The organism is Kineococcus gypseus (assembly GCF_050871305.1).
Taxonomy (GTDB): domain Bacteria; phylum Actinomycetota; class Actinomycetes; order Actinomycetales; family Kineococcaceae; genus Kineococcus; species Kineococcus gypseus.
The window spans coordinates 57,672-107,445 of record NZ_JBJLRD010000009.1 but is presented as its reverse complement, the minus strand read 5'-3'; the positions used below and the strand labels follow the sequence as shown (position 1 = coordinate 107,445).

General features: G+C 77.3%; 45 protein-coding genes, 1 tRNA gene and 1 riboswitch (1 of these 47 running past the window's edge). Of the genes, 24 read left to right on the top strand and 22 right to left on the bottom strand.

Features of this window, described 5'->3' with window-relative positions:
- Positions 1–206 precede the first annotated feature (206 nt).
- Genes pstC through pstB form a run of 3 tightly spaced genes read left to right on the top strand, consistent with a single transcriptional unit; the run spans position 207 to position 3,072 of the window.
- Positions 207–1,154, top strand: coding sequence for a phosphate ABC transporter permease subunit PstC (gene pstC, locus ACRYMN_RS05330; RefSeq protein WP_432492729.1), 948 nt, complete (start codon positions 207–209; stop codon positions 1,152–1,154).
- A complete protein-coding gene (pstA, locus tag ACRYMN_RS05325) occupies positions 1,151–2,242 on the top strand; it encodes a phosphate ABC transporter permease PstA (RefSeq protein ID WP_432492727.1) in 1,092 nt (363 codons plus the stop codon). The genes pstC and pstA overlap by 4 nt, the downstream gene beginning before the upstream one ends.
- 50 nt (positions 2,243–2,292) lie before the next feature.
- Positions 2,293–3,072, top strand: a complete 780-nt coding sequence (gene pstB / locus ACRYMN_RS05320) for a phosphate ABC transporter ATP-binding protein PstB (protein WP_432492725.1) — start codon at positions 2,293–2,295, stop codon at positions 3,070–3,072.
- A gap of 124 nt (positions 3,073–3,196) precedes the next feature.
- Here pstB and ACRYMN_RS05315 read toward each other — a convergent pair whose 3' ends face one another.
- The 4 genes from ACRYMN_RS05315 to ACRYMN_RS05300 form a co-directional block, all read right to left on the bottom strand.
- A complete protein-coding gene (locus ACRYMN_RS05315) occupies positions 3,197–4,207 on the bottom strand; it encodes an inorganic phosphate transporter (protein ID WP_432492723.1) in 1,011 nt (336 codons plus the stop codon).
- Positions 4,208–4,209: 2 nt separating this feature from the next.
- Entirely contained in the window at positions 4,210–4,830 is a 621-nt protein-coding gene (locus ACRYMN_RS05310) for a DUF47 domain-containing protein (RefSeq protein ID WP_432492721.1), read from the bottom strand.
- Positions 4,831–5,020: 190 nt separating this feature from the next.
- Complete coding sequence (locus ACRYMN_RS05305; RefSeq protein ID WP_432492719.1) at positions 5,021–5,209, bottom strand: hypothetical protein; 189 nt, start codon at positions 5,207–5,209, stop codon at positions 5,021–5,023.
- Positions 5,210–5,274: 65 nt separating this feature from the next.
- Positions 5,275–6,978: a metallophosphoesterase family protein gene (locus ACRYMN_RS05300; protein WP_432492717.1), complete on the bottom strand. Its 1,704-nt coding sequence runs from the start codon at positions 6,976–6,978 to the stop codon at positions 5,275–5,277.
- 79 nt (positions 6,979–7,057) lie between these two features.
- Here ACRYMN_RS05300 and ACRYMN_RS05295 point away from each other — a divergent pair, with 79 nt between their 5' ends.
- The 4 genes from ACRYMN_RS05295 to ACRYMN_RS05280 all read left to right on the top strand — a co-directional run bounded on the left by ACRYMN_RS05295 (position 7,058) and on the right by ACRYMN_RS05280 (position 11,182).
- The gene (locus ACRYMN_RS05295; RefSeq protein ID WP_432492715.1) at positions 7,058–7,912 is read left to right on the top strand and encodes an SDR family oxidoreductase; all 855 of its coding nucleotides are present in this window, start codon (positions 7,058–7,060) and stop codon (positions 7,910–7,912) included.
- 104 nt (positions 7,913–8,016) lie between these two features.
- Complete coding sequence (locus tag ACRYMN_RS05290; RefSeq protein WP_432492713.1) at positions 8,017–8,514, top strand: Fur family transcriptional regulator; 498 nt, start codon at positions 8,017–8,019, stop codon at positions 8,512–8,514.
- Between the two features lie 53 nt (positions 8,515–8,567).
- Positions 8,568–10,226 (top strand): catalase, encoded by a 1,659-nt coding sequence (locus ACRYMN_RS05285; protein WP_432492711.1) that lies wholly within the window; start codon positions 8,568–8,570, stop codon positions 10,224–10,226.
- A gap of 152 nt (positions 10,227–10,378) precedes the next feature.
- Positions 10,379–11,182 (top strand): oxygenase MpaB family protein, encoded by an 804-nt coding sequence (locus tag ACRYMN_RS05280; protein ID WP_432492709.1) that lies wholly within the window; start codon positions 10,379–10,381, stop codon positions 11,180–11,182.
- 47 nt (positions 11,183–11,229) lie between these two features.
- On the opposite strand, the gene ACRYMN_RS05275 is transcribed toward ACRYMN_RS05280, so the two are convergent.
- Positions 11,230–12,174, bottom strand: coding sequence for a LysR family transcriptional regulator (locus ACRYMN_RS05275; RefSeq protein WP_432492707.1), 945 nt, complete (start codon positions 12,172–12,174; stop codon positions 11,230–11,232).
- Between the two features lie 209 nt (positions 12,175–12,383).
- Between ACRYMN_RS05275 and ACRYMN_RS05270 the strand changes: the two genes are divergently transcribed.
- Both ACRYMN_RS05270 and ACRYMN_RS05265 read left to right on the top strand, forming a co-directional pair.
- Positions 12,384–12,938: an NAD(P)-binding domain-containing protein gene (locus tag ACRYMN_RS05270; protein ID WP_432492705.1), complete on the top strand. Its 555-nt coding sequence runs from the start codon at positions 12,384–12,386 to the stop codon at positions 12,936–12,938.
- Positions 12,939–13,040: 102 nt separating this feature from the next.
- Positions 13,041–14,258 carry a low temperature requirement protein A gene (locus tag ACRYMN_RS05265; RefSeq protein WP_432492703.1) on the top strand — a complete coding sequence of 406 codons (1,218 nt, stop codon included), beginning with the start codon at positions 13,041–13,043 and terminating at the stop codon, positions 14,256–14,258.
- A gap of 82 nt (positions 14,259–14,340) precedes the next feature.
- Here the strand turns inward: ACRYMN_RS05265 and ACRYMN_RS05260 are convergent, their stop codons facing one another.
- From ACRYMN_RS05260 to ACRYMN_RS05235, 6 genes are all read right to left on the bottom strand, one after another.
- Positions 14,341–14,778 (bottom strand): OsmC family protein, encoded by a 438-nt coding sequence (locus ACRYMN_RS05260; RefSeq protein ID WP_432492701.1) that lies wholly within the window; start codon positions 14,776–14,778, stop codon positions 14,341–14,343.
- Between the two features lie 152 nt (positions 14,779–14,930).
- A complete protein-coding gene (locus ACRYMN_RS05255; protein ID WP_432492699.1) occupies positions 14,931–16,109 on the bottom strand; it encodes a PP2C family protein-serine/threonine phosphatase in 1,179 nt (392 codons plus the stop codon).
- Between the two features lie 95 nt (positions 16,110–16,204).
- On the bottom strand, positions 16,205–17,887 hold the full coding sequence (locus ACRYMN_RS05250; RefSeq protein WP_432492697.1) for a DEAD/DEAH box helicase: 1,683 nt from the start codon (positions 17,885–17,887) through the stop codon (positions 16,205–16,207).
- A 254-nt stretch (positions 17,888–18,141) separates the two neighbouring features.
- Positions 18,142–20,241, bottom strand: coding sequence for a phosphate acetyltransferase (pta, locus tag ACRYMN_RS05245; protein WP_432492695.1), 2,100 nt, complete (start codon positions 20,239–20,241; stop codon positions 18,142–18,144).
- Positions 20,242–20,278: 37 nt separating this feature from the next.
- Positions 20,279–21,520, bottom strand: coding sequence for an acetate/propionate family kinase (locus ACRYMN_RS05240; protein WP_432492693.1), 1,242 nt, complete (start codon positions 21,518–21,520; stop codon positions 20,279–20,281).
- A gap of 169 nt (positions 21,521–21,689) precedes the next feature.
- Positions 21,690–22,919 carry an epoxide hydrolase family protein gene (locus ACRYMN_RS05235; protein ID WP_432492691.1) on the bottom strand — a complete coding sequence of 410 codons (1,230 nt, stop codon included), beginning with the start codon at positions 22,917–22,919 and terminating at the stop codon, positions 21,690–21,692.
- Positions 22,920–23,047: 128 nt separating this feature from the next.
- Between ACRYMN_RS05235 and ACRYMN_RS05230 the strand changes: the two genes are divergently transcribed.
- Positions 23,048–24,004: a LysR family transcriptional regulator gene (locus tag ACRYMN_RS05230; RefSeq protein WP_432492689.1), complete on the top strand. Its 957-nt coding sequence runs from the start codon at positions 23,048–23,050 to the stop codon at positions 24,002–24,004.
- On the opposite strand, the gene ACRYMN_RS05225 is transcribed toward ACRYMN_RS05230, so the two are convergent.
- The 5 genes from ACRYMN_RS05225 to ACRYMN_RS05205 all read right to left on the bottom strand — a co-directional run bounded on the left by ACRYMN_RS05225 (position 23,926) and on the right by ACRYMN_RS05205 (position 29,058).
- A complete protein-coding gene (locus ACRYMN_RS05225; protein ID WP_432492687.1) occupies positions 23,926–24,633 on the bottom strand; it encodes a thiaminase II/PqqC family protein in 708 nt (235 codons plus the stop codon). The two genes, ACRYMN_RS05230 and ACRYMN_RS05225, sit on opposite strands and share 79 nt — an antisense overlap.
- Positions 24,630–25,457, bottom strand: coding sequence for a bifunctional hydroxymethylpyrimidine kinase/phosphomethylpyrimidine kinase (thiD, locus tag ACRYMN_RS05220; RefSeq protein ID WP_432492685.1), 828 nt, complete (start codon positions 25,455–25,457; stop codon positions 24,630–24,632). Before thiD ends, ACRYMN_RS05225 begins: the two co-directional genes overlap by 4 nt.
- Complete coding sequence (gene thiE / locus ACRYMN_RS05215) at positions 25,454–26,122, bottom strand: thiamine phosphate synthase (RefSeq protein ID WP_432492683.1); 669 nt, start codon at positions 26,120–26,122, stop codon at positions 25,454–25,456. Before thiE ends, thiD begins: the two co-directional genes overlap by 4 nt.
- Positions 26,119–26,949: a hydroxyethylthiazole kinase gene (gene thiM / locus ACRYMN_RS05210; protein ID WP_432492681.1), complete on the bottom strand. Its 831-nt coding sequence runs from the start codon at positions 26,947–26,949 to the stop codon at positions 26,119–26,121. Before thiM ends, thiE begins: the two co-directional genes overlap by 4 nt.
- Positions 26,942–27,035, bottom strand: a riboswitch (TPP riboswitch). It overlaps the preceding gene by 8 nt.
- 64 nt (positions 27,036–27,099) lie before the next feature.
- Positions 27,100–29,058, bottom strand: coding sequence for a GGDEF domain-containing protein (locus ACRYMN_RS05205; protein WP_432492679.1), 1,959 nt, complete (start codon positions 29,056–29,058; stop codon positions 27,100–27,102).
- Positions 29,059–29,331: 273 nt separating this feature from the next.
- On the opposite strand from ACRYMN_RS05205, the gene ACRYMN_RS05200 reads away from it, so the two are divergent.
- Genes ACRYMN_RS05200 through ACRYMN_RS05185 form a run of 4 tightly spaced genes read left to right on the top strand, consistent with a single transcriptional unit; the run spans position 29,332 to position 34,497 of the window.
- On the top strand, positions 29,332–29,718 hold the full coding sequence (locus ACRYMN_RS05200) for a response regulator (RefSeq protein ID WP_432492677.1): 387 nt from the start codon (positions 29,332–29,334) through the stop codon (positions 29,716–29,718).
- Entirely contained in the window at positions 29,715–32,690 is a 2,976-nt protein-coding gene (locus tag ACRYMN_RS05195; protein ID WP_432492675.1) for a response regulator, read from the top strand. Before ACRYMN_RS05200 ends, ACRYMN_RS05195 begins: the two co-directional genes overlap by 4 nt.
- Positions 32,687–34,054, top strand: coding sequence for a sensor histidine kinase (locus ACRYMN_RS05190; RefSeq protein WP_432492673.1), 1,368 nt, complete (start codon positions 32,687–32,689; stop codon positions 34,052–34,054). Before ACRYMN_RS05195 ends, ACRYMN_RS05190 begins: the two co-directional genes overlap by 4 nt.
- The gene (locus ACRYMN_RS05185; RefSeq protein WP_432492671.1) at positions 34,051–34,497 is read left to right on the top strand and encodes a DUF4383 domain-containing protein; all 447 of its coding nucleotides are present in this window, start codon (positions 34,051–34,053) and stop codon (positions 34,495–34,497) included. The genes ACRYMN_RS05190 and ACRYMN_RS05185 overlap by 4 nt, the downstream gene beginning before the upstream one ends.
- A 315-nt stretch (positions 34,498–34,812) precedes the next feature.
- Here ACRYMN_RS05185 and ACRYMN_RS05180 read toward each other — a convergent pair whose 3' ends face one another.
- Positions 34,813–35,817, bottom strand: coding sequence for a glycoside hydrolase family 88 protein (locus tag ACRYMN_RS05180; protein WP_432492669.1), 1,005 nt, complete (start codon positions 35,815–35,817; stop codon positions 34,813–34,815).
- A 222-nt stretch (positions 35,818–36,039) separates the two neighbouring features.
- Between ACRYMN_RS05180 and ACRYMN_RS05175 the strand changes: the two genes are divergently transcribed.
- Positions 36,040–36,246, top strand: a complete 207-nt coding sequence (locus ACRYMN_RS05175; protein WP_432492667.1) for a hypothetical protein — start codon at positions 36,040–36,042, stop codon at positions 36,244–36,246.
- Between the two features lie 18 nt (positions 36,247–36,264).
- Here ACRYMN_RS05175 and ACRYMN_RS05170 read toward each other — a convergent pair whose 3' ends face one another.
- A complete protein-coding gene (locus ACRYMN_RS05170; protein ID WP_432492665.1) occupies positions 36,265–36,717 on the bottom strand; it encodes a GNAT family N-acetyltransferase in 453 nt (150 codons plus the stop codon).
- Between the two features lie 193 nt (positions 36,718–36,910).
- On the opposite strand from ACRYMN_RS05170, the gene ACRYMN_RS05165 reads away from it, so the two are divergent.
- Entirely contained in the window at positions 36,911–37,147 is a 237-nt protein-coding gene (locus ACRYMN_RS05165) for a hypothetical protein (RefSeq protein ID WP_432492663.1), read from the top strand.
- Positions 37,148–37,223: 76 nt separating this feature from the next.
- On the opposite strand, the gene ACRYMN_RS05160 is transcribed toward ACRYMN_RS05165, so the two are convergent.
- On the bottom strand, positions 37,224–37,982 hold the full coding sequence (locus ACRYMN_RS05160; protein WP_432492661.1) for an LmeA family phospholipid-binding protein: 759 nt from the start codon (positions 37,980–37,982) through the stop codon (positions 37,224–37,226).
- A gap of 57 nt (positions 37,983–38,039) precedes the next feature.
- A complete protein-coding gene (gene aqpZ / locus ACRYMN_RS05155) occupies positions 38,040–38,849 on the bottom strand; it encodes an aquaporin Z (RefSeq protein ID WP_432492739.1) in 810 nt (269 codons plus the stop codon).
- A gap of 410 nt (positions 38,850–39,259) precedes the next feature.
- On the opposite strand from aqpZ, the gene trxA reads away from it, so the two are divergent.
- Both trxA and ACRYMN_RS05145 read left to right on the top strand, forming a co-directional pair.
- Positions 39,260–39,715 carry a thioredoxin gene (gene trxA, locus ACRYMN_RS05150; protein ID WP_432492659.1) on the top strand — a complete coding sequence of 152 codons (456 nt, stop codon included), beginning with the start codon at positions 39,260–39,262 and terminating at the stop codon, positions 39,713–39,715.
- A 233-nt stretch (positions 39,716–39,948) separates the two neighbouring features.
- Entirely contained in the window at positions 39,949–41,727 is a 1,779-nt protein-coding gene (locus tag ACRYMN_RS05145) for an ATP-binding SpoIIE family protein phosphatase (protein WP_432492657.1), read from the top strand.
- Between the two features lie 42 nt (positions 41,728–41,769).
- Here the strand turns inward: ACRYMN_RS05145 and ACRYMN_RS05140 are convergent, their stop codons facing one another.
- Entirely contained in the window at positions 41,770–43,113 is a 1,344-nt protein-coding gene (locus ACRYMN_RS05140; protein ID WP_432492655.1) for an APC family permease, read from the bottom strand.
- 79 nt (positions 43,114–43,192) lie between these two features.
- The gene (locus ACRYMN_RS05135; RefSeq protein ID WP_432492653.1) at positions 43,193–44,035 is read right to left on the bottom strand and encodes an SDR family oxidoreductase; all 843 of its coding nucleotides are present in this window, start codon (positions 44,033–44,035) and stop codon (positions 43,193–43,195) included.
- A gap of 76 nt (positions 44,036–44,111) precedes the next feature.
- Here ACRYMN_RS05135 and ACRYMN_RS05130 point away from each other — a divergent pair, with 76 nt between their 5' ends.
- The 6 genes from ACRYMN_RS05130 to ACRYMN_RS05105 all read left to right on the top strand — a co-directional run.
- The gene (locus ACRYMN_RS05130) at positions 44,112–46,703 is read left to right on the top strand and encodes an AAA family ATPase (protein WP_432492651.1); all 2,592 of its coding nucleotides are present in this window, start codon (positions 44,112–44,114) and stop codon (positions 46,701–46,703) included.
- A gap of 78 nt (positions 46,704–46,781) precedes the next feature.
- The gene (locus ACRYMN_RS05125) at positions 46,782–47,228 is read left to right on the top strand and encodes a cupin domain-containing protein (protein WP_432492649.1); all 447 of its coding nucleotides are present in this window, start codon (positions 46,782–46,784) and stop codon (positions 47,226–47,228) included.
- 111 nt (positions 47,229–47,339) lie between these two features.
- Positions 47,340–47,412, top strand: a tRNA-Lys gene (locus tag ACRYMN_RS05120).
- A gap of 97 nt (positions 47,413–47,509) precedes the next feature.
- A complete protein-coding gene (locus ACRYMN_RS05115; protein WP_432492647.1) occupies positions 47,510–48,088 on the top strand; it encodes a hypothetical protein in 579 nt (192 codons plus the stop codon).
- A gap of 102 nt (positions 48,089–48,190) precedes the next feature.
- Positions 48,191–48,829 carry a TetR/AcrR family transcriptional regulator gene (locus tag ACRYMN_RS05110; RefSeq protein WP_432492737.1) on the top strand — a complete coding sequence of 213 codons (639 nt, stop codon included), beginning with the start codon at positions 48,191–48,193 and terminating at the stop codon, positions 48,827–48,829.
- A 317-nt stretch (positions 48,830–49,146) separates the two neighbouring features.
- On the top strand, positions 49,147–49,774 hold the 5' portion of the coding sequence (locus tag ACRYMN_RS05105; RefSeq protein WP_432492645.1) for an SDR family oxidoreductase. Its footprint extends 149 nt past the window's final position; the window shows 628 of its 777 coding nt (coding positions 1–628); the start codon lies at positions 49,147–49,149; its stop codon lies off the right edge, out of view.

Here is a 49,774-nt window from a genome sequence, read left to right as displayed (position 1 = left end):
ATACCTGGGAGAGGGTGCCCCCATAGGCGCCGACCCCCACCCGGGGGCCCCCCCCCCCCCCCCCCCCCCCCCGGGGGGGGGGGGGGGGCGGGGGCGCCCCCCCCCCCCCCCCGTCGCACGACCGGCACCACCGCAGCACCCGGCACCACCCCACCCGCCGACGGCCCCCCGGCGGCGGTCGGCCCGCACGAGACGGAGGACCACGGGTGAGCACACCCACGAGAGCACCCGAGAGAGGACCCGGAGGCTCGATCGCCACGGGGCAGAGGCGCCGCGGCGACGCCCTCTTCCGCGGCACCGCGACCGGCGCCGGGGTCCTCATCCTGCTCGTGCTGGCCGCCGTGGCCGCGTTCCTGGTCTGGGAGTCGCTGCCGGCGTTCACCACCGACGAGGAGATCGCGCGCGGCAGCCTGGTGGGCTACGTGTGGCCGCTGCTGTTCGGCACCGTCCTGGCCGCCGTCATCGCCCTGGTCGTGGCCACCCCGCTCTCCGTGGGCATCGGCCTGTTCATCTCGCACTTCGCCCCGCGCCGCGCCGCGCAGGGCCTGGGCTACCTGGTCGACCTGCTCGCCGCGGTGCCCAGCATCGTCTACGGCATCTGGGGCATCGTCGTGCTCTCCCAGGCGATGGTCCCGATCTACGCCTGGCTGGCGGAGAACCTCGGGTTCATCCCCCTCTTCGCCGGTCCGGCCTCCGCCTCCGGGCGCACCATCCTCACCGCCGGCCTCGTGCTGGCCGTGATGATCCTGCCGATCATCACGGCGCTGGCCCGCGACATCTTCCTGCAGACCCCGCGCCTGCACGAGGAGGCCGCCCTGGCCCTGGGCGCCACCCGCTGGGAGATGATCCGCTACTCGGTGCTGCCCTACGGCCGCTCGGGCGTGGTCAGCGCCGCGATGCTCGGCCTCGGGCGCGCGCTGGGCGAGACGATGGCCGTGGCGCTGGTGCTGTCGGTCTCCGACGTGGTCACCTTCAACCTCATCAGCAGCACCAACCCCTCCACCATCGCGGCGAACATCGCCCTGAACTTCCCCGAGGCCGCCGGCGTGGAGACCAGCGTCCTCATCGCGAGCGGCCTGGCGCTGTTCGTCATCACCTTCCTGGTGAACTTCGCCGCCCGCTGGATCGTCGCCCGCTCGGGAGCCAAGTCGTGACCACCACCACGGGCAGGAGCCCGCAACCCTCGCGCGACGCCCTGGCGGCCGTGGAGCAGCCCCTGAGCAAGGCGGGGCTGCCGCGGTGGACGCCGTGGGCCGTCCTCGTCCTCTCCATCGCGATCGCCGCGGCCGTGCTCGTGCCGGGAGGCACCTCGCCGGCGGCCGTGGCCGTCCTGGCGGCGCTGCTGAACCTGGTCCTGATCGGCCTGGTCTCCCGGGTGCGCGAGGGCGGGCGCAAGGCCACCGACCGCGTGGTCACCGCCCTGGTCACCACGGCCTTCCTCATCGCCATGGTCCCCCTGGTCTCGGTGGTCTGGACCGTCGTCAGCCGCGGCGCCGCCCGCTTCGACGCGCAGTTCTTCACCTGGTCCATGCAGGGCGTCGTCGGCGAGGGCGGCGGGGGGCTGCACGCCATCTGGGGCACGATCATCGTGACCCTGCTGGCCACGCTCATCTCCGTGCCCATCGGCCTGATGACCGCCGTCTACCTCGTGGAGTACGGGGCGCGCTCGGCCCTGGCGCGCGCCATCACCTTCCTCGTCGACGTCATGACGGGCATCCCCTCGATCGTGGCGGGCCTCTTCGTCGTGGCGCTGTTCGCGCTGATCGCCGGGCCGCAGCTGCGCATCGGCCTCATGGGTGCCATCGCCCTGTCCGTGCTCATGATCCCGGTCGTGGTGCGCTCGACCGAGGAGATGCTCAAGCTGGTGCCCAACGACCTGCGCGAGGCCGCCTACGCCCTGGGCGTGCCGAAGTGGCGCACCATCGTCAAGGTCGTCCTGCGCACGAGCGTCTCCGGCATCGCCACCGGCGTGACCCTGGCGGTGGCGCGCGTGGCGGGCGAGACCGCCCCGCTGCTGCTGACGCTGGGGCTGACCGTCGGCACCAACTTCGACCCCTTCGAGGGCCGCATGGCCACGCTGCCCGTCTTCGCGTACTACAGCTACACGCAGCCGGGCGTACCCGCGCAGGCCGGCGTGGACCGCGCCTGGACGGCCGCGCTCGTCCTCATCATGCTGGTCATGGCGCTCAACCTCGTGGCGCGCCTGATCTCGCGCTACTTCTCCCCGAAGGGCACCCGCTGAGCGGCCCCCGCCGGCGCCCCCCCCCCGACCAGAACGACCTAGGAGCCGACGTGGCCAAGCTCATCGACGTGAGCGACCTGAACATCTACTACGGCGACTTCCTCGCCGTGGAGAGCGTCTCCATGACGATCGAGCCGCGCGCCGTGACCGCCCTCATCGGGCCGTCCGGCTGCGGCAAGTCGACCTTCCTGCGCTCGCTGAACCGCATGCACGAGGTCATCCCCGGCGCCCGCGTGGAGGGCAAGGTCGTCATGGACGGCCAGGACCTCTACGACAAGGACGTCGACCCGGTCTCCGTGCGCCAGCACATCGGCATGGTCTTCCAGCGCCCCAACCCGTTCCCGACGATGTCGATCTACGAGAACGTCGCGGCCGGGGTGCGGCTGAACGCCAAGCGCATGAAGAAGAGCGACATGGACGACCTCGTGGAGTCCTCGCTGCGCGGGGCGAACCTGTGGAACGAGGTCAAGGACCGCCTCGACAGGCCCGGCATGGGCCTGTCCGGCGGCCAGCAGCAGCGCCTGTGCATCGCGCGCGCCATCGCCATCCGCCCCTCGGTGCTGCTGATGGACGAGCCCTGCTCGGCGCTGGACCCGATCTCCACCCTGGCGGTGGAGGACCTCATCGGGGAGCTGAAGAACGAGTACACGATCGTGATCGTGACGCACAACATGCAGCAGGCGGCCCGCGTCTCGGACCAGACCGGCTTCTTCAACCTCTCCGCGGTGGGCAAGCCGGGCAAGCTCATCGAGATCGACAGCACCTCGACGATCTTCTCCAACCCCACGCAGAAGGCCACCGAGGACTACATCTCCGGCCGCTTCGGCTGAGCGGCCCCGGCGGCCCCGCCCGGGCCGCCCCGGTGCGGCGACGGCCCGGTCCCCCTCGGGGGGCCGGGCCGTCGGCGTCTCAGCGCCGCGCGCCCCGGGCAGGCGCACCGCCCGGGGGCACCCCTCAGAGCACGTCCATCACCAGGTGCAGGCCGGCGGCCAGGGCCGCGGAGGCCGGCAGGGTCAGCAGCCAGCCCAGCGCCACCGAGCGGGCCACCCCCCAGCGCACCGCGGAGAGGCGGCGGGTGCTGCCCACGCCCGTGATGGCCGCGGTGACGGTGTGGGTGGTGGAGACCGGGGCGTGGAAGCCCAGGGCGGCGACGTAGAGCACCGCCGCCGAGACGCTCTCGGCGGCGAAGCCGCGCGCGGGGTCGAGGGCGATGATGCGCCGGCCCAGCGTGCGCACGATGCGCCAGCCGCCCGCCCAGGTGCCGGCGGCCAGGACCAGCGCCGCGGCCAGCTGCACCCACCACGGCACGCCCACGCCGCCGTCGGCGCGCTCGGCGTGGTAGCCGCCGGCGACGAGCGCCAGCACGATCACGCCCATGGTCTTCTGCGCGTCCTGCAGGCCGTGGCCCAGGGCGACGGCGGCGGCCGAGACGGTCTGGGCGACCTGGAAGCGGCGGTGGGTCGGCCCCGGCGCCGCGCGGCGGAAGGCCCACAGCAGCCCGGCCATCGCCAGGTGGGCCAGGGCGAAGCCCGCCAGCGGCGAGACGAGCATCGGCACGACCACCCGGTCCAGCAGGACCCCGCCGTGCACGCCCGCGCCGGCCACCAGCCCGGCGCCGGCCAGCGCGCCGATGAGCGCGTGGGAGCTGGAGGTGGGCAGCCCCAGCCGCCAGGTGAGCAGGTTCCAGGCGGTGGCGCCGAGCAGGGCGGCGAGCACCACGCGCAGCCCGTCCACGCCGGCGGCGACGTCGACGATGCCCGAGCCGATGGTCTCGGCGACCCCGGTGCCCAGGAAGGCGCCGGCGAGGTTGCACAGCGCCGCCAGCGCCACGGCCACCCGCGGCGTCAGCGCGCGGGTGGAGACGGAGGTGGCGATGGCGTTGGCGGCGTCGTGGAAGCCGTTGGTGAAGTCGAAGACGAGCGCGACGACGACGACCACCGCGACGAGCACGAGGACGGCGCCCACCCTCAGACCCCCTTGACCGCGATGAGCTCCACCGCGTGCGCCACCCGCTCGAAGGCGTCGGCGACCTCCTCCAGCGCGTCGACGACCTCCTTCAGCTTCAGGATCGCGATCGCGTCCTGCTCGCCGCCCAGGACGGCGACCAGCAGGGCGCGGTGGACCTGGTCGGCCCGGTGCTCCAGGCGGTCGACCTCCACCCAGTACGCGCGCAGGTCGCGCGGCGAGCGCAGCCCCGCCATGGCGCGGTGCGTCAGCTCGGCCTGGCGGGTGATCACCTGCACGAGGTCGCCGACGCCGGCGGGCAGGGTGCCCACCCGGTACAGCACCGCCAGCTCCACCGCGGAGTGCATGCGGTCCAGGCAGTCGTCCAGGAGGGTGGCCAGCCGGTGCACGTCCTCGCGGTCGAAGGGCGTGATGAAGGAGGACTCCAGCCGCTGCAGCACCGCGCGCGCCGCCTCGTCACCGGCGTGCTCGACCTCCTCCATCCGGCGCGCCAGCGCCGGGCGGCGCACGGGGTCGCTGCCGACGAACTCGGTGAGGACGGTCGTGGCCTCCACCAGGACCTCGCCGGTGCGCGTGAAGAGCTCGACGAAGGTGTCGTCCCGGGGGGTGAGTCGAAAACGCACAGGTGCTCCGCAGACGGGGGTCGGGCGGACCGGTGTGGTCCCGGTCCGCAGCGGACTCTAAGCGCTGCGGCGGCACCGCCCGGCACGCCACCCACCACCCGGCCCACCGCCGGGTCGCCCGTGCGGCCCAGCGCGCACCCGCCGCGGCGCGCGGCCGCGACGGGTCCGGGACGGACCCGCAGCGCGCGCCTCAGCCCCGGGTGCCGTCCTCGTCGACGCCGAGGACGCGGTCGAGGTCGCTGTCCGCGAGCGGGCCCTCGCTCTCGGAGGCGGCGACGACGACGTCGGCGTACAGCTCGATCTCCTCGGCCAGCGCGTCGTCGGCCAGGGGGGCTGCGGGGTCGGGCACGCGGGAGTGCGGGGCGGGTGGGAGCGTCATGGTGGCGCCCACGGTACGCGGCGGCGGGCCGCCGCGAGCACGAACGCCGCGAGCCGCCGGGACCCTCACGGCGCGGCCGCGGCGGAGGTGCCCGAGGGCGTCGCGACGGCGGTGGGCGGGCTCAGCGCGGGGCGGTCGGCGTCGGTGAGCACGGTGCGCTGCAGCCCGACCTCCGCCAGCCCCAGGCCGCCGACGGTGACCTCGTCGTAGGCCAGCAGCCGGTCCTCGCCGTCCGGGCCGGTGCCGAAGTGCAGCAGCGTCGCCGACAGCGGCACCGGCTCGCCGTCGGCCAGCCGGTCCAGCCCCGCCGAGGTGATGCCGGCCCCGCCGGTGCTGCCCTCGACCATGACCCGGGTCCCGGAGGAGTCCAGCGTGACGCCGCGCCGGTGCAGGTGGCCGGCCAGCACCAGCGGCACCCGCCCCAGCAGCGGCTCCAGGCCGCTGGGGTCGTGCACGAGGGCGACGTCGACGGGGTCGTCGGGGTTGCCGTCCTCCCAGTCGGCGATGCCCGCGGCGAGGACCTCGTTGGAGCGCCGCTGCACCTGCTCGGCCTCGCCCTCGGCGGTGCTGCCCTCCCCCTCGGGGGTGAAGACGGGATCGCCCTTGCCGGCGAAGCGCAGCCCGGCGACCTCGGCGACGGCCCCCTCGTCGAGGACGACGGCGCCGGGCTGGGCGGCGACGGCCTGCTGGGTCAGGGCCGAGTCGTGGTTGCCGCGCACGAAGACGTACGGCACGCCCAGGCCGCCGATGCGGCCCAGGAACGAGGACTCGGCCTCGGTGCCCCAGGTGGTGATGTCGCCGGTGTCCACCACGGCGCGCACGCCGAACTGCTGCACGAGGTCCTCGACGAGGTCGAAGCCGAGGGGGTTCAGGTGCAGGTCGGAGACGTGCAGCACCGTGGTGACGTCCTGGCCCGGGGCGCCGCCGGCGCCGTCGCCGAGCACGGGCAGGTTGCCGCTGACGGCGTACAGGGTGCTGACGCTGCGCACGATGTCGGACAGGCCGCTGCGGTAGGACTCCAGGCGCTCGAGGGCGTCCTGGGTGCTGGTGACCACGTAGGGCGCGCGCGAGAGCAGGCCGGTGAAGCGCGGCTGCTGCAGGGCGGCGGCGTCGAAGGTGGCGGCGGTGGCGCCGCCGGCGGCCAGCAGGACGGCCAGGCAGGCCGCGCCGGTCTGCAGGGCGCGCCGGCGGGCGCGGTAGACGACGGCGCCGGCGAGCACGGCCCCGCCGACCCCGCACGCCGCGCTCCACGCGGCGGCGCGCACGGTGGCCGCGCGCACGGTGTCCGGGGCGGTCAGCTCCAGCGCCAGCAGCTGCTGCGGGGAGCGCACCAGCCGCGAGGCGGCCTCGAGGTCGACGGACTCCACGCCCGCGGTGACCGCCACGGGGGCGCGGTGCGTGCCGAAGGTGATCTCCCCCACGGGCGGCAGGTCCACGCGCACGCCCGGCTGCAGGCTGGGGTGCACCCGCACCTGCGCCTGCAGCGGGCCCACCCAGGTGCTCTGCCCGGGCGCCAGGGCGAAGCCGACCCCCGCGCCGGCGGCGCTCACCAGCAGCAGCCCGAGCAGCGGCAGCACCCGGCGCAGCACCCGCTCCAGCACCCCGGCCGGAGCCCGGCCCGCGTCCCGGCCCGCCGCGCTCGCCGGGGCGCGGCCGGGCACCAGCCCCGTGGCCCAGCGCGGCAGCGGCCAGGCGCGCGCGGGCGGGCGGCGCGGCCGGCGGGCGGGTGCGGCGCCCGGCCGGCGGCGGGGGGTGTCCTCGGCGGCCATCGCCCCGATCCTCCCGCAGCCGCGCGGGGCGCGCCGCGCACGGGGGTGTCCACGGCGCGCGGGCGGGTAGGGGGAGGGCATGAGCAGCCAGAGCAGCGAGAGCACCGGCCCCTTCCGCGACCTGCGCAGCGCCGAGGCGTCCGGGCGGCCCGGACCTGCGGTGGTCACCGGCTCGGAGTCGGGCATCGGGCGCGCGGTGGCCGTGGAGCTGGCCCGCCGCGGCCACGACGTGGGCGTGACGTGGTTCCGCGACGAGGCCGCCGGGCGGGCCACGGCGGAGGAGGTGCGCGCCCTGGGCCGGCGCGCGGAGCTGCGCCACCTGGACCTGCGCGACCTGCCCGCCGCCGCGGACGTCGTCGACGAGCTGGCCGAGGCCCTGGGCGGGCTGGAGGTGCTCGTCAACGACGCCGGCACGGGCGACGGCACGCCCCTGCTGGAGCTGTCCTACGACGCCTGGCGCGAGGTGCTCAGCACCGACCTGGACGGGGCGTTCCTGTGCCTGCAGCGCGCGGCGCGGCGCATGGTCGCCGCCGGGCGCGGCGGGCGCATCGTCAACATCACCAGCGTGCACGAGCACCAGCCCCGCGTGGGCGCCGCGGCGTACTGCTCCGCCAAGGGCGGGCTGGGGCTGCTGACGCGCACGGCGGCGATCGAGCTGGCCGAGCACGGCATCACCGTCAACGCCGTGGCCCCCGGGGAGATCGCCACGCCGATGACCGGGCAGGAGGACGTCGACCCGCACACCGTCGAGCGCCCCGGGGTGCCGCTGCGCCGCCCCGGCGACGCGCGCGAGATCGCGGCGGTGGTGGCGCTGCTGTGCTCGCCGGAGGGCTCGTACGTCACCGGCGCCTCGTACGCGGTGGACGGCGGGATGCTGCAGATGGGCCCGATGGCCGGCTCGCACATGACCTCCGACGACTGGCGCCGCCCCTGAGACGCCCCCGGGGCGCCGCGGGGCACCCCGGAGGTGCGGCGGGAGCAGCGGCGCGGTGGCCTCCTGTCTTGACTGGTTCCAGATCAGCTGGTGGGATCGGGCACGTGCACGACCCCGCGGCCGCCCCGGCCGCCACCACCGGCGACGCGCAGGAGCGCCTGCGCGGGCGCGGCCTGCGCGCCACGCGCCCGCGCGCGGCGGTGCTGCAGGTGCTCGACGCGGCCGCCGCCGGCGCCGAGCACCTGGCCGTCGCCGAGGTCGTCGAGCGCGCCCGCGCGGTGCTGCCGGCGGTGTCCACCCAGGCCGTCTACGACTGCCTGGACGCCCTGACCCGCGCCGGGCTGGCCCGGCGCATCGAGCCCGCCGGGCACCCGGCGCGCTACGAGGCGCGCGTGGGCGACAACCACCACCACCTGGTGTGCCGGCAGTGCGGGCGCACCGTGGACGTCGACTGCGCCGTCGGCCCCTCCCCCTGCCTCGCGCCCTCCGACACCGCCGGTTTCGCGGTCGAGGAGGCCGAGGTGGTCTTCTGGGGGCGCTGCCCCGACTGCCGCACCGCGCGGGCGGGCACCGCCCCGGCACCGGCCCGCGCCCAGCGGTGAACCCCCGAAGGACCCCCGATGAACCCGCCGAGGAACCCACGAGAGGAAGCGCGATGACCGACGTCGCCAGCCAGCCGTCCGCCCCGGGCGACGAGCGCCCGGTGCTGACCAACCGTCAGGGCCACCCCGTCTACGACAACCAGAACCAGCGCACCGTCGGCGCCCGCGGGCCCGCCACGCTGGAGAACTACCAGTTCCTCGAGAAGATCAGCCACTTCGACCGCGAGCGGATCCCCGAGCGCGTCGTGCACGCGCGCGGCACCACCGCCTTCGGCTACTTCGAGGCCTACGGCAGCTTCGGCGACGAGCCGATCTCGAAGTACACCCGCGCGAAGCTGTTCCAGGAGAAGGGCAAGCGCACCGACCTGGCGATCCGCTTCTCCACCGTCGCCGGCGGCCGGGACTCCTCCGAGGCGCTGCGCGACCCGCGCGGCTTCGCGGTGAAGTTCTACACCGAGGACGGCAACTGGGACCTCGTGGGCAACAACCTCGGCGTCTTCTTCATCCGCGACGCGATCAAGTTCCCGGACTTCATCCACTCGCAGAAGCCCGACCCGGTCACCTTCGACCGCCAGGTGCCCAACCGCGTCTTCGACTTCGCCAGCCAGACGCCGGAGTCGCTGCACATGTTCACCCTGGTGTTCTCCCCGCGCGGCATCCCGGCGAGCTACCGCACCCAGCAGGGCTTCGGGGTGAACACCTACAAGTGGGTCAACTCCCAGGGCGAGACCGTCCTGGTGAAGTATCACTGGCACCCCAAGCAGGGCGTGAAGTCGTGGACCTCCGCGGACGCCGCGGCCGTGCAGGCGCAGGACCTCGGCCCCCACACCCGCGACCTCTACGCCGCGATCGACGCGGGCGACTACCCCGAGTGGGAGCTGCTCGTGCAGGTCATGAGCGACGACGAGCACCCCGAGCTCGACTTCGACCCGCTGGACGACACCAAGGTGTGGCCGGAGAACGTCTTCCCGCTCACCCCGATCGGCAAGATGGTCCTGAACCGCAAGCCGGTGGACTTCTTCACCGAGAGCGAGCAGATCGCCTTCGGCACCGGCGTGCTGGTGGACGGCCTGGACTTCTCCGACGACAAGATGCTCGTCGGGCGCACGTTCTCCTACTCCGACACCCAGCGCTACCGCGTGGGCCCGAACTACCTGCAGCTGCCGGTGAACCAGGCGAAGAACGCCGCGGTCCGCACCAACCAGCGCGACGGGCAGATGGCGTACCACGTCGACGGCGGCGGGGAGAACCCGACGGTGAACTACGAGCCGTCGATCATCGGCGGCCTGCGCGAGGGCACCTACCCCACGCACGACGAGCAGGGCCCGGTCATCAGCGGCCGCCTGACCCGCAAGCGCATCCCGCGCACCAACGACTACCAGCAGGCCGGCGAGCGCTTCCAGCTCTCCGAGGACTGGGAGAAGGACGAGCTCGTCGCGAACTTCGTCGACGCGCTCTCGCAGTGCATCCGCCCCATCCAGGAGCGGATGGTCTGGCACATGTTCATGGCGGACGACGAGTACGGCCGCCGCGTGGGCGAGGGCCTGGGCATCACCGCCGACGACGTGCGCCACCTCGAGCCGCTGGCCACCCAGACGCTCACCGAGGAGGAGCTGGAGCGCGCGGCCAACCTCGGCAAGAACGGCCCGCGCGACGTGACCGGCCTGGTCATGACGCACGCGGTCCCGAACGAGCGCGACGTGCGCGCCTGAGCAGCGCGCCCCGCGACGGCGGGCGCCGCCCCTGGCGGGGGGTGGCGCCCGTCGGCGCGCCCGGGGGCCGCGCGCGGGCGCTGCCGCGCGTGCCGCTGAGCGCGGCGTTCCCCCCGCCGCCGGGTCCCGGCGTGCCGGGCGACCCCGGCCCCGTGGGCCCCGGGACGTTCCAGCGGGTGACCGCCGAGCGCGCCGTCGTGCTCGGCGGGCCCGCGGCGATCCTGCTGCAGGTGGCGCACCCGCTGGTGGCCCAGGGCGTGGCGGTGCACAGCGACTACGCCGCCGGGCCGGCGCACCGGCTGCTGGGCACCCTGCAGGCGGCGCTGACCGTCACCTTCGGCGACACCGAGCAGGCCCGGGCGGCCGCGCGCGCGGTGGGCGCCCAGCACGCCCGGGTGCGCGGCACCACCCGCGAGGACGTCCCCGGCACCCCGGCGGGCACGCCGTACCGCGCCAACGACCCGCACCTGGCGCTGTGGGTGCACGCCACGCTGGTGTGGACCGCGCGCCGGGTGGTGGAGCGCTACCTGGGCCGGGCGCTGGACGCCGGCGAGCGCGAGCGGCACTGGCGCGGCTCGGCGCCCTTCGCCCGCCTCTTCGCGGTGCCCGACGCGGTGCTGCCGGCCTCGGCGGCGGCCTTCGAGGAGTACTGGGAGCAGGCGGTGGCCGCGCTGGTGGTCACCCCGGGCGCGCGCCGCGTCGCCGCGGACCTGCTGACGCTGCGCACCCTGCCCCCGCTGCCGGGGGCCTCGGCGCTGGTGCGCGCGGTGACCGCCGACCTGCTGCCGGCGACGGTGGCCGACGCCTACGGCCTGGCGCGCACGCCGGCGCGGCGGGCGGCGGTGGCCGCGACGCGCGCGGTGCTGACGGGGGCGCGCCCGCTGCTGCCGCGGCGGGTGGCGCTGTGGCCGCACGCGCTGGTGGCCGAGCGGCGCCTGGCGGCGGCGCCGGGCTGAACGCCGCACCGGGTCCGGGCACCGCTCCCCCGGCGGCAGCGCCCCCGTCAACCGCGCGCCGGTGAGGGGGTCGTGCGGCGGAGCCAGCCGTTGCGCCGCGCGCACCGGCGGGCGGTGGCCACGACACCCGCCCTGACCGGCGACGGGTGGCTCGAGTCCCACACCAGCGACAGCCGCGCGGTGATGGCGGGTCCGACGACGTCGCGCCGGACGATGCCGGTGCCCGTCCGTGCCGCCTCCTCGGCGAAGGCCGACGGGGCCAGACCCACCTCGTGGCCGCTGGGGAGGCGGGCGAGCATCGCGCTGACGGGCGGCTCGTCGAAGGTGCGGACGTCGGGCAGGAACCCGGCCGCACGGCACGCTGCGACGATGCTGTCGTAGTACACCGGCGCCAGCGGGCGCGGGAAGAGCAGCAGCTTCTCGCCGCTCAACCGCTGCAGCGGGATCGCCGGCTCGGCGGCGAGGCGGTGGTGCGCGCCGAGCAGCGCCGACACCGGCTCCTCGCGCAGGAGCTCGCCGTCCAGCCCGTCGCGCAGCTGCGGCGACAGCGCCAACCCGAGGTCGATGTCCCCGTCGCCGAGCCGCTCGGGGATCTCGCCGCTGAACACCTCCCGGGGGACGACCGTGAGCGTGGGGTGGTCGGCCTGCAGGGCGCTCAAGAGGGTCGAGAGCGTCTCGAGACCGGTGACCGGCGTGTACCCCAGGCGGACGCTCGTCGTCGGGCCCGAACCGGCCAGCCGGGTCAGCTCCACGGCCCTGGCCAGCGCGCCGAGGACGACGGGCGCCTCGAGCGCCAGCGCCCTGCCCGCGGCGGTCAGGCGCACCCGGCGGCTGGAACGCACGAACAGCGCGGTGCCCAGGTCGTGCTCGAGCTTGCGGATCTGCTGGCTCAGCGACGGCTGCGAGACGTACAGGCGCGCGGCCGCGCGCCCGAAGTGCAGCTCCTCCGCCACGGCCACGAAGTAGCGCAGCAGGCGCGGGCTGACGTCCACGGGCGGATGCTAGTGGCGCCCCCACCGAACCGATAGGCACCTCCTGTCGATCCGGCCCCCTCCTCGTCTTGGACGACCGCCGCAGCAGCCTCCTAGTGTCGCCGCGGGCACGAGGGCCGCTCGACCCGCTCCCCGGGGACGGGTCCCCGCCGGAGCGCTCCCGGGGCGGCCGGGACCTCGTGCCGCTGTCGTCGCGCGGAGGGGTGGGCATGGACATCACGGTCATCGGCCGGGGCAACGTCGGCGGCGGGCTCGCCGACCTGTGGGAACGCGCCGGGCACCGCGTGGACCGCTTGGGGCGCGAGGGCGGTGACGCCGGTGGCGCCGAGGCGGTGCTGCTCGCGGTGCCCGGCGACGCCGTCGAGGCGGCCCTGGCATCGGTCACCGGGCTCGGCGGCAAGACGGTCCTGGACGCCACGAACCTCTACGGCGGCGCCCGGCCCCCGGCCGCGTCCGCCTCCAACGCCGAGTACGTGAAGTCGATCACGGGTGGACCGACGGCGAAGGTGTTCAACACCAACTTCGCCGCCCTCTTCCCGCTGGTCGCCGGCGCCCGCGCGACGCCGAGCAACCTGTGGGCCGGCGACGACGAGGCCGAGGCCGTCGTCGCCCGGCTCAGCGCCGACGCCGGTTTCGAGGCGGTCCGCCTGGGACGGCTGGACGCGGCCGCCGTGCAGGAGGGACTGGCCGGTGCCCTCATCGCCATCACCGGCGCCGGGCTCGGCCTGTTCACCTACCGCATGGCGCCACCGGCCCTGCTGTGACGGCCGGAGGGGTCAGGGGGCGGCGGTGAGCCCCGACCGCGCAGCGCGGTGCGGGACGCGCACCCGGGACCGGTCCCGGTCCACACCGGCGGGGGGACGCGCGTGAGCGGGCACGGCGACACCGCCGGGGCCAGCGGCCCGGTGAGCACGCTGGAGCTGTTCTTCGACCTGGTCTTCGTCTTCGCGCTGACCCAGGTGACCGCGGCCGTGGCCGCGGACCTGAGCGGGCGCGGCGTGCTGCGCGGCGTGCTGGTCGTCGCGCTGCTGTGGTGGAGCTGGACCTGCTACGCCTGGCTGGCCAACCTGGTGCGCACCGAGGAGGGGGTGGTCCGCCTGGGGGTGCTGGCCGCGATGGCCGCGATGTTCGTGCTGGCCCTGACCATCCCGGAGGCCTTCGACGACGCCCCCGGCGGGCTCTCCGGCCCGGTGGTGCTCGCCGCGTGCTACGTCGCCTTCCGGGCGCTGCACCTGCTGCTGTTCTTCGCGCTGTCCGCGGGCGACGCCGCGCTGCGCGCCCAGCTGCGGCGCTTCGCCCCCGCGATGCTCGGCGCCGGCGCGCTGCTGCTGGCGGCCGCGGTCACCGACGGCGCCACCCGCACGGCGCTGTGGGCCGCGGCGGTGGCGGTGGACTACCTGGGCACCTACCTCGGCGGGGCGCGCGGCTGGCGGGTGCGCGTGGACCACTTCGCCGAGCGGCACGGGCTGATCGTCATCGTCGCCCTGGGGGAGTCCATCGTGGCGATCGGCGTGGGCGTCGCGCAGCTGCCGGTCTCCTGGCCGATCGTGACCGCCGCGGTCCTGGGCCTGGCGCTGTCCGCCGGGCTGTGGTGGGCGTACTTCGACGTCGCGGCCCTGCGCGCCGAGCACGCCCTGCTCGAGGCGCCGGCGCACCGGCGCGCCCGCCTGGCCCAGGACGCCTACAGCTACCTGCATCTGCCGCTGGTGACCGGCGTCGTGCTGATGGCCCTGGGGCTGAAGAAGGTGCTCGAGCAGGTCGGCGAGGCCGAGCACCACGCGCCGGGCGAGCCGCTGGAGGGCTGGGCCCTGGCCGCCCTGGTCGGCGGGGTGGTGCTGTACCTGCTCGCGCACGTCGCCTTCGAGCGGCGCAGCACCGGCCGGCTCGCCGGCGCCCGCCTGCTCGCGGCCGCGCTCGCCGCGGTGCTGGGCCCGCTCGGCGGCGCCCTGCCCGCGCTGACCGTGCTGGCCGTGCTGGCCGCCCTCGTCGTCGCGCTGGCCGTCGTCGAGTCCGCGCGGCACGCGCAGGAGCGCGCGCACCTGCACCGCGTGCTGCGCGACCGCCCCGCGACGGCGCACGGCTGAGCACCCGCGGTCCGCGCTGGCGGGGGCGGTGCGGGGCTGGCACCGGCCCGCCGCCGACGGCGGGCCGGTGCCTCGTGGTGCGTCAGTCCATGCGCGCGTCGAGGGTGATCTCCACGCCGGTCAGCGCCTTGGAGACCGGGCAGGTCTCCTTGGCCGCCTGCGCGGTCTTGGCGAAGGTGTCCGCGTCGATGCCGCCGACCTCGCCGGTGACCTTCAGCGCGATGCCGGTCAGGCGGAAGCCGCCGGCCGGGTCCGGGCCGAGGGAGACGTCGGCGACGACCTCGATGCTCTCCGGGGTGCCGCCGGCCTCACCCAGCAGCGCGGAGAACTGCATGGCGAAGCAGGAGGAGTGGGCCGCGGCGATGAGCTCCTCGGGGCTGGTGGTGCCCCCCGCCTCGTCGGCGGCGCGCTTGGGGAAGGACACGTCGTAGGTGCCGACCTTCGAGCTGCTCAGCTCGACCTGGCCGGAGCCGTCGTTCAGGCCGCCGTTCCAGGCGGTGCGGGCGGTGCGGGTGGGCACGGGGCCTCCTCGGGCTGGACCGGCCGGGCGGGCGCCGTGCGCGCACCCGGCTGCCGCGCGGTGCGCGCGGCGCGCCCCATCCTCACCAGCGCCCCACCGGCGCGCCACCCGGGTCCGGCGCCCGGCAGGGGTGCCCGGCAGGGGTGCCCGGCTCAGGCGCCCGGCGCGCCCACCGGCAGCGCGCGCGCGGTGGCGGGCAGCCGCTCCAGCAGCAGCACCGCCAGGTCGTCGTCGAGGACGCCGCCGACGTGGCGGCGCACGTCGGCCAGCAGCTGCTCCAGGGCGGCGTCGAGGTCGCCGGAGGGGTCCGCGCCCGGCGCGCCGGCCGGGGACAGCGCGCGCGCACCGGCGGCGAGGTCGAAGAAGCGGCCCTCGCGGTCGCGCGCCTCCACCAGCCCGTCGGTGAACAGCAGCAGGCGCTGCCCGGGCAGCAGGGCGGTGCTCTCCACGCGCGGGTCCACCCCCAGCCCCAGCGGCGGGCCGGGCCGGCGGCCGGCGGGCACCGGCTCGGCGCCCGGCGCCAGCAGCAGCGGGGCCGGGTGGCCGCACAGCACGACGTCCAGGCGCCCGTCGGGGTGCAGCGCGCACAGCGCGGCGGTGACGAAGTCCTCCGGGCCCAGGCGGGCGGCCACGGCCTGCTCCACGCGGCGGGCCACCTCGTCCAGGCCGGTGCCCGGCTGCGGGGCGGCGTGCCGGAAGGCGGACAGGACCGCGGCGGCGGTGTGCACGGCCGGCAGGCCCTTGCCGCGCACGTCGCCGACGATGACGCGCACCCCCTCGGAGGTGCTCACCGCGTCGAACAGGTCCCCTCCGACGAGGGCGTCGGCGCTGGCCGAGACGTAGCGCGAGGCCAGCGCCAGGTCGCCCACGCGCGCGGGCACGGGGTGCTGGATGGCGGCCTGCGCGACGGCGGCCACCTCCGTGACGGAGCGGATGCGCTGCTCGCGGCGCAGGCGCACGTGCGCGCCGACGACGGCGAAGGCGGACAGCGCGGCGCTGCCGGCCACCCGCAGCTCACCGGTGCCGGTGCCCAGGTCGCCCACCCACGTGCTCAGGGCGGCCACGGCCGCCACGTTGCCCAGCGCCACCACGGCCGTGGGCACCCGCCCCAGCACGAGGGAGACGGCCAGCGGCCCCAGCGCCAGCCAGGGCACCACGACGAGGCGGTCGCCGAGGAGCGCGACCTGCCCGGCGCACAGCAGGACCACCCACGCCAGCGCGGCGGTGACCGCGGCGACGACGGGCCGCGGGCGCTGGTCCGCGACGCCCGCCCCGGTCCGCGTCGTGACCGGCCCGTGGCGCTTCGTCACGCTGCGCACATTCTTGACCACTGCGCGATTCTGCCAGTCCCGCGTGGACGCCGGGGACGAGGACGGGCCCCGCCCCCCGGAGGGGGCGGGGCCCGTCACCCGCGCGGTGCAGCGCGTCAGTCGTGCGCGGCGCCCTCGCGGCGGGGACCGCCGCGGAAGCCGCCCTCGCGGCGCGGACCGCCCTCGCGGCGCGGTCCACCCTCGCGGCGCGGGCCGCCGCGGAAGCCGCTGCGGCGCGGGCCGCGGCCCTCGCGCTCGGGCCGGGTGCGCGGCTTGACCACGACGGGCTCGCCCGACTCGGCCACCGCGCGCACGGTGTCGTCGCCGGCGACGACGCGCTCGACGCCCTGCGCGTCCACGCCCGCGTCCCGGTGCAGCCAGCCGTAGCGGCGGACCTGGTCGGGCAGCGCGATCGCCAGGACCGTGCCCTTGGCGCCGGCGCGCGCGGTGCGCCCCGAGCGGTGCAGGTAGTCCTTGTGGTCGTTCGGCGGGTCGACGTGCACGACGAGGTCCACGTCGTCGACGTGGATGCCGCGCGCGGCGACGTCGGTGGCCACCAGGACCCGGGTCTCGCCCGCAGCGAACGCGTCGATCGCCTTGGAGCGCTGGGCCTGGCGCAGGTCGCCGTGGATGGCCTCGGCGGGCGCGCCGGCCTCGCGCAGCTGGTCGGCCAGGCGCTGCGCGCCCAGCTTGGTGCGCACGAAGAAGATGCTGCGCGCGGGCCGCCGGCTGATCTCGGTGAGGATCGGCAGCTTGTCGTGCGGGCGCACCGCGAAGACGCGGTGCTCCATGTTGGAGACGTCCGTGGTGTCCGCCGGCACGGCGTGGAACGCCGGGTCGGTGAGGAAGTCGTGCACGAGCGCCTCGACGCCGCGGTCCAGCGTGGCCGAGAAGAACATGCGCTGCCCGCCGGGCTTGGTGCCCTCCAGGATGGAGCGCACGCTCGGCAGGAAGCCGAGGTCGGCCATGTGGTCGGCCTCGTCGAGCACGGTGACGTTGACCTCGCCCAGCGAGACCGCGTCGCGCTCGATGAGGTCCACCAGGCGGCCCGGGGTGGCGATCAGGACGTCGATGCCGCGCGAGAGCGCGGCCATCTGACGGCCGTAGGGCACCCCGCCGACGACGACGGCCAGGCGCAGGTCCAGCGCGTCGCCCAGCGGGCGCAGCGCGTCGGCGACCTGCATCGCCAGCTCGCGGGTGGGCACGAGCACCAGGCCGCGCGGGGCGCCGGTGATGCGGGTGCGCGGGCCGGACGCCAGGCGGGCCAGCATCGGCAGGCCGAAGCCCAGCGTCTTGCCGGAGCCGGTGCGCGCCCGGCCCAGGATGTCGCGCCCGGCGATGCCGTCGGGCAGCGTGCGCGACTGGATGGCGAACGGCGCGGACATCCCGCGCCGCTCCAGGGCGGCGACGAGCTCGGCCGGCAGGCCCAGCTCGGCGAAGGTGAGCTCGGGGACCTCGACCTGCTCGGCGGCGGTCAGGGCCTGCTCGGTCGCGCTGGGCGCGAAGGAGCGCGGGCTGCGCGGCGGGCCGCTGGGGCGGCGGCCGCGGTAGCCGCTGGGGCCGCCGTAGGCGCCGCGCGAGCCGCGGTCGTCGGAGCGGTAGCCGCCGGAGCGGGGGGCGTCGCCCTCGCCGCGGCGAGGGCGGGGGAAGCGGTCCTCGGACGAGCCGCGCGAGCGGTCGTCGCGCGAGTACCCGCCGCGCGAGTAGTCGTTGCGCGAGTAGTCGTTGCGCGAGTAGTCGTTGCGGGCGTAGTCGTCGCGGGCGTGGTCGTTGCGGGGGGAGCTGTAGTGCTCAGGCATGCGGGAGGTGACTCCACGTGGATCGGCGGCCGCTAAGGCGGTCCGCCCCCAGGCGCGGGCGCGCACGGTGCTGCGCGCAGAAGCTGAGGGATGAGACTCGAGCGACCTCGCGGGCGGCTCGCCCGCTGAGTGGACGGCATCAGGCCGTCGCACACAGCCTAACAGGCCTACCCCCCCGGCGATTCCCGCCGCGGCGCTCCCCCGCCCCGGTCGTCCACCCGGTCCCCCGCCCGGTCCCACGCCCGGCCGCGCGCTCAGCCGCGCGAGGCCTGGATGGCCGTCAGCGCGATCGTGTAGACGATGTCGTCGACCAGCGCACCGCGCGAGAGGTCGTTGACCGGCTTGGCCAGCCCCTGCAGCATCGGCCCCACCGAGACCACGCCGGCGTTGCGCTGCACCGCCTTGTACGTGGTGTTGCCGGTGTTCAGGTCCGGGAAGACGAACACCGTGGCGCGCCCGGCCACCGGCGAGCCGGGCGCCTTGGCGCGCGCCACCGAGGCCACCGCCGCCGCGTCGTACTGCAGCGGGCCGTCGATGACGAGGTCGGGCTCGCGCTCGCGCGCGATGCGGGTGGCCTCGGCGACCTTGTCCACCGCCGAGCCGGAGCCGGAGGAGCCGGTGGAGAAGCTGATCATCGCCACGCGCGGCTCGATGCCGAACGCGCGCGCCGACGCCGCCGACTGCAGCGCGATGTCGGCCAGCTCCTCGGCGTCCGGGTCGGGGTTGACCGCGCAGTCGCCGTAGATGACGACGTCGTCGGGCAGGCACATGAAGAACACGCTGGAGACCAGCTTCGCGCCCGGCTTGGTGCGGATGACCTGCAGCGCCGGGCGCACGGTGGCGGCGGTGGTGTGCACCGCGCCCGCCACCAGGCCGTCGACGTCGCCGGCCTGCAGCATGCAGGTGCCCAGCAGGATCGGCTCGGCCAGCGAGTCGCGCGCCACGTCCGGCTGCAGCCCCTTGTGCTTGCGGGCCTCCACGAGCACGTCGACGTAGCGGTCCACCAGCCCGGCCGGGTCGAGCACCTCCACGCCCTCGGGCAGGGTCAGGCCCAGCCCCGCGGCCACCGCGGCCACCTCCTGCGGCGCGCCCAGCAGCACCGGGCGCGCGATGCCCCGGCGCGCGCACAGCGCCGCGGCCTGCACGGTGCGCGGTTCGGTGCCCTCGGGCAGCACGATGCGCTGCACCCGCTCGGCGGCCAGCGTCGTCAGCCGCCGCCGGAACGCCGCCGGCGACAGGCGCGGGGTGTGCGCGGTGGCCGGCAGGCCCGCCAGCCACGCCGGGTCCAGCGCGTCGGCGACGGTGGTGGTCACCGCCAGGGCCCGCTCGGCGTCGTCGGCGGGCACGTCCGGGTCCAGGCGGTTCACGGCGGTGGCGGTGGCGTACGTGCTGCGCGCGGTGCGCAGGATCGGCAGGCCCGTGGCGGCCGCGGCGCGGGTCAGCTCCGCGACGCGCTCGTCCATGCCCACCCCGGCGGTCAGCAGCAGCCCGGCGAGGCGGTTGCCGTTCAGGGCGGCCAGGCAGGCGGCCATGACGACGTCGTGGCGGTCGCCGGGCACGAGGATCAGCCGGCCCTCGCGCAGCAGGGGCAGCATCCCGGGCACCGCCTGCGCGGCGACGACGACCTCCTTCACGCGCCGCTGCTGCTCGCCGGCGGTGACGACGTCGACGTCCAGGGCGCGCACCAGGTCCCCAACCCGCGGCCACGTCAGCTCGGTGCGGAAGGGCACGGCCGCCACCAGCGGCACCCCGTGGCCCTCCAGCGCCGCGCGCAGCGCCGCCACGCGCGTGACGGCGTCCGCGGGGTCGGCGGGCACCGGCCAGCGCGAGACGACGGCGCCGACCACCCGCAGCGCCTCCCCGGCCCGGTAGGTGCCGGCGGTCACCGCCATGTCCTCGGCGATGCGCTCGGGCGCCCCGGGGTCGGAGGCGTCCGGGCCGGCCGAGCCCACCAGCAGCACGTCGGCGTCCAGGGCGGTGGCCAGGGCGGTGTTGACCCGGCCGGAGAAGACCTGCTCGGCCGAGGGCGCCAGGCCCTCGACGACCACGACGTCGTGGGCGGCCAGCACGCCCTCGGCGGCGGCGACGACCTCCTCCATGAGGTCGTCGATGTCGCCGCGGCTGAGCCGCTCGACCACGGTGGACGCGGCGATGGGGTCGGCCACCGGCAGGCCCGTGGTCAGCCGCGCCAGCGCCACCGAGCGGTCGGTGCCCGCGCCGCGGCCGGGCTGGGCCAGCGGCTTGTGGAAGCCCACCGCCACGCCGCGCGCGTCCAGCGCCCGCACCAGGCCCAGGCAGGTGGAGGTCAGGCCGGCGCCGTGGCCGGTGGGGACGACGAGCAGGGTGCGGGGCACCGCGGGCTCCTCTCGGGTCGGGGTGTCGGTGCGGTGGTCAGCGCTGCCGGACGAGCTCGACGGTGTCGCGGGCGATGAGCAGCTCCTCGTCGGTGGGCACCACCAGCGCCAGCGGCCCGCCGTCGGCGCGCTCGCGCGTGATGCGCCCGGCGGGGGTGGACCCGCGCCCGTGCGCGGCGTTGGCGTCGGGGTCCTCCACCAGGCCCAGGTGCGCCAGGCGTCCCAGCAGCGCCGAGCGCACGCCCGCGGCGTGCTCGCCGATGCCGCCGGTGAGCACGAGCGCGTCCAGGCCGCCGAGGGCGACGGTCAGGGCGGCGACGTGCTTGGCGGCGCGGTAGGTGAACACCTCCAGCGCCAGCCGCGCGCCCGCGTGCCCGCCGGCGGCCTCGCGGGTCAGGGTGCGCACGTCGTTGGACAGCCCCGACAGCGCCAGCAGGCCCGAGGAGGAGTTCAGCTGCCGCACCACCTCCGCGGCGCTCGCGCCGGTGCGCTCGGCGACCAGCTCGACCACGGCCGGGTCCAGGTCGCCGGAGCGGGTGCCCATGACCAGCCCCTCCAGCGGCGTCAGGCCCATCGTGGTGTCCACCGAGCGCCCGCCGAGCACGGCCGTGGCGCTGCAGCCGTTGCCCAGGTGGGCCACGACCAGGCGCAGCGCGCGCGGGTCGGCGCCGGCGTCGCGCTGCAGGACCTCGGCGGCGCGGGCGCTGACGAAGCGGTGGCTGGTGCCGTGCATGCCGTAGCGGCGCACGCCGAACTCCTCGTACCAGCGCGCCGGCACGGCGTAGCGGTAGGCGTGCTCGGGCATCGTCTGGTGGAAGGCGGTGTCGAAGACGGCGACGTGCTCCAGCTCGGGCAGCACGGCGCGGGCGGCCTCGATGCCGGCGACGTTGGCGGGGTTGTGCAGCGGGGCCAGCGCCGACAGCTCGGCGATGTCGCGCAGCACGTGCTCGTCCACGCGCACCGAGGAGCGGAAGCGCGAGCCGCCCTGCACGACGCGGTGGCCCACGCCCAGCAGCGGCGGCAGGTCCATGTCGAGCAGGCGCTGCAGCACGTGCGCCAGCGCCCCGCGGTGGGTGGTGGCCGCCGGGGTGATGGTGCGGGTGCCGGCGGCGGTGGTGAAGTGCACCACCGCGTCGGGGGTGCCCAGGCGCTCGCCCAGGCACGAGAGCGCCCGCTCACCGGTGACCGGGTCCACGAGCGCCAGCTTCACCGAGGAGCTGCCGCAGTTGACCACCACGACCGAACCGCCGGACCCGCCCGTGCTGGACTGCTCGGACACCGCGCGCACCCCTCCCCCGGCCGGCGGCCAGGGTGGTCGCCGGTGCGCCCCGAGCCTGGCACGGACCGCGGCGCGGCACCCGCCGGGTCCCCGCCGGACCCCTGCCGGACCGGCGGATCAGGCCGGAGCCCGGGCGGGGGGCCGGGTGGGGTCGGGGGGCGGGCGGGGTTCAGCGGCGTCCGCGCACGGTGCGGCGCAGGTCGTCGACCCACTCCCGCGGCAGCTCCCACGGGATGAAGTGGCCGCCGCGCTCGTGGGCGGTGACGTTCACGTGGTGGTACCAGGCGGCTCGCTCGCCGCGGAGGAAGTCCTCGACGCGCGCCTCGGCGCCGGTCACGCCGGGGGGGTCCTCGTGCCCGACGAACGTGATGCCCGTGGGCGCCTCGACCACGGGCCACCGGTCGTGCGAGGGCGTCCACGGGTAGCGGTTGTTGTCGGCGTAGGTGCGCATCGACGTCCCGATCCCGCCGCCGGCCCAGACGATCGTGGCGTGCGTCAGCAGGTCGTCGCGGGGGAAGACGCTCTCGACGTCGCCGTGGCAGTCCGACCAGTTCGCCCAGCGCTCCAGCACCCACGAGAGCATCCCCGCGGGTGAGTCCGCCAGGGCGTGGGCGAGCGTGGCGGGGGCCAGCACGTGGGCGGCCAGGTGCACCGCGAAGCGCCTGTCGAACTCGAGCACCCTCTCGTGCACGGCCGGCGGGAGCCCCTCGGGGATCGGGCGTCCGCCGGAGAGGTCCCAGGCGCGGTCGCCGTTGAACAGCGTCAGCTTCTGCGCCGAGCCGATGTGCAGGGCGATCAGCTCGTCGGCGTGCTCGTGGCCGAGCTGCCCGGTCACCAGCGCCCCCACGTCGCACCCGGCCGCCACGTACCTGCGGTGCCCCAGCACGCCCGTCATCAGCTCGTGCCAGAGGTCGGCGATCCTGGAGAAGCTGACGACCTGGCCCGGGCCGAGCGGCGTGGAGAAGCCCGACCCGGGCAGCGAGGGCACGATGACGTCGAAGGACTCCGCGGGGTCGCCGCCGGACGCGGCCGGGTCGGCCAGGGCATCGACGACCCTGGACCAGTGCCAGAACGTCCAGGGCCAGCCGTGGCTGAGGATCAGGGGCACGGGGTCGGGCCCGGTGCCCGGCCTGCGCATGAAGTGCACCGGGACGCCGTCGACGTCGACGCGGTAGTGCTCGTAGGCGTTGATCCTCTCCTCGGCGGCGCGCCAGTCGAAGCCGTCCGCCCAGTGCGTGACCAGCTCCTGCAGCAGCCCGCGGCGCACGCCGTAGCGGCCGTCCTCGTCGGCGGCGCCCGGCGACCACCTCGTCGCCCGCAGGCGCCGGCGCAGGTCGTCCAGCACCTCGTCGGGCACGTGGACGGGCTCGGGGGTCAGGGGGAAGGCACGGGTGGGCACGGTGGTCCTCGCTCCTGCTGCTCGTGGTGGTCCTCGGCGTGCGGACGCGGGACAGCGCAGCGGACGGGAGCGCGGTCCGTCCAATGCATAGACTCACCGCTCACATACGCACCACGCATGGAGGTCCGGTGGACGTCGACGCGCTGCGGGCCCTGCTCGCCGTCCTGGACGGCGGAGGTTTCGGCGCCGCCGCCGCGGACCTGGGCATCTCGCAGCCCTCGGTCAGCCGCCGCGTCGCCCGCATCGAGGCCGAGGCGGGCTGCGAGCTGGTCGACCGCTCCGCCCGCCCGCCGCGCCCCACGCCGGCGGGCGCCCTGGTCGTCGAGCACTACCGCGCCGCGGTGGATGCCGTGGACCGCGCCGCCCGGCGCCTGCGCGAGCACCACGACGACCCCCCGCCGCTGCGCGTGGGGTACGTGCCCTCCGCCGCGCGCGGCTGGACGGCACGCCTGCTGGCCGCGGCGGCCGGCGCGCGGGTCGGCGTGGAGCTGCGCGCCCTGACCACCGGGCAGCAGGTGCCCGCGCTGCTCACCGGCGAGCTGCACGCGGGACTGCTCAGGCCGGCGTCCAGCGGGCAGCGCCTGACGGGCCTGGCGCTGCGCCTGCTGGCGCGCAACCCGCTGGTCGCGCTCGTCCCCGTCGCCCACCGGCTGGCGGGCGGTCCCGCCCTGACCCGCGCGGACCTGGCCGGTGAACCGCTCGTCCTGCACCCGCGCGCGCAGGCACCGGGGCTGCGGCGCGGCATCGACCTCTGGCTCGGGGCGGCGGACGGACGGGCCGGCGACGTGCACGAGGCGTGGGACCTGCCCACCGCGGTCTCCCTCGTCGAGGCGGGCGCCGGGATCGCCCTGCTCATCGCTCCCCCGCCGCCGCGCTCGCCGCGGTGCGTGCCCGTCGCGCTGCGTGCCGCCCCCTCGTTCGACCTGTGCCTGGCCGGCGGCGACGACCCGCGGGTGGCCCGCCTGGCCGACGCGCTCGCGCCGCGCCCCGCCACCGGCCGGGCGGGTCAGGCCGGGACGGGCGCCGTCAGCGGCAGCGACCAGCCCTCGCGGTCCAGGGCCGTCTCCCAGAAGAGGAACTCGTAGCGGGTGGCGGTGGCGAACGCCTCGTGCAGCGGCGCGGGGTCGCCCGCGGCGGCGGCGGCCTCGTCGGCCAGGCGGCGGGCGGTGGCCACCGAGGCGTGGAAGCCCTCGGCGTCGTAGGCGGCGATCCAGCGCGCGTAGGGGTGCTCGGCGCCGGCGTCGAGGACGGCCGCCGCCGAGCCGGCCAGGCGGCGCGCGACGTCGGCGTAGACCCAGAAGCAGGGCAGCACCGCCGCGACGGCCACCGCGTACGGGGCGGTGGCCGCGGTGGCCACCAGGTAGGAGACGTAGCCCTGCGTGGTGGGCGAGGCGAGCACCGCTCCCCCGCCCGCCGCCTCGGACGGCGGCAGCGCCCCGGAGCCGAGCAGGTCCGCGTGCAGGGCGGTCTCGACGACGGCAGCGCCCTGCGCGGAGGAGGCCCAGAACGCGGCCGCCGCCACGTCGGGGGCGCGCGCGGCCAGCAGCGCCAGCGCCCGCCCGTACCCGGCCAGGTACAGCGCGTCCTGCTCCAGGTAGTGGCGGAAGACCGCCGGGTCCAGGGTGCCGGCGCCCAGCTCGCGCAGGAAGCGGCAGCCGTCGATCGCGGCGCGCAGGTGCGCGGTGCGCGCCCACGCCTCGTCGGTGAAGCTCACGGGCGCTGCTCCCGGTGGTGGGCGAAGAAGTGGTCCAGGGGGCCGTTGCCGGAGCCGACGCGCAGGGCGTCGGCCGCGGCGAGCGCGCCCTGCAGGTGGTCGCGCGCCTCCTGCACGAGCGGCAGCCAGCTCGCCGGGACGCCCTCGCCGCGCGCAGCGACGGCGGTGATCGCCGAGGAGAGGGTGCAGCCGGTGCCGTGGGTGCTGCGGGTGCGCAGCCGGGGGCGCGCGACGCGGTGGGTGCCGCCGGGCTCGGCGAGCACGTCGACGCTCTCCTCGCCGTGCAGGTGCCCGCCCTTGAGCAGCACCGCGGTGCCGGTGCGCCGCATCAGCTCCTCGGCCTGGGCGGCGACCTCCTCCTCGTCGCGGGCCGGCTCGGCGCCCAGCAGCACCGCCGCCTCGGGCACGTTGGGGGTGACCAGGTCCGCCAGCGGCACGAGCTCGTCGCGCACGGCCGCGACCGCGGAGGCGTCCAGCAGCCGGTCGCCGCTGGTGGCGACCATGACGGGGTCCACCACGAGCGGGCCGGGGCGGCGCTCGCGCAGCACGGCGGCCACCGCCCGGGTGATCGCCGCGTCGGCGAGCATCCCGGTCTTGGTGGCGTGGACGGTCACGTCGTCGAGCAGCACCTCCAGCTGCTCGCGCACGAACGCGGCGGGCACCACGTGCACGGCGGCGACGCCGCGGGTGCTCTGCGCGGTCAGCGCGGTGAGCACGGCGGTGCCGTAGGCGCCGAGCGCGCCGAACGTCTTCAGGTCCGCCTGCACGCCCGCTCCCCCGCTGGGGTCGCTGCCGGCCACGCTCAAGGCGACGCGCGCGCTCACCGGGCCACCCCCGCACCGGACGGCGCGGCCCACGCGGCGCGCAGGGCTGAGGCGGCCGCGCGCGGGTCGGGCGCCGCGCACACCGCGGAGACGACGCAGACCCCGGCCACGCCGGTGCCGCGCAGCTCGTGCAGGTTCGCGGCGCCGATCCCGCCGATGGCCACGCACGGGGTGCCGGCGGCGGCCTCGACGACGGCGCGCACGCCCCCGGCGCCCAGGGGGGCGGCCGCGTCGGTCTTGGTGGGCGTGGCGTGCACGGGCCCGACGCCGAGGTGGTCCACGACGCCGGGGGGCACCGCGCGCGCCTGCTCGACGGTGGAGACGGACAGGCCCAGCAGCATCTGCGGGCCGAGCAGGCGGCGCACGTCCTCGGCGGGCAGGTCGGACTGGCCCAGGTGCACGCCGTCGGCGCCGGCGACCAGCGCGACGTCCACGGCGTCGTCCACCAGCAGCGGCACGCCGGTGCCCTCCAGCACCTCCTGCACCGCGCGCACCAGGGCCAGCAGGTCGCGGTCGCTCGCGCCCTTCTCGCGCACCTGCACCGCGTCCACCCCGCCGGCGACGGCGGCGCGCACCACGGCGGGCACCCCGCGCGGCCCGCACAGCGCGCTGTCGGTGACCAGGTACAGCGACGGGACGCGCGTGGACGGCACGCGCGCGCTCACGCGAGCCGCCCGCCGCGCTCGACGTCGGCGCGCAGCGCGGCGGCGTCCACGGCGTCGAGCTCGTCGACCCACGCGACGGCGAAGGAGCCGGGCCCGCCGGCGCGGGCGGCGGCGCGCTCGGCGGCCAGCGCCACGTGGGCGTGCGCGGTCACCGCCCCCAGCAGCGGGTCGCCGGCCGCGGCGGTGCACGCGGCGACCAGCGCGCCCAGCGCGCAGCCGGCGCCGGTGGTGCGCGTCAGCAGCGGGGAGCCGCCGCGCACGCGCACCTCGCGCCCGCCGTGCACGAGGACGTCCACCTCGCCGGAGACGGCCACGACGCCGCCGGTGCGCTCGGCGAGGCGGTGCGCGGCGGCCAGGGCGTCCTCGGCGCCGGCGGTGGAGTCCACCCCGCGCCCGCCGGTGCCGGAGCCCTCCAGGCCCAGCACCTCGGAGGCGTTGGCGCGCACCACGTCCGGGCGGTGCTGCAGCAGCTCGCGGGCCACCGAGGTGCGGAAGGCCAGCCCGCCGACGGCCACGGGGTCCAGCACCCACGGGGTGCCGGCCCCGCGCGCCGCCTCGGCCGCCAGCGCCATGGCGCGGGCCCGCTCGTCGTCCAGGGTGCCGACGTTGACCAGCACCGCGGAGGCCAGGCGCGCGAACTGCGCGGCCTCGCGGGGGTTGTCGACCATCGCGGGCGCGGCACCGGCGGCCAGCAGCACGTTCGCGGTGATCGTGGTGACCACCGAGTTCGTCAGGCACTGCACCAGCGGGTGCTCGCGGGCGACGGCGTCGCGGACGTCCGCGACCTGCTGCGCGCTCGGGCGCGCGGGGGTACTGACGGCTCCCACGCCGTGACATCCCTTCGTCAGCACTACCTGCGTCAGGTTCGACGGGTGTGATCTCAGCCCCTCGCGGGGCACCCCGTGTCGGTCGCGAACCTAGCACCGGCGCGGCGCGCCCCCGGGAGGGGGCGGGAGGGGCGGGGAGGGCGGGGGCGGCTAGCGCGCGACGGCGCCGGGCAGGGCGACGTCGCTGACGACGGTGGTGTCGCGCCCGGCGGCCTTGCCCTCGTACAGCGCCAGGTCGGCCAGGGCGATCACCTCGGCGGCGCTGAGGCCGGGCTGCCACTGCGCGACGCCGATCGTGCACGTCTGCCCGCGCGGGACGACGGCGCGGATGCGGTCGGCCACGGCGCGCGCCCCGGCGGCGCTGCACCCGGGCAGCGCCAGGACGAACTCCTCCCCGCCCCAGCGCGCCAGGGTGTCCACCTCGCGCAGGCACCCGGAGGCGGCGGTGGCGAACTCCTGCAGCAGCGCGTCGCCGGCCAGGTGGCCCTGCGTGTCGTTGTAGCGCTTGAAGTGGTCCAGGTCGACCAGGCAGAAGGACAGCGGCAGCCCCGAGCGCACGGCGCGGGCGATCTCCTGCGCGGTCGTCTCGTCCCAGCGGCGCCGGTTGGCCAGCCCCGTCAGCGGGTCGCGCTCGGCGGCCAGCGCCAGCTGGGTGAGCAGGTCGGCGCGCTCGATGCCGTGCGCGGCCTCCAGCGCCAGCACGGACACCAGCGCCCGCGCGGGGGCCGGCAGCTCCGCCAGGGGCTCGCGCCAGCACATGACGAGCAGCCCGGCGGTGCGCCCGCCCGCGGTGGTGATCGGCTGGTGGGCCGCCGAGGCGGCGCCGGGGAGGGCGGGCGGGCCGACCTCGAAGCGCGGCTCGCCGCTGCGGAACGCCTCGGTGAGCGCGCCCCCCTCGCCCGCGGGCACGGAGAGGGCGGTGGCGCCCTCGCCCCACACGGCGCGGGTGACCAGCGCGCCGCGCCCGTCGGGCTCGACCAGGTGCACCGCGTCGGCGCCGGTGGTGCGGGCGGTCACCTCGCACAGCACCTCGCGGGCGTCCTCGGCGGCGTTGAGGGAGCGCAGCGCCCCGCTGAGCAGCTCGGCGCTCTCGGCCTGCCGGCGCGACTCCTCCGCGCGGGCGCGCACGTCGGCCAGCAGCGCGTCGCGCTCGTCGCGGCCCAGGGCGAGCACGAGGCCGATGACGGCCGTCACGCACGCGAAGGCCTGCACCACCAGGGCGCGCAGCGCCGGGTCGGCCACGCCGGCGAACGGGCCGTGGCCGAGCAGGGTGGGCACGACGGCGGCGGTGCCGGTGAGCAGGCAGTGCCACACGACGGTGCGGCTGCAGCAGCGCAGCGCCGCCCACACGGTCAGCACGGGCAGCAGGAAGACCAGCGAGAGGCCGCCCACGGGCGCGAACTGCGCCGCGTACGCGGCGGCGGTCAGCGCGAAGACCGCGGTGCCCTCGGCCCAGCGGGGGCGCTCGGCACCGGCCGGGCGCGCGGCGCGCGGCGCGCAGCGCCCGCTGCCGGCGGCCAGGCGCAGGCCCGCGCACGAGAGCAGCAGCACGCTCAGGCCGTTGCGCGCCACCCACACCGGCAGGTCCAGCCACGTCGCGCGCCCGGCGTCCCACCAGGCGGCGGTGGGCCCGATCAGCGCGCCGGCGAGCACGGCCACGCCCACGGCGGCCAGCAGCCGCACCAGCGCGCGCACCCCCAGCAGCGGCCGGGCCGGGCCGGCGCCGGGGCACCAGCGGCGCAGCAGGGCGGTGAAGAGGAGCGTCTGCACCACGACCGCGGCGCTGGCGGAGGCGGCCACGAGGCCGGTGGCGCCGGTGTGCAGGTGCACGAGGACGCTGACGGCCGCCAGCAGCGCCGCGTCCAGGGCGCGGGCGAGGGGGCGGCGCGGGGCGGCGAACCACACGGCCGCCAGCCCGGAGCCGGCCGAGACGAGCGCGAGGGCACCGCCGTCGGGGACGGTGTGCCGGCTCAGCAGCAGCCCGGCGCCGGAGGCGGCGGCCCAGCCGGCCGAGGCCAGCGCGGTGCGCAGCGCGGCGCGCGGGGCACGGTGCGGGGCACGGTGCGGGGCGGCGCGCGGGGCACGGGGAGCGACGCCGGGGTGGTGCACGTCGGTCGTCCTCTCGCTCGGTCGTGGGACCGGCGCGGAGGCGGCTCGCTGCCGAACCGCGCCGTGGTGGTCTTCGGAGCCGGACGCGGCGGTCTTGAGCACGGTGGTCACCGTCGGTGAGCACGCGCCCGGCCGGCGGCACCGTCCCGGTCCACGCGTCGTCGCTGGGCGTTCAACCCCGGGCCCGCCGGTGCCGATGCCCCCCGGGGCGGGGACGGCGTCGCTGTGGACCCGCACGAGAACCGCACGAGACGAACCCCGGAGGGACCCGACATGGCCAAGGTGCTGGTCGTCGAGGACGACGCGGACATCCGCACGCTGCTCGACCTGCGGCTGCGCGCCGCCGGGCACCGGGTGCTGGGCGCCGGTTCCGCCGCGGAGGCGCGCGCGGTGCTGGACGAGCGCGGCGCGCCGGACGTGCTGGTCAGCGACGTGACCCTGCCGGGCACCACGGGCCTGGAGATGGTGCGCGAGCTGCGCGCCGACGAGCGCTTCGCGGGCCTGCCGGTGGTCTTCCTCAGCGGGCGCGTGCAGCCGGCCGACATCGAGGCCGGGCGCGCGCTGGGGGCGGTGTACCTGACGAAGCCGGTCGTGCTGAGCGCGCTGTGCTCGGCGATCGAGCAGGCCCTGGTCCCCGCCGGCACCAGCACCGGCTGGTGAGCGCCCGGCGGGCGGCGCCCCGGCCCCCCTGGTCGGTGGCCCGGGTCCTCACCGCGGGCCTGGTCCTGGCGCTGGCGGCGCTGCTGCTCGTGGGCGGCAGCGCCTACGCGCGCATCCACGCCCTGGTCGCCCAGGGCGCGCGGGTCGAGCGCACCCACGCCGACCTCGACGGCATCGCCGAGCTGCGCGTGCTGCTGCGCGACGCCGAGCGCGGCCAGCGCGGCTACGTCATCACCGGGCGCGAGTACTACCTGGAGCCGTACGAGGCCGCCGTCGACGACATCGACCCGGCCGTGCGCGAGCTGGCCGCGCGCACCGGCGGCACCGCCGCCGGCGCCGAGGCCAACGCCCGGGTGCGCGAGGCGGTCGAGGCCAAGCTGTCCGAGATGGCCGCGACCATCGAGCTGCGCCGCACCGCCGGCTTCGAGGCCGCCCGCGAGGTCATCGCGACCGACGCCGGGCGCAGGGCCATGCGCCGCACCACCGCCGCCCTGGACGAGCTGGAGGCCTCCGAGCGCGAGCTGCTGGCCGCCCAGCAGGGCGTCGCGGCCGCCGACGCCGCCCGCACCCGCGCCGTCATCGTGCTCGGCACCGCCGGTTCGGTGCTGCTGCTGGCGCTGGGCACCACCTGGGTGGTGCGCCGCCTGGTGCGCCCCGTGCAGCGGGTGGCCGCCGCCGCCGAGCAGCTGGCCGCCGGGCGGGTCGACCGCACCGCCGCGCTGGGCGGTCCCGCGGAGATCGTCGCCGTCGGCGAGGCGGTGAACACCGCGCTGGAGGCGCTGGTCTCCGCGCGCGACAAGGCCGTCGAGGCGGACCGGGCCAAGTCGGCGTTCCTGGCGACGATGAGCCACGAGGTGCGCACCCCGATGAACGCCGTGGTCGGGATGACCGACCTGCTGCTGCAGAGCCCGCTGAGCGAGCAGCAGCGCGAGCTGGCCGAGACGGTGCGCGACAGCGGCGACGCGCTGCTGCTCGTCATCGACGAGGTGCTGGACTTCTCGCAGCTGCAGTCCGGCAGCCTGCGCCTGGCCGACGAGCCGTTCGAGGTGCGCGCCTGCGTCGAGGCCGCCGCCGGCGCGGTGCGCCAGGACGCCGCCGGCAAGGGCCTGGAGCTGCTCGTGGACGTCGCCGCCGCGGTGCCGGCGGTGGTGCGCGGTGACGCGGCCCGGCTGCAGCAGGTCCTGGTGCACCTGCTGCGCAACGCCGTGGCGCACACCTGGCGCGGCGAGGTGGCCCTCGACGTGGCCCTCGACGCGGCTCCCGCCGTGACCCCCGCCGTGACCCCCGCCGTCGCTCCCGCCGGCGCGGGTGCGCCGCCGGTGCTGCGCTTCTCGGTGCGCGACACGGGCACGGGCATCCCCGCCGCCGAGGTGGCGCGGTTGTTCCGCTCCTTCGCCCCGCGCGACCCGTACGACCCGCGCGGCGGGGTGGGCCTGGGCCTGGCGATCTGCGCGGGGCTGGCCGGGGCGATGGGCGGTGCGCTGGGCGTGGACAGCACCCCCGGCGTCGGCTCGACCTTCGCGCTGCGCGTGCCGCTGGCCGAGGCGGCCACCGCGCCGGCCGCGCCGGCGCACCCGCGCGCCGAGCTGGCCGGGCGCGAGCTGCTCGTGGTGGACGACAACGCCACCAACCGCCGCGTGCTGGAGCTGCAGCTGCGCGGCTGGGGCGCCACCTGCACCGGCGTGGCCGGGGCCGGGGAGGCGCTGGCGCTGGTGGCCGCGGGCCGCACCTTCGACGGCGCGCTGGTGGACATGCACATGCCCGGCACCGACGGCGAGCAGCTGGCCACCGCGCTGCGCGCGCTGCCGGCCGGGCGGGAGCTGCCGCTGCTGCTGCTGACCAGCGGGCAGCGCCACCCCTCGGGCGCGGCGGCCGGCGCCGTCGACGCCGTGCTGAGCAAGCCGGTGCGCGCCGCCGAGCTGGAGCGGGCGCTGCGCGAGCTGCTCACCGGCCCGGCGCGCACCCCGCGCACCGGCGCACCCGCGACCGGTGCACCCGCGACCGGTGCGGCCGCCGCGAGCATCGCGGGCGGGGACGCCCCCGCGCGCGCCGGCGCCCCGCTGCGGGTGCTGCTCGCCGAGGACAACCCGGTCAACCAGAAGGTCGCGCAGCTGCTGCTGGCGCGCTTCGGCCACGACGTCGACACCGTCGCCGACGGCCGGCAGGCGCTGGAGGCGGTGCGCGCGCGGCGCTACGACGTGGTCCTCATGGACCTGCACATGCCGGTGCTGGACGGCGTGCGCGCCACCCGGCTGATCCGCGAGGAGGTGCCCGCCGAGCACCAGCCGCGCATCGTGGCCCTGACGGCCAGCGTGCTGTCCGAGGACCGCGAGGCGTGCCGGGCGGCGGGCATGGACGACCACCTCACCAAGCCCGTGCGCGCCCGCGAGCTGCAGGCCGCCCTGGCCGGCACCCGCGCGGCGGGCGCACCGGCGCACGCGCCCGCCGACGCGCCGGCCCACGCACCGGTCGAGGCGCCGGTCGAGGCGCCGGTCGAGGCGCCGGTCGAGGCGCCGGTCGAGGCGCCGGTGGAGGTGCCGGCGCTCGCGGTGCCGCTGGAGGTGCCGCTGGAGGTGGCGGTGCGCGCCCGCATCGCCGACCTGGGCGGGGCGGACACCGACGCCGACCGCGCCCTGTTCGCCCAGCTGCTCACCTCGTTCGTCCAGCGCGCCCCGGGCGCGGTGGAGGAGCTGGGCCGGGCGCTGGACGGCGGGGACGCGCGCGAGGTGGAGACGCGCGCGCACGCCCTGAAGGGCTCGGCGGCCAACCTCGGCGCCGAGCGCCTGGCCGGGCTGTGCGCCGCGCTGGAGGAGGACGCCCGCGCCGACCGGCCACCGGCGGCGGGGCGGCTGGAGGCCCTGCGGCAGGAGGTGGAGCGCACGTGCGCGACGTTCGGCGCGCTGGCGGAGGAGTTCGCCGCCGCGGTGGACCCGGGCGCGGCGGTGGCGGTGGACGGGCCGGTGGGCTGGTGAGCGCCGGGGTGGTCCCGCTCGCGCTGGGCGCGGCGGCCTCCGGCGCGGCCGCCCTCGCCGGGCTGGCCCTGGTGCGCGTGCGCACCGAGCGCGACGCGCTGCGCGAGCGGGTGCGCGCCCAGGCCGCGGCCGCCGAGGAGCGCGAGCGCTTCACGGCGGCGGTGCTCGACGGCACCGGCGCCGGCGTCGTCGTCGTCGACCCCGACGGGCGCCCGGTGCTGCTCAACGCCACCGCCCGCGCCTGGCACGGCCTGGACGCCGACGCCGACCCCGGCGCCCTGGACGCCGCCGGGCGCGACGGCTCCTGCGTCGTGCTCGGCCCGGACGGCGCCACGGCGCTGCCCGCGCACCGCGTGCCGGTGCAGCGCGCGCTGCGCGAGGGCTTCGTGCAGGACCTCGAGGTCGTCGTCGCGGTCGCCGGGCGCCGCCCGCGGCGCCTGGCGTGCTCCGGGCGCGTGGTGCGCGCCGCGGACGGCACCGTCCTGGGCGCGGTCGCGGTCATGCACGACGTGACCGCCGAGCGCGCCCGCGAGCAGGCCCTGGTGGCCGCCCACGTGGAGCTGGCCCAGCGCACCCAGGAGCTCGCCGACCGCGGCGAGGAGCTGGAGCGCTCCAACACCGAGCTGGAGCAGTTCGCCGGCGTCGCCAGCCACGACCTCAGCTCGCCGCTGGCGGTGGTCTCCGGCTACCTGGAGCTGATCGGGGACGTGCACGGCGAGGCCCTGGGCGAGCAGGGCCGCGAGTGGGTGCGCACCGCCCGGCGCGGCGTGGAGCGCATGACGGACCTGATGGACTCGCTGCTGCGCGCCTCGCGCACCGGCGGCGCGGTGCGCGCCGAGCGCACCGAGCTGGCGGAGGTGGCGCGCCTGGCCGTGCACGACCTCGACGCGGCCGTGCGCGCGGCCGGCGCGGTCGTGGAGGTGCCCGCGGACCTGCCCGAGGTGCACGCGGACCCGGTGCTGCTGCGCCAGCTGCTGCAGAACCTCGTCGGCAACGCCGTGAAGTACCGCGACGAGCGCCGCCCGTGCGCGGTGCGCGTCGGCGCCGCCCCCGACGGCGACGGCGGCTGGGAGGTCGCCGTGGCGGACAACGGCATCGGCATCCCCGCCGAGCACCGCGAGCGCGTGTTCGAGATGCACGTGCAGGTGGACCCCGCCGCGCGCGAGGGGCACGGCATCGGGCTGGCCACGTGCCGGCGGATCGTGGCCCGCCACGGCGGCACCATCCGCGTCGAGGGCACGCCCGGCGGGGGCACGACGGTGCGCTTCACGCTGCCGCGCCGCGCGGCGCTCGCTCCGGGCGCGGCGGGCCCGGGCGGCGCGGCGGTTTCAGCCGGTGCCGCCCGGGGCACCTGGAGTGCATGAGCCTGAACACGGCGGGCAAGGCGGGGGTGCAGCGGCCGCGCACCACGGCGGGGCAGCACCTGTCGCTGATCGTGGGCGTCCTGCTGGTCCTGCTGGGCCTGGGCGGGTTCCTGGTGACCGGCTTCGGCGACGTCACGGGCGGCACCCACGAGCAGCAGGTGATCGGTTTCGCCGTGAACCCGCTGGCGAACGTGCTGCACCTGGTGCTGGGGGCGCTGGGCCTGCTGGCCCGCACCGGCGCGCGCCGGGCGCGCGGGTACGGGCTGCTGCTGGTGGCCGCCGGGATCGCGCTGTTCGCGTACTCGGCCACCGCCGACGTCAACGTCCTCAACGCCAACTGGCCCACGAGCACGGTGCACCTGCTGCTCGCCTTCGCCGGTGCGGTGATCGCGTTCGTCCCGGTGCGCGCGAGCACGCTGCCCAGCACGGCCGAGCTGGACTGACCGGCCGAGCGGGACCGACCGGACCGGACCGCGCGGGCCGGGGCGCCGGTCCGCACCCCGGCCCGCGCGCGACGGGTCGGGCGCTCGCGTCGCCCGCCCGCCGCGCCTGCTCCCGCGAGGCCGTGAGGTGCTCGCGCGAACCGCGGTCGCCGCAGGGGCCGGGCCACACGTCCCAGCCGGCCCTGGTGGAGATCACCGGCTCGTCGTCGCCGACGTCGTGCCAGAGACCCGGCGGGACCGCCGGCAGCAGCGGGCCGCTGCGCCCGCAGCGGCGGTGGGGCACGGAGTCGTAGCGGTCGGGGGCCGGCAGGCAGCTCACGCCCCGGGACCCTGGGGGAGCCCCGCCGCGCGCCGCTCGGCCGCCACGGCGAGCAGGTGGAAGGCCTGCGCCTCGGCGGAGACGCCGGGGCCCTCGAAGGCCGGCGCCCCGCACACCCCGGTGACCAGCCCGTCGTCGTCCACGTGCTCGCGCGCCGCGGCCAGCAGCTCGCGCCCGGTCGCGGCCGCGTCCGCGCCCAGCCAGCCGTCGGCCGCCCCCGTCAGCAGCGCGTACGCCAGCATCTGCGCCACGTTCACCTCGGGGAACGAGGCGGGGTCGTCGAGCACGTCGCCGAAGGTGCCGTCGGGGCGGCGGTGGCGCAGGCACGCGTCGAGGACCTCGCGCGCGTGCGCGGCCAGCGGCTCGCGGTGCCGCCCGGCGTCCTCGCCCAGCAGGTGCAGGGTGCGGGCGATCGCGGCGACGACCCAGCCGTTGCCGGTGCCCCAGGCGCGCGCGTCGGCCAGCGCGCCGGCGTCCTCGTCCCAGCGCGCCGCGTAGAGCCCGCGCTCGTCCTGCAGGCGCCGGCGGTGCCCCTCGAGCTGGGCCAGCGCCTCGGGCAGGTGCCCGGCACCGGCCAGGGCGGGCACGACCATGTAGACGGTGTCCGCCCACACCTGCCGGCCGCCGGCGAGGTGGAACAGGGTGCCGTCGTCGGCGCGCGGGCACTCGTGCAGCAGCCAGCGCAGCTGGCGCTCGTGGGCGGCGGCCAGCACGGGGTCGCCGCCGGAGCGCGCGGCGAGCGCGACGGCCTCCAGGGCGGCGCCGCTGTTGACCAGGCCGGGTTCGTCCACGTCGGCCAGGCGCCCGTCGCTCGCCTGCAGCAGCACCGCCCCGCGCGCGGCGGCGCGGGCCAGGGCGTGCTCGCCGAGGTCGATGAGGGCGTGCGAGACGACGCCCTGCTCCCAGGACCGCCGCTGCAGGGCCAGCACCGCGCCCAGCACCCGCCGGGTGACCTCGTCGTGCGCGTCGGGTCCGCCCGGCTCGTCCCGCTCGCCCCGCACCACGGCCCCTCCCCCGCTCGCACCGCCGCCGCTGCCGCTGCCGCTGCCGCCGGGCGAGCCTGGCAGCGCCGCCGGGCGGGCGCCAGCGGGCGGGGCGGGCGGTGGCGGGCGGGGGTGGGTCGGGTGGACCACGGAGGGGTCCGCCGATCGGAGGGGTTCGCCGGCGCGGACCGGACCCGGCCGGGCGAGGCGCCGGGCGCGCCAGCGGGGCACCCTGGGGGCATGGCGAACAGCACTGGACCGCGCTCGACCGCCGGCGCCCGCTGGGGCGTCGGCCTCGCCCTGGCGACCGCCCTGGCCCTGACCCTCGGGAGCGCGCTGGGCAGCGCGCCGGTGGCGCTGGCCGTGGGCCTCGCCGTCGCGGTGGCCGTGGGGCTGCTGCCCACCGGCGGGCGCGGCGGGCGCCGCCCCGGCGCTGACCGGCGCTGAGCGGGGTCGAGCCGCGCCTCAGCCGCCGGCGGGCCGCGGCGGGATCCGCCCGAGCCAGTCGCCCACGACGGTGCTCATCCCGCCGGCCTCCGGGGTGAACCCGAGCCGCTCGTAGAACCCGCGCGCGTGCTCGGTCCACAACCCGACGTGCTGGCCGGGCACGGTCTGGAGCAGCCGGCGCACCACGGCGGTGGCCAGGCCGCGGTGGCGGTGCGCCGAGGAGGTCCACACGTCGACGAGGTAGGCGTTGCACACGCCGTCGCTGAGCAGGCGCCCCATGGACACCACCGCCGCGCGGCCGGCCCCGCCCGGCGGTGCGTCGTCGAGCGCGAGGACGACCGCGTGCGAGTTCTCGCACGAGCGCTGCAGCTGCGCGGGGGTGCGGCCGTTGGAGAACCGGTCGGCGCGCAGGGCCAGGTCCAGCGCGTCCCAGTCGACGTCGTCCAGGCGTGAGGTGAACCGCGGTGCCACGGGGGCAGGGTGACCCCGGCGGCCCCGGCGGCGCCAGGGGGTCGCGCGCCGGGGGACCCGCGACGCCGGCGCCCGGGCGGGGGCGAGGTCGCGGGCGCAGCGCACCGGGAACGGCGCGCGCTCCGGGTGCGCGCCGGTGGCGGCCGGGGCAGGGTGGGGGCGTCAGCAGTAGATCCCGCAGGAGGAGGAGACCGTGCAGATCCCCAAGGAGCTGATCCTCCAGCTCATCCGGGAGAAGTTCAACGACGACGGCAAGGCGCAGCAGGCCGACTCCGAGCTGCCCGGCCAGGTCGACACCGATCAGCACGCCGACCTGCTCGGCAAGTTCGGCGTGGAGCCGTCCGAGCTCATCGCCAAGTTCACCGGCGGCGGTGGCGGCGACCAGGGCGGCGGCGGCCTCGGCGGCCTGGCCGGCAAGATCGGCCTCTGACGCAGCAGCTCCCCCCGCGCCCCCGGACCGCACCGGTCCGGGGGCGCGGTGCGTCCGGGCCCGACCGGGCGGGGGGTCAGCCCAGCGGCACGGAGGAGGCCAGGACCGTCCCGCGCGCCCGCACGCCGGTGCCGGTGACCTCCAGGGACTCCACGCGCGCCTGCTCGGGCACCTCCTCCAGCGCCACGGTCCAGCCGTCGGCCAGGTCCACCCCGGCCGAGCGCAGCAGCTGCCGCGCGCGCCCCAGGGCCACCTCCTGGCCGGCCGCGCGCGCCGAGACCGGCACCAGGCGCACCACCCCGTCCTCCAAGCGCGGCTCCACCACCAGGGCGAGGTCGACGCCGAAGCCGAGCACGCCCACCGTCGTGGTGGCCCGCACGTCGTCGCCGTCGCGCGAGAGCACCACGTCCAGGGAGCCGGTGTCGACCCGCCCGGCCAGCTCGCCGAAGTCCACGTCGGCGCGGAAGGTCCCCGCGGCCACGTCGGCGGTGCCGGTGCGGCCCACCAGGGAGCGCAGCGGGGCGCGCACGGCGGGCAGGTCCACCCTCAGCTCGTCGAGCACGAGGTCCTCGCCGGGCACCCGCGCCGCGGCGAGGGAGACGTCCTCGTAGCGCCCGCGCAGCACCTGCAGCAGGAACGAGCCGCCCGCGACGGTGACCTCCGGGCGCTGCGGCAGCCCCAGGCGCTGCTGCACCTCGCGCTCGGCGCGGCCGGTGGCCCAGGCGCGGGCGGCCAGGTCCGCGCCGACGAGCACGACGGCCAGCACCACCAGCACCGCGACGGCCCGCACGGCGCGGGCGGCGCGGGCTGCCGAGCTGCTGCGGGGGCGCGTCACGGGCCCACTGTGCCGCAGGCGGCGGTCGCGGCACCGCGGTGGGCGCCGCGCGGGCCGTCAGCGGAAGGGTTCGGGCTCGGCGCGCTCGTCGGCGGTGGAGGTGAGGTCGACGGTGCTGTCGTGGGCGTCGGTGGCGGCGAGGTCGACGGCCTGCCCCTCGCGGGCGGCGGCGACGGTGCCCTCGTCGCCGGTGAGGAACCGGTAGGCCAGCCCGGCCAGCGCGGCGCCGGCCAGCGGCGCGAGCCAGAACAGCCACAGCTGCTCCAGCGCGAGGCCTCCGGCGAACAGGGCCGGGCCGGTGGAGCGCGCGGGGTTCACCGAGGTGTTCGTCACCGGGATGCTCACCAGGTGGATCAGCGTCAGGGCCAGGCCGATGGCCAGCGGCCCGAACCCCTGCGGGGCGCGGCGGTCGGTGGCCCCGAGGATGACGAGCAGGAAGAACGCGGTGAAGACGACCTCGGCGACCAGCGCCGCGCCCAGGGAGTACCCGCCGGGTGACCCCTCGCCCCAGCCGTTGGCGGCGAAACCGTCGCCGGTGGTGAAACCGTCCGCGCCGGAGGCGATGGCGTACAGGACCGCGGCGGCGGCGATCGCGGCGAGGACCTGCACCACCACGTACGGCAGCACGTCGCGCGCGGGGGTGCGCCGGGCCAGGAACAGCCCGAGGGTGACGGCGGGGTTGAAGTGCCCGCCGGACAGGTGGCCGAACGCGTAGGCCATCGTCAGCACCGAGAGCCCGAACGCCAGGGAGACGCCGAGCAGGCCGATGCCCACGTCGGGGAACGAGGCGGCCAGCACGGCGCTGCCGCAGCCGGTGAGCACCAGCCAGAACGTTCCGAGGGCCTCGGCGGTCAGCCGCCGGGACAGGGTGCTGGGCACGAGAACCGCCTCCGTTGCTCGAACGACGTCCTGCCGGACAGGATTCCGCTACGCAGCGTCGAGAGGAAGGGCCCTCGTGTGAACTCCGTGTCACGGCAGGGTCCTGCCGGTGCGGTGGTGCACGGACTCGGGGCCGGTCCCGGCGACGGGCCTCCGGGGCGGGGGGACGTGTCGGTCCGGCGCACCGCCGAAGAGGCCGCCACGGCTGCGCAGGGCCTGGACGACCTCGAGCGCACGGTGCGCTGCTCCTGCGGCGACCTCAGCGCCCGCGACCACCCGTGGCAGGTGGTCCCCTCCGGCGCGTCCCAGGCGGTGGAGGTCGCGCGGCTGATCGGCGCACCCGCGCGGGGAGGCGGGGGAGCGGGAAGGTGGAGGGGGCGCGCGTGGTTGCACCCGGCATGAGCACTCAGACCCTGACCCTGGAGACGCACGACGACACCGTCAAGGACGGCATCGTCCTGATCGACTTCTGGGCCGAGTGGTGCGGCCCGTGCAAGCAGTTCGGGCCGGTGTTCGAGCGCGCTTCGGAGAAGCACAGCGACATCGCGTTCACCAAGGTGGACACCGAGGACCAGCAGCAGCTGGCGATGCGCTACGGCATCACCTCGATCCCCACGCTGGTGGCCTACCGCGACGGCATCCCCGTCTTCGGCCAGGCCGGCGCCCTGCCCGAGCAGGCGCTGGAGCAGCTCATCGAGCAGGTGCGCGCGCTCGACATGGACACCGTCAAGCAGCAGTACGCCCAGGCGATGGAGCAGCAGCGCGCCCAGCAGCAGGCCGAGGCGGACCGCGCCGCGCAGGCCCAGCGCACCGGCACCGGCGTGCGCGCCGGCACCGACCCCGCGGCGTTCTGAGCCCCGGGCGCCGAGCCGTCCCGCCGTTCCCGGCGCCCTCCGACCCCACGGCCCCGTCCCCTCGCCCGGGGGGCGGGGCCGTCGTCGCGACACCCCCCGCGGCGGGGTGCTCCTGACCGCTCGTGCCGATCGTGCTCGCAGCGGCACGTCGCGCTCGCGCTGGGCGCCCCGGTGGTGCACCCTGCCAGCGAGCGCACCGCGCTCCTCGTCCCCGGCAGCCGGCGGAGGCCCCGGTGAGCGCACTCCCGGACACGCCCCGGCCCGGCCCCGCGCCGGGCGCGCTCTCGCTGCGGCTGACGCGGGCGGCGTCCCTGGAGGACGTGGAGCTGGCCGTGTGCGAGGAGGGCCCGGCGGCGCTGGGCGCCGACGACGTGGGTCTGGCCTCGGCCGAGGGCGGCGGCTGGCGCCTGGCCGGCGGGGCCCGCTCCGGGGAGGTCTTCCGCACCGGGCTGGCGGTGGTGGCGCACGACAGCCCGCTGCCGGTGTGCCGGGTCGCGCGCACCGGCGAGGTGCTCGTGCTGGCGGACCCGGCGGCGCTCGCGGCGCTGGAGCCGGCGGTGCGCGGGGCGCTGGCGCGCACCGGGCGGCGCGCGTGGGTGCTGCTGCCGCTGGCCGACGGCGGCGAGCCGGTCGGGGCGCTGGCGCTGGCCTGGGACGAGGAGCGCTCCCCCGCGCCCGGTGAGCTGGAACTGCTGGGCGCGCACGCGGCGCAGTGCGCGCAGGCCCTGGCGCGGGTGCTGGCCGAGCGCGAGCGGCACACCGCGGCGCTGGCGGTGCAGGGCATGGCGCAGGCGCTGCAGCGCAGCCTGCTGACCCGCCCGCCGGTGCGCGAGGGGCTGGACGTGGCGGTGCGCTACCGCCCCGCCGCCCGCGACGCGGAGGTCGGCGGGGACTGGTTCGACGCGTTCACCACCCGCTCCGGCGGCACGGTGCTCGTGGTCGGCGACGTCTCCGGGCACGACCAGGAGGCGGCCGGGGCGATGAGCCAGGTGCGCAACCTGCTGCGCGGCATCGCCTACGACGGCGACGACCGCCCGGTGGAGCTGCTGGCGCGCCTGGACCGGGTGATGGCCGGGCTGGACCTGAGCGCGCTGGCCACGGCGGTGCTGGCCGAGGTGGCCCCGCCGACGGCGGGGGTGGCCGGGCGCACGCTGCGCTGGGCCAACGCCGGGCACGTGCCGCCGGTGCTGCGCCGCGCCGACGGCTCGGTGCAGCGCCTGGCCTCCAGCGACGACCTGCTGCTGGGCCTGGACACCGGGTGCGCGCGCCACGAGCACGCGGTGGACCTCTTCCCCGGCGACCTGGTGGTGCTCTACACCGACGGGGTCGTCGAGCGGCGCGGCGCGGACCTCGACGAGGGCATCGCGGAGCTGGCCCGCTCGCTGACGGGCCCGGACGGGCGCGACGCCGGTTCGTGGGCCGACGCGGTGCTGGACCGCGCCCACGGCGGCCCGGACGACGACGCGGCGGTGCTGGTCGCCCACGTCGCGCCCGTCGCGCCCGTCGCCGCCACCCCCGCGGCCGACGCCGGGGCGGGCGCGGGCGGTCGCCGGGGCGGCGCTGGGGGCGGCGCTGGGGACGGCGCGGCGGACGGGGCGGGGGCGGTGCTGGACGTGACGCTGCCGGCGGACCCGCGCTGCGCGCACGAGGCGCGGCGCCTGACGCGCGGGTGCTGCCACCGCGCGGGGCTGCCGGAGGACGTGGCCGACACCGCGGTGCTGCTGACGAGCGAGCTGGTCTCCAACGCGATCCTGCACGGGCGCAGCGAGGCGCGGCTGCGGGTGCGGGCCTCCGCCGGCGACGTGCACGTGGAGGTCAGCGACGACAACGACCGGCTGCCGGTGCTGCAGGCGCCCGACGACGAGGCGCTCAGCGGGCGCGGGGTGGGGCTGCTGCAGGCGGCCGCCACGCGCTGGGGGGCGCGGGCGGCGGGGCTGGGCAAGGTGGTGTGGTTCGACCTCGACGCCGCGCGCACCACGGACGGCGCGGGCGCAGCGGCGGCCGGGCGCTGAGGCGCCCGGCCGCCGCGCGGGGGTCCGGAGGGGTCCTGCGGGTCAGCGCCCGGCGCGGGCGCGCTGGTCGGCGGGCACGGCGCGGCGGGTCACCGCGTACAGCACGGCGCCGATCGCCAGCAGCACCGCGGCGCGTAGCCACACGTCGGCCTCCTGCTGGGTGAGCAGCACGACGCAGGAGACGACGCCGAGCACCGGTACCACGGCCGGGGCCTTGAAGTGCCGGTGCTCCACGCGGTCGCGGCGCAGGACCAGCACGGCGACGTTGGTGCTGATGAAGACGACGAGCAGCAGCAGCACGACGGTGGCGGCCAGGTCGCCCAGGTCGCCGGTCAGGCACAGCACCATGGAGATGAGGGTGGTCACCACGATCGCCACCCACGGGGTGCGCCGGCCGGGCAGGACGCGGGAGAGCACCTTCGGCAGCAGCCCCTCCTCGGCCATGCCGTAGGTCAGGCGGCTGCACATGATGGCGGTGAGCAGGGCGCCGTTGGCGACCGCGACGAGCGCGATGAGCGAGTACAGCCAGTCCGGCAGGCCGACGTCGGCGACGCGCACGACCTCCAGCAGCGGGCCGGTGGAGTCGGCGATGGTCGCCGGCGCCACGGCCGCCGAGACGGCCAGGCCCACGAGCACGTACACGACGCCGGCGACGGCCAGGCCGCCGAAGAGCGCGCGCGGGTAGGTGCGGGCCGGGTCGATGGCCTCCTCCGCGACGTTGGCGGAGGTCTCGAAGCCGACGAAGGAGTAGAAGGCGACGACGGCCGCGGCCAGGACGCCCGCCGCGGCCGATTGCCCGGGCGCGAACTCGACCACTCGAGCGGCGTCGCCGTCGCCGCGGCCGAGCACCACCACGGCCAGCGCCACGACGAGCAGCAGCCCGCCGACCTCGACGACGGTCATGACGACGTTGGCGCGCAACGAGTCCTTGATGCCGCGCGCGTTCAGCAGCGCCACCGCCACGAGGAACACGAGCGCCACCGGCAGCGCCGGCAGGTCCACCAGGGCCCCGAGGTAGTCGCCGGCGAAGGCCAGCGAGAGCCCCGCCACGCTCGTCACGCCCGCCGCGAGCATCGAGAAGCCCACGAGGAACGAGACCAGCGGGCGGCGGAAGGCGCGCTGCGCGAAGACCGCCGCACCGCCGGCCCGGGGGTACTTCGTGACCAGCTCGGCGTAGGAGGCGGCCGTCAGCAGCGCCAGCAGCAGCGCCACCGCCAGCGGCACCCAGATCGCGCCGCCGACCTCACCGGCCAGCTCACCGACCAGGGCGTAGATCCCGGCGCCGAGGACGTCGCCGAGGATGAAGAGGAACAGCAGCTTGCCGCTGATCGCGCGTCTGAGGCCGGTGACCTGGACCTCCGGGGTGGTCCCCGTGCGTGTGCTCACCCGCGATGCCTACCGCCCCCGGCGCCCCCCGGCACCTCGGAGCCACCGCGCGGCCACCCCGGCGACACCCGGCCGGGGCTCACACACCGAGACCGCGGGCCCACAGCGCGTCGAGGGCGCGCGCCGGCAGCAGCGCCTTGAGCACCGGCAGCGCGCGGGCGTCCCTGCCCACGGGGGTGCGCGGGCGCACCCGCGGGCGGGTCAGTTCCCGCTCGACGGCGGCGGCGACGCGCTCGGGCGGCTGGGCGCCGCCCCGCAGCCGGGCGAGCAGGCGGCGCTCGCCGGCGAAGTGCGGCGCGTACAGCGCGCGGTGCTCCGGCGAGAGGCCGGCCTCGAGCTCGTCGAGGACCGCGTCCATGCGGCGCCACGGGTCGGTGGCGGTCACGCCCGGCTCGACCAGGGCCACCTGGACGCCGAAGGGGCGCAGCTCCACGCGCAGGCAGTCGGCGACGGCCTCCAGGGCGGACTTCGAGGCGTTGTAGACGCCGGTGAAGGGGAAGGAGACGCGACCGTTGACGGAGGAGATGAACACCACGCGGCCCCGGGCCTCCCGCAGCCGCGGCAGCAGCGCCCGCGTCAGCGCGAGCGGGCCGACGACGTTGACGTCGAACTGGCGCTGCACGTCGGCGCGCGAGAGCGTCTCCACCGGCCCGGCAGCGGCGTACCCGGCGTTGTGCACGAGCGCGTCGAGCCGCTCGGGCAGCACGTCCTCGAGCGCGGCGACGTGCCCGGGGACGGTGACGTCGAGCTCGACCGGGGTGAGCAGGCCGGCTCCCCGGACGGGCTCCTCGGCGAGCTCCTTCGCGGCGACGTCGGTGCGGACGCCGCCGAACACGTGCCAGCCGCGGCGGGCGAGGTGGACGGCGGTGGCGCGGCCGATGCCTCGGCCGGCGCCGGTGACGAGGACGGTTCGCGTGCTCATGCACCGACGGTGGCGCGCGCCGGCGGCGGTGCCGCGAGTGGTGCGGTACTCGAACGCGCCTGGCTAGCCTGGTCCGGTGGAGCGGTCGTGGCCGCTGGCCGGCCGGGACGACGAGCTGCGCGCGGTCGCGGCGGCCGTGCGGCCGGGCGCGGCCGGCGTCGTGGTGGCGGGCCCGGCCGGGGTGGGCAAGACCCGCCTGGCCCGCGAGGCGCTGGCCCTGCCCGCCCGGCGCGGGGCGCGGGTGCTGTGGGCGCACGGCAGCGCCGCGGCCCGCCCGCTGCCCCTGGGCGCCTTCGCCGGCCTGCTCGACGTCCCCGACGACGTCCCCGACACCGGTCCGGAGGCCGGTGCCGCCGACACCGTCGGCCGGGCGCTGGAGCGGCTGGCGCGGCAGCGGCCGCTGGTGCTCGTCGTCGACGACGCGCACCTGCTCGATCAGCACTCCGCGCTCGTGCTGCACCGGGTGGTGCTGCGGCGCCTGGCGCCGGCGCTGGTGACCCTGCGCTCGGGGGAGGCGGCCCCGGACGTGGTGACGTCGCTGTGGAAGGACGAGCACCTGCCGCGCCTGGACCTGGACCCGCTGGACGTCGCGGCGACCACGCAGCTGCTCGCGCGGGTGCTCGGCGGCCCGGTCGAGGTGGCCTCGGCGCACCGGCTGTGGGCCCTGACGCGCGGCAGCCCGCTGTTCCTGCGGCACCTGCTGGCCGGGGAGGTGGCCGCGCACCGCTTCACCGCCGCGTCCGGCACCTGGCGCTGGGCCGACCGGCCGCACCTGACCCCGCAGCTGGCCGACCTGCTCGAGCGCGAGATCGGCGCCCTGACGCCGGGGGTGCGCGACGTCGTGGACGTGGTGGCGCTGGCCGAGCCGGTGGCGCTGCACGCGCTGTGCGCGCTGACCTCGCCCGCCGACGTGGAGGAGGCCGAGGGCCGCGGCCTGGTGCGCACCGACGGCGCTCTGGCGCGGCTGGCGCACCCGCTGTACGGGGAGGTGCGCCGCGCCGCGGCCGGTGCGCTGCGCGCGCGCCGCCTGCGCGGGCGGGTGGCCCTCACGCTCGACCCGGCGGCGGACCCGATCCCGCGCGCGGTGCTGGTGCTCGACTCCGACCTGCCCGCGGACCCGGCGCTGTTCCTGCGCGCGGCCGAGGCGGCCACCCGGCTGCACGACCTGCCGCTGGCCGAGCGGCTGGCGCGCGCGGCCGCGCGCACCGGCGAGCCCGCCGCCCTGCTCGTGCACGCCGCGGCGCTGTCGTGGCTCAGCCGCGGCGAGGAGGCCGAGGCGATCCTCGTGGACCTGGCCGCGCGCGCTCCGCACGCCGCGGTGCGCGCGATGGCGCAGCTGCACCGCACCGGGAACCTGCTGTGGACGATGGCCCGCCCCGGGGACGCCCGCCGGGCGCTGGACGCGGCCGGCGCCACCGGTGCCCTGCCCCTGCACGTCGCGGGGATGTCCCTGGCCGTGGCCGCCTCCCTCGGCGAGCTGGGCGACGTGCTCGAGCGCGGCCCGCGCCTGCTGCGCGAGGCGCTGCCCGACGACCTGGCGCGCGTCCTGGCCGCCTCGGCGGTCTCCGCGGCGAGCGCCGTCACCGGGCGGGCGCAGCTGCTGGAGCAGGCCGCCGCCGTCGGCGGGCTCGACGCCGGGCACGTGCCCGCCGTCGTGCCCGTGTTCGGGCTGGTGGACTCCCAGGTGCTCGGGCACCGGCTGGCGGGCTCGCCGCAGCGCGCCGCCGAGCGGGTGCGCGCCGTGCGCGCCGCCTCCGCGGACCTGCCGGGCCCGGCGCGGTGGATGGGGCTGGTCGTCGCCGGGCACGCCGCCCTGGCCGCCGGCCGGCTGCGCGACGCGCTGGAGCTGCTGCGCGAGGCGTGGGCGGGGCTGGCGGACTCCGGGCACGAGTTCCGCTTCCGCTGCCGCACCCTGCTGGCCACGGCGCTGGGGCAGGCCGGCGAGGCGGGACCGGCCGCTCCCCTGCTGACCGGCCTGCTGGCCGGCCTCACCGCCGAACAGCACCCCGCCTACCGCGTCTACGCACCCGACGACCTGCTCGCGCGCGCCTGGGGTGCCGCCGCCGAGGGCGCCACCACCGAGGCGGTCGCGTACGCCGGCGCCGCGGCCGAGCTGGCCCGCGCGGACGGCGCCGACGCCTACGAGGTGCTCGCCCGCCAGAGCGCCGTCCAGTTCGGCGACGCGGGCGCGGCGCTGGCGCGCCTGAGCGCCCTGGCCCCCCTCAGCCCCCGGGCCTCCCTCGCCGCCACCCACGCCCACGCCCTCGCCGCGCAGGACGGCGAGGCGCTGCACCGGGCCGCGCTGGACTGGGAGCGCCTCGGCGACCTCGTCGCCGCCGGCGACGCCGCCGCGCAGGCCGCCGACGCGCACCGCCGCGGCGGGCGGCAGGGCTCGGCGCTGACCGCCGCCGCGCTCGCGGAGGCGCTGGCCGCCCGCTCCGGCGCCCGCACCCCCGCCCTGGCCAGCGCGCTGCGCCCGCTGCCGCTGAGCGCCCGCGAGCGCGAGGTCGTCGTCCTCGCCGCGCGGGGCCTGTCGAACCGCGCCATCGCCGAACGGCTGACGGTCTCCGTGCGCACCGTCGAGGGCCACCTGTACCGCGCCGGCCACAAGCTCGGCGTCCCCGAGCGGACCGCGCTCGCCGACGTCCTCGGCCTGGAACTCGGGTAGCCCACCACTCGTCCCCGCGCCGCTCCCCCGCCGCAGGCTGTCGGCACCCCAGGACAGCACCCGAGGACAGGAGGAGCCGTGAGCGCCACCCACGTCCGGCCCGGGGAGGGCCGGCACCACCACATGATCGACGGCGACCACGTCGTCAAGGCCGCCGTGCACGACCCCGGCGGGACCTTCGAGGTCTTCGAGGTCGTCGCACCCGGCATGCCGGCCGCGCCCCCGCACGTCTCGCCGTGGAGCGGGGTGCTCTACCTGCTGGAAGGCCGGATCACCGCCCTCGTCGACGGAACCGGCTACGACCTCGAGCCCGGCGGGCTCGTCGTCGTCCCCGCCGGCACGCCGGCCACCTTCGAGGTCCACGGCGAGCAGGCCCGGTTCCTGGCGATCACCTCCGGCGACGCCGCCGGGCGCTTCTTCGCCGACTTCGCCCGCTCCGTCCCCGCCGACCGCCCCGTCGAGCAGTCGATGGCGGCGATCCTGTCCGTCTCCCAGCGGCACGGGGTGGCGCTCGCGGTCGGGTGACCCGCGGCGCCGGTGGGCGCGGGGCAGGTCGCGCGGGGGCTGGTGGATCGGGCGGTCCACCGGCCCCCGCGCGCCGGCGTCTGAGAGGATGCTGCCCGGGCGCTCGCGCCCGGGCCTCTAGCTCAACTGGCAGAGCAGCGGACTTTTAATCCGCGGGTTCAGGGTTCGAGCCCCTGGGGGCCCACCCGCTCGACCTGCGTGGATGCCGGCTCCGCAGCATCGACGAGCAGGCTCGACGGCAAGGCGGGTCCACTTCCACCGGCGTCGACGAGGGGTCTGCCGTGCCGCTCCAGGAGAACGCTGCACCGCTGTGCCTGTGCGGTTGCGGGGAAAGCCCTGCCAGCGCACGGGCGCGGTACCGACCCGGGCACGACGCCCGGCACGCCGGTCAGGTCGCCCGGGCGATCCGGCGCGAGCCGGATCGGCGCAAGGAGCTCCTCATGACGCTGCCGTCCGAGCAGTTGCGCGCGAAGGCGACGAGCAGCGCTGCCTGCGGTGAGCGGTCCTCGGCCGAACCGGTCGCTCCGCACTCAGCCGTAGGCCTCGTCATGGGCCGTCATGAGGTGACCGATCTGCCAGGCGAGGACCGCGGCGGCGATGACAGACACGCCCCGCAGTGCAACGACACCCACCGCTGCCCATCCTGCAGCTTGCGGACGACGATCACCAAGATGCCTACGATGCAGGCGGCGTCGACGACGAGGAGCAGCATCGCGGCGATGGATCCCCCGGCGGCCATGAGCCGTGCTCTCGTCACCGATCACCTCAGCGGCACCGCCGCGCCGCAGCGGCTGCTCCTCGGACCGCACAGCGATTCCCTGCGGAAGGCAGCCCGCACAGCGATCCCCCTGTGCGACTGACGGCACGATCAGACATCGGCCGTCGCGACGAGCACCACGGCGTCCGGTCGACGGTCGTCAGCGTGCGGCCAGCGGTACCGTCGAGCCGTGGAGAAGGGGACGGTGGTTGCTGCGGCGTCGGCGTACCACCGCCAGGTGGCTGCAGAGAAGCGGGCGTCGATCTTGGCTGCCGCCACTCGCCTGTTCGTCGGGTCCGGTCACGCGGGTACGTCCTTGGCGGCGGTGGCCGCTGAGGCCAACGTGTCGAAGGCCACCCTCTTCAAGCAGTTCCCCACGAAGGCCGCGCTCTTCGACGCCATCGTCCGGGACTACTGGGCCGCTGAAGACGGCGCGGCGAGCCAGCCCGACACGGGCGACCTCCGACGTGGACCGGCGACGATCGGGCACCGGTACGTGGCTCTGCTCACCCGTCCGGGGATGGCGGACCTGTTCCGCACCGTCATGGCGGAGCTGCCGCGCTTCCCCGGGTTCGGCCAGACCCACTTCGACCTGGGCGAGCAACCCTTCTACGACTCGGTCGTGAGGTACCTGCTCGCCGAGCGGTCGGCGGGCACCGCTGAGGTCGCCGACGTGGACATCGCGGCCACCGAGTTCTTGGGCATGGTCTCCAACCACGTCCTGTGGCCCGAGATGCTCCTGCTCGACTGGGCCCGTACGCCTGAGTCGACGGTTCGCACCGTCGAGGAAGCGGCGCTGACGATGCACGCGCGGTACGGAGCCTCGAGGGACGCTCGTCCCTGAGCCCGTGGAGGCTTCCGTGAGGGGCGGATCCCGACCGCTGCTGCGCTGCCCCAGGGGGTTCTGGCTGCCGAGCGAGCCGGAACGGTCACGACAGTCGGACCACTGCTGTTCCGACTGCCCAGTGCGTCGTGCGACCTGCCACAGGGCCCGCTCGGCGGCCTCCGCCGTCCGACCGCTTTGACACGGGCACGGTGACCACCACGCCCCCTCCCGACCACGCTCGCGCGAGAGGCGAGTCGGTTGACTCACCTCCGGAGCACGCCTATGGTCACCAGAGAGGTGAGTCACCCGACTCACCACTCTGGAGGAGGGGCATCGTGGAGCGGTTCGCGGGCAGGACAGTGCTCATCACCGGTGGCGCCGGGGGCCAGGGGTCCTCGCACCTGCAGGCGTACCTCGACGAAGGCGCTGACGTCGTGATCGGCGACATCCGCGACCAGCTCGGCGCGTCGCTGGTCGCGGGCCACGACCGCGCGCACTACGTCCACCTCGACGTGACGGACGAGGGTGACTGGGCAGCGGCAGTCGAAGCTGCGGAGTCCCTCTTCGGCCCCATCTCGGTCCTCGTCAACAACGCCGGCATCGGCAGCCCGCCCGTCCTCATCGAGGACGGCGCCCTCGACGACTGGCAGCACATCATCGCCGTCAACCTCACCGGGACCTACCTGGGCATCCGCGCCGCCGTCCCATCGATGAAGAGGGCCGGCGGCGGTTCGATCGTGAACATCGCTTCCATGGCGGCGAACACCGGCATCGCCCACCTGGCTCCCTACGTGGCCAGCAAGTGGGGTGTTCGTGGCCTGACGCGGACCGCTGCGCTCGAGCTCGGCCGTCTGGGCGTGAGGGTCAACTCGATCCACCCGGGCGTCGTCGAGACCCCCTTCATCACCGAGCCGCTGCGCCCCGGCCTGGCACCCGTCAGCGACTACTTCTCACCCGACCCCT

Bases quoted from the DNA above. Each gene is read 5' to 3' on its own strand.
- ACRYMN_RS05305 (WP_432492719.1), bottom strand. From the start codon at position 5,209: ATGACGCTCCCACCCGCCCCGCACTCCCGCGTGCCCGACCCCGCAGCC.
- ACRYMN_RS05300 (WP_432492717.1), bottom strand. From the start codon at position 6,978: ATGGCCGCCGAGGACACCCCCCGCCGCCGGCCGGGCGCCGCACCCGCC.
- ACRYMN_RS05295 (WP_432492715.1), top strand. From the start codon at position 7,058: ATGAGCAGCCAGAGCAGCGAGAGCACCGGCCCCTTCCGCGACCTGCGC.
- ACRYMN_RS05285 (WP_432492711.1), top strand. From the start codon at position 8,568: ATGACCGACGTCGCCAGCCAGCCGTCCGCCCCGGGCGACGAGCGCCCG.
- ACRYMN_RS05270 (WP_432492705.1), top strand. From the start codon at position 12,384: ATGGACATCACGGTCATCGGCCGGGGCAACGTCGGCGGCGGGCTCGCC.
- ACRYMN_RS05250 (WP_432492697.1), bottom strand. From the start codon at position 17,887: ATGCCTGAGCACTACAGCTCCCCCCGCAACGACCACGCCCGCGACGAC.
- ACRYMN_RS05200 (WP_432492677.1), top strand. From the start codon at position 29,332: ATGGCCAAGGTGCTGGTCGTCGAGGACGACGCGGACATCCGCACGCTG.
- ACRYMN_RS05185 (WP_432492671.1), top strand. From the start codon at position 34,051: ATGAGCCTGAACACGGCGGGCAAGGCGGGGGTGCAGCGGCCGCGCACC.
- ACRYMN_RS05175 (WP_432492667.1), top strand. From the start codon at position 36,040: ATGGCGAACAGCACTGGACCGCGCTCGACCGCCGGCGCCCGCTGGGGC.
- trxA (WP_432492659.1), top strand. From the start codon at position 39,260: ATGAGCACTCAGACCCTGACCCTGGAGACGCACGACGACACCGTCAAG.
- ACRYMN_RS05135 (WP_432492653.1), bottom strand. From the start codon at position 44,035: ATGAGCACGCGAACCGTCCTCGTCACCGGCGCCGGCCGAGGCATCGGC.